Below are 56,577 nucleotides of genomic sequence, written 5' to 3' on the forward strand. Positions count from 1 at the left end.
GCACTGTCCTTGCCCCGGGCCAGCCAGATCTGCCAGCCCGCGTTGTCCGGCACGTCGAGCACCTTCACCGAGGCGGGGAAGTAGCGCATCGTGTAGCCGGTGCGCCGGATGTCACTGGTGTTCGGCTTGGCGCCGTGGATGATCCGTCCATCGTGGAGCGAGCACTCGCCGCGCTCCAGCTCGAAGTAGACGGCCTTGTCCTCGTCGACGTCCGGGATCTCGGCGTGGAACGTCTGCACCGTCTTGTCCGTCGGCACGTAGTCGGAGAAGCCGTTGTGGTGCGTGCCGGGGATGACCCGCATGCAGCCGTTCTCCTGGTTGCTCGGGCCGAGCGCCAGCCAGACCGTGACGATCCGGTCGTACTCGGAGAGCCGGCCCTTCCAGTAGGCGCTGTCCTCGTGCCACGGCGTGGCCCGGCCGACCTTCGGGTCCTTGGAGATGAAGTGGCTGGTCCAGAGCGCGATGTCCGGACCGACCAACGGCTCCACCAGGTCGAGCACGTCGTCGGAGAGCAGGAAGTCGAGCAGCCGCGGGTCCCGGAAATGCGGGGTGTCCAGCTCGTCGGAGAGCTTGTCGCCCTTGTCGGCGAGGTGCTCGTTGAAGATGCCCTCGAGGCGGTCCAGCTTCTCCGGCGCGAACAGCTGCCGCTTGTTGAGGTAGTAGCCGTTCTCGCGGAAGAAGGCGACGTCTTGTTGGTCCAGCATGGTGTGCACCTCCGATGCGGGTTAGGCGGCCATCTTGCGGATCAGCTCGGCGAACAGGTCGAGGTCCTCGACGAAGTCCTCCGGGCCCGTCTTCGGCTGGCCGCCGGTGGTGACGATCGTGTGGAAGTACTCGAGCTCGTGGGTGTACGGGTCCTTGAGGTGCGGCCGGCTGACCGTGCGGTGCAGCCCGTCGCCCCGGCTCTCCTCCGTGACCAGCAGCGTCGGGAAATGCCGCACGTACGGCGTGTCGTACTGGATCCGCATCGTGGCCAGGTCGCCGTACACCTCGATGTGCGCGTCGAACCGGAGCTGCTGGTCCACGCCGGTCTCGTAGGTGAGCAGGTAGTCGTCGTACTCGAGCAGCGCCGCGATGAACTGCCCGTCGCGCCACTGCCGGGCCGCCACGACGCCACGGGGGCGGCCGAGCAGCTCGCGCATGGCCGACAGGTCGTGGCTGCCGAGACCGCAGAGCAGCCGGTAGGTGCCGGCGAGCACGTCGGGTACGTCGCCGAGCGCGTCCGTGACGAGGGCGCGCCCCTTGGCCCAGCGCTCCTCCATCTTCGAGCGCGGCACGTCGTCGGGCCGGTCCACGAAGACGGTCTGGTCGATGATCAGCTGGTTGCGCCCGATCACGTCGTGGATCCGCGCGTAGTTGATCCGGCCCAGGTTGCGGATCTGCTCGGTCGCCTCGACGAACGCCGGCGCGAACCGGCGCATGTAGCCGACCATCACGGTGGCGCCGGAGCGGTCCCGGGCGGCGATGATCTGCTCCGCCTCCCGGGGGCTCAGGCACATCGGCTTCTCCACGAGCACGTGCACGCCCCGGTCGAGCGCCGCGATGACGGCCTCGGCGTGGTACTCGTCGCTGTTCAGCACGAGCACGCAGTCCAGGCGCTCGCGGTCCAGCATCTCGCCGACGTCGGTGTACCGGTTGGCCACCCCGTACTGCCCGCCGATCCGCTCGACCAGCCCCGGGGAGATGTCGCAGACGGCGGTTACCTCGAAGAGCTCGGGCAGAGAGCGGAGCACCGGCAGGTGTACGACCTGCGCGACCTCGCCGAGACCGATGACGCCCATGGACAGCCGACTCACAGGTGACCCCCTGATGCAAAACGTTTTGCCAATCGGTGGCCGCAGCCTATGGGTCTTGTGAGCCGCTAGTCAACGGCCGTAAAGTTCGCTCCACGCAAGTTGGCAAAACGTTTTGCACTCCCATCCCCAGGAGGCACCAACATGCGCCACCCGTTGTCCCGCAGATCCGTCCTGCTCGGCGCGGCCGGCCTGGCCGGCGCCGGCGTCATCGGCCTGCCCGCCGTCCCGGCCGGCGCCGCCACCCGCACACCGCTCTGGAAGATCGCCAAGCAGCGCGGCATCGTCTTCGGCTCCTCGACCGCGACCTGGCAGATCTCCGACCCCGACTACGCCGCCCTGTTCGCCCGCGAGGCGAAGCTGCTCTTCACCGAGGACGACCTCCTCTGGTACCGGCTCAAGCCCACCCCCGACTCACCGCTCGACTTCACCTACGCCGACGAGATCATCGCGTTCGCCGAGGCCCACCGGATGCGCGTCTTCGGCGCCCACCTGGTCTGGGACGAGGGCTTCGGCGAGGGCTGGACCGAGGACGACATCTGGGGCATGACCGAGGCCCAGGCTCGCGACGTGCTGTTCGGCACCGCCGACGCGGTCGTCCGCCGCTACCGCGGCCGGGTCGAGGCGTGGAGCGTCGCCAACGAGGTGACCAGCCCCGAGGGCGAGCGCGGCTACCGCACCGACGTGCCCTGGTGGGAGCCGCTCGGCAAGGGCTACGTGGAGGAGGCCTTCCACGTCGCGCACGCCGCCGACCCCGGCGCGCTGCTGGTCATCAACGAGTTCGGCTTCGAGACCGTCAACGAGTGGGGCGACGAGCCCGAGCCGCGCCGGCGCGCCACGCTGCGGGTCATCGACGACCTGCTGCGGCGCGGCGCTCCCGTGCACGCCCTCGGCGTGCAGGCCCACCTGCTGGCCGACCAGTTCAAGGACCGGTTCGACGCGCGTGGCTACACGCGCTGGCTGGGCGAGGTGGCCGACCGGGGCCTGGAGATCCTGATCACCGAGCTCGACGTGACCGACGACGGCCTGCCGGCCGACGTGGCGGTACGCGACGCCGGCGTGCGCGACGTCTACCGCCGCTACCTCGACGTCGCGCTCTCCTGCCGCGACGTGCGCGCGGTGATGGCGTTCGGCCTTTCCGACCGCTACACCTGGCTCGAGGAGGACTACCCGCGGGAGGACGGCGCCCCACGCCGCCCGCTCGCCTACGATGACGAGCTGGCGCCCAAGCCGGCCCGCACGGCGATCGCCAACCAGCTCGGCGACGCGCCGCACCGCCCTCTACTGTGGAGTGTTCCGGAATGACCGACAACCGCCGGGCCCTCGTGGTCCGCGGCGGGTGGGACGGGCACGTGCCGGTCGAAGCGACCGACCGGTTCGTGCCGTTCCTCCGCGACAACGGCTTCGCCGTCGACATCAGCGAGACCCTCGACGTCTACGCCGACCCCGCCGCGCTCGCCGACCTCGACCTCATCGTCCAGTGCTGGACCATGGGCACCGCGACCGACGACCAGATCGACGGCCTCATCACGGCCGTGCGATCCGGCACCGGATTCGCGGGCTGGCACGGCGGCATCGTCGACGCGTTCCGCTCCAGTACGCGCTATCTGCAGATGACGGGCGGCCAGTTCGCCGAGCACCCGGACAACTTCGTCGACTACGAGGTCGACGTCGTGCCGGAGCGGGCCGACCACCCGATCGTGGCCGGGTTGCCGGCCAAGTGGTCGCTGCACACCGAACAATATTGGCTGCTCACCGACGAGCTCAGCGACGTGCTCGCGACCACCCGGTTCCGGGCGACCCCCGAGACGGCCTGGCGGGCGGACGTCGTGGTGCCGGCCGTCTACACCCGCCAGTGGGGCCAGGGGAAGATCTTCATCTCCACCGTGGGCCACAAGCTGGACGACCTCGACCACCCCGACGTCCGCACGCTCACCGAGCGCGGCCTCCTCTGGGCCAGCCGGAGCTAGGGGCAGTCCGGCGCCTTGCACCCCCGGCGGGCCTTCGCGTGCAGGTCGAAGTCGTGCGCGCTGATCCGCGCCAGCCTCAGCCGGGGGCGCATGGGCCCGCGGGCCCAGAACGATGCCACCCGGTCGAGCTCGCGTGCCGCTGCGGTCTCGTCGGACCGGGGACAGCCGAACTCGTGGTCACCGGCGGGCCAGTCGAGGCGGACGACCCAGAGCGGTTCGGTCGATGACCTGGTGCGGGTGGTGTCGCGCAACGAACCGCCACCGGCGCCGCGGCCGAGGTTGGCGTCAAAGGTCCTTCGGATCCACACACTCTTCCCCTTCGATGTCTCCACTGTGCCTGGCCGGCCAGAGGGGGAAGACGCCGGCGTCCTAGATTTTACCCGTTATGGCGTCCCGGTAACTGTCGTGAAGTAATGCCGGAGGAACCCGTCCGGGTCGACGGTCTCGGCGATCTCGTGCGGACCGTCGGCCCGCGGCCGCCACCGGGTGCCGCCGTCCGCGGTGTCGACGGTGACCTCGCCGCGGGCGAATCCGCACAGCTCAGGCTGGAAGATCGTGGCCGCGGCGAGCGGGTCGTGGAAGGTCACCTCGGGCCGCTCGGCGAACCAAGACGCGGCCATGTCCGCCACCGGATGCAGCAACGGGTGGTCGCAGCGGGCCAGGAAATCGTCGGCGTTCATCCGCACCTTGGTGGTGACGTCGAGTCCCACGGACCGGTGAACGCGGGCCGACGCCGCATAGACCCGGGCCGCGGCGTACGGGTCGTTGTGGATGTTCCACTCGGCCTCGCTCGGCTCGAGGAACGCGCCGCCCATCAGCACCAGCCGCTTGAGCAGCGAGGGGACGGCCGGGTCGACGGCGAACAGCAGGGCCAGGTTGGTCAGCGGGCCGATGGCGAGCAGGGTGACCTCACCCGGGTGGGCGTGGATCGTGCGGCGCATGAACTCGACCGCCTCGCCGACGGGGAAGACCTCGTCGTGGGGCCAGCGGGCGAGCGCGGCGGCCTGCGGCGGCGGGGCCTGCACGGGCGGGCCCACCAGCGGGACCCCGGCGCCCGGCCGGATCGGCACGTCCCGCCCGGCGATCCGGCACAGCACGCTGGCCAGCGACGCCCGGTCGACCGGGGCCGCGGTGACCGTGGTGATCCCGAGCAGCTCGCAGTCGGGCTGCGCGAGCAGATAGGCCAGGCAGACCGCGTCGTCGATGTCGTTGCCGATGTCGGTGTCCAGCAGCACTAGCTCGGCCATGCCGTGATCATCTCAAGCTCAGGACACCTCGGCCAAGCGCTCGGCGAGCACGATTCGCGACGCGGCCTGGATCAGCGCGAGGTGCGAGAAGGCCTGGGGGAAGTTGCCCAGGTGCCGACCGGTCTTCACCTCGAACTCCTCCGCGAACAGCCCCAGCGGCGAGCCGACCTTGAGCAGCCGTTCCATGAGCTCGATGCCCCGCTCGACCTCGCCGGTCGCGGTCAGCGCCGACACGAGCCAGAACGAGCAGATCAGGAACGACCCCTCCTTGCCGGACAGGCCGTCGTCGGTCTCGTCGGTCCGGTAGCGCAGGACGAAGCCGTCCTCGGTCAGGTCCTTGGCGATCGCCTCGACGGTCTTGCGCATCCGCTCGTCGCTGGGCGGCAGGAAGTTGTAGAGAACCGCGAGCAGCGTCGACGCGTCCAGGGCGTCGGTGTCGTAGTGCTGCCGCAGCACACCGTCGTCGCGTACCCCGTGGGTCAGGATGTCGTCGTGCACGTCCTTGGCGGCCTGGGCCCACCGCTTCGCGGAGTCCGGGTGGCCGCGGATCTCGGCGAGCCGGGACGCGCGGTCCATGGCGAGCCAGCACATCAGCTTCGACGACACATAGTGCTGCGGCTCGCCCCGCGCCTCCCAGATGCCCTGGTCAGGGTTGCGCCAGACCTTCTCGGCCGCGTCGGCCTGGCTGGTCACGATCGGCCAGAGCCGCTTCGGCATGCGCTGGCTGCGCCGGGTGTGCAGCAGGACCGAGTCGAGCACGGCGCCGAACACGTCGTTCTGCTTCTGCGAGTACGCGCTGTTGCCCACCCGCACCGGCCGCGCCCCGCCATAGCCGGACAGCTCGTCGCGCGTCTTCTCGGTGAGGTCGCGCCGCCCGTCGATGCCGTACATGATCTGCAAAGTGCCGTCATGGTTGGGCTCGATGTCGGCGACGAACTGCATGAACTCGTCGGCTTCCCAGTCGAGGTTGAGGTAGTGCAGCGCCTGCATGGTGAACGAGCTGTCCCGCATCCACGTGAAGCGGTAGTCCCAGTTGCGCTCCCCGCCCGGCGTCTCGGGCAGCGAGGTGGTCAGCGCGGCCACGGTCGCGCCGGTCGGCATGTAGGTCAGCCCCTTCACCGCGATCGCGGACCGCTGCAGGGCGTCGCGCCATCGGTGGTCCGGGATCCGCGCGCTGGCCAACCAGTTGCGCCAGTAGGACGTCGTGTGGTCGATGCACTCCCGCGCCTCGTCGTAGCTGCCCGGTGTGGCCAGCTGGTCGGCCCAGGAGAGCACGCAGTAGACGCCGTGCCCGCTCTTGAGCCGCCGCCGGCCGCGGATCCGGTTGCCTTCGATGCCCATCGCCATGTCGGAGCGCAGGCGCACGGTCATGCCGGCGCCGGTCCCGTCGGCCACGTGCTGCCGATCGTCCACGAAGGACCAACTCGCCGGCGTCCGCCCGTAGTCGAACGCCGGCTCGCAGATCAGCTCGACGTCGACGTGCCCTTCCAGACATTCGACAGTACGCACGAAGAAGTGGTCGGCGTCGTCGTCGTACGGCGGGCGGCTGTGCGGGGTGACCGGGTCCGGCCCGTTGGCCGGGCCGATGGTCAGCGCGTCCCGCACGAGGACCCAACCGGTCACGGTGCGCCAGGTGGTGACCAGCACGTTGGTGCCGGGCTCGTAGTCGCGCGCGGGTCGGGTGGTTGATGCCGTAGGGACCGAGGCGGAACATGCCGGCCTCACGGTCGAGCAGGCTGCCGAAGACGCTGGGCGAGTCGAAACGCGGCACGCACAGCCAGTCGACGGAGCCGTCGGGTGCGACCAGCGCCCCGGTGTGGCAGTTCGACAGGAAGGCGTAGTCCTCGATCGGCGGGAACGGCGAGCGCACCGGGGTCTGCTTGACCCAGCCGCTCGCCGCCCGTCCATCCAGCCCGCCAGCGCCGGAGATCGCGGCGGCGGCCTCGGCGCTGGTGGGGTTCGTCGTCATGGCAGCTGTCCTGTCACCGCATCGGCGCGGTGCGCGGGAGATCCCCAGTGTCGTCGCGCATGGCGTGCGTGCCGGCCGCGCGCGGTCGCCAGACGGCCAGCGACCAGATCACGAAGACCGCCATCGCGATCTCCAGCAGCGACCAGAACGGGTAGTAGGGAATGAAGAAGAAGTTCGCGGTCGCGGAGAGCACCGCGAAGAAGATGCCGACCCCTCGGGCCCAGGCAGCGCCGGTGAAAAGGGCCAGACCGGCCAACGCGGCGAGCGCGCCCAGGACGATGTGCAGGATGCCCCAGCCGGTGGTGCTGAATGTGTAGAGGTAGTTCTGCGTAAGCACGAAGAACGAACCCCTGACGACCGCGACGATGCCCATCACGAGCTGCCAGAGACCCATCATCAGCAGAACCACCGCGGCGAAGATCGCACCGCTCGCCGCCCACAACTGCCTGCTAGACGTATCCCGCGTCATCGTGTCCCCCCGATGCTCGGACGTGCTGGCCATCTCATGGTGGCACGAGTTCCCGAATAGCGAGGTAAGTTCTCATTTTGCCCGGTCCTGCAACTCCGCGAGCAGTGCCGACAACCGATCCCGTCCGGCCGTGTCCGCCGGATCCTTGATCCGCGCCACCAACACGACCTCACCCCCGTCCAACGTGACGGTCAACGTGAGGAACCGCAGCAGCCCCTGCTCGGTAGCCAACCGCGCCACCTCCCCGACCACCCCGAACGAGGCGACCCACCGCACCTCGGCCGCGACCTCGTTCCGATGCACCAGCCGCCCACCCTTCGGCCGCACCCGAGCAGCAACGTCAGGCGCCTGCCACGGACTGGGCGGCGGCAACCGATGTGTGGGAATGCGCATGCCAACCCCCTCCCACTCACCCCCAACACTCGCAAGCCCACCGCACCCCCGGACCCGCTTTCCCGGACACCCACACCGCCGGCGTGTCCGCCCCTCGGGCGTGTCGGGGTGGGAGGAAGGGTGTCTCCAGAAGCCGACATGCTTCTGCATGTACGCACACGCCAAACCATGTCGACTCCCAGCACCACCCCAACCCGCCGCCCCGGGCCCGATCGCGAACACCGCCACAGCAAGGAACTCGCGCGCCGCCGCCGCGAGGCGCACGGCCAGGCCGCGCCTTGGCCGGCCATCGTCTCCGCGCAGAACCGCCGGCACTGCCATCCCGCGCTTCGCGCCGCGCCGAGCCGAACGCGTTCCACCCCAACCCCACGGCCTGATCTCGCACCGACCTGCGCTGGAGTGAAAGGCCAACCACCCGAACAACTGGCGCGGCTCGTCGCCCGTGCTACGGCACCGCGTCCAACCGCATCCGAATGGCGTCACGCGCATCTCGCGCCGTCCTGCGAACCCAGCCGGCCCACGACCCGGCCTGGGATCTCTGATCCGCAACTCCGTGCTGGTCCGCCACCCGCGTCGGTCCGCGGCCGCCCCGGTCAGCCGCCCGCGCCGGCCGGCGACCCCGAGCGGCGCGCCGTCGCGGTACCTCCGCCTGCCTGCTCCTGCCTTCCCCCGCGCGCGCCTGTGCCGGCCCGTGGGTGTACGCGCCCGCCTGTGCCAGCGTGCGACCCGCCCGGCCGCTCTGGCCAGCCATCGGGCCGGTTGGCGATCCCGCGCTCCGCGCCGGCTGGTCGGCGTGCGTCCGCCGGGCCCGCCCTGGCCAGCGATCACGCCGGTTCGCGATCCCGCGCTGCGCGCGCCGGCACCGCGACCTCTGCCGGCCCGTGCCGGCCGCGACCGCGTTCGGCCCGATCCGATCCGGGATCGCGCCGCTTCTCGATCCCGAGCTCCGCGCGCGAGCGCCGCGACCTCTGCGGCCCGTGCTGGCCTGCGACCCGCGTTCCGCCCGATCTGAACCGGATCACGCCGCTTCGCGACCTGGCGCGCCGCGGTCGCCCGTGCCGGTCCGCGACCCGCGTCCGGCTCGGTCTGATCCGCAATCGCGCCGGTCCGCGACCCGCGCCGGTCCGCGACCCGCGCCGGTCCGCGACCCGCGCCGGTCCGCGACCCGCGCCGGCCCGCGACCAGCGACCCGCGGCGGCCCGCGACCAGGGGCCCGGACCGCGTGCCCCCGGCCGGGCCGCGCCAGTCCGCGTCGCGCGGGTCCGACTCGCGCCGGTCCGCGACCCGTGCCGGTCCGCGACCCGTGCCGGTCCGCGACCCGTGCCGGTCCGCGACCCGTGCCGGTCCGCGACCCGTGCCGGTCCGCGACCCGTGCCGGTCCGCGACCCGCGCCGGTCCGCGACCCGCGCCGGTCCGCGACCGGCGCCGGCCCGCGACCAGGGGCCCGGACCGCGTGCCCCCCGGCCGGGCCGCGCCAGTCCGCGTCGCGCGGGTCCGACCCGCGCCGGTCCGCGACCCGTGCCGGTCCGCGACCCGTGCCGGTCCGCGACCCGTGCCGGTCCGCGACCCGCGCCGGTCCGCGACCCGCGCCGGTCCGCGATCCGCGCCGGCCCGCGACCAGGGGCCCGGACCGCGTGCCCCCCGGCCGGGCCGCGCCAGTCCGCGTCGCGCGGGTCCGACCCGCGCCGGTCCGCGACTCGCTCCGGCCCGCGACTCGCTCCGGCCCGCGACCAAGGGCCCGGACCGCGTGCCCCCGCCGGGCCGCGGCGCCGCGTCGTCCTACGGGTTTGCGGCGGTGGCGGGGTGCTGGGCCGGCTAGCGGGGTCGGGCTGCTTGTGGGGGGCGGTGGAGGGTGCGGGCGATTATGCGGGCTATTTGCGGGTTGTCGGCTTCGATGGCGGGGAGGGGGCGGACTCGGTGGGGGGTTTCGTTTACTACTACCTCTAGTGGGGCGGGGAGGGTGGGGAGTAGGCGTAGCCGGAGTTCGCACCACGGGGTCCAGTAGTGCAGGGCGCCGGGTTTGCGGGGGTCGCGGTCTATCGGGGCGTAGTCCTGCCACTGGTCGCTCCAGCGGCGGGTGTTGGGGAGGGTGGAGAGCCAGCGGGCTATTTCGTCCACATCGGATTCGGCGAAGGCTAGTTCGGTGCGCTGGACCTTGATCGGGACGCCTTGCATCGCGGCGGCTAGGTCGCGTCTCTCGGATCATGGCCGGGTCCAGAGCAGGATTCCGGCCAAGGTAAGCGCGGCCTGGTAGTGCACGGCGAGTTTGTCGGTGCGCATGGCCAGGCCGCGCCATTGTTTAAGCCGGTTGATACATCGCTCGGCCACGTTGCGTTGCCGGTACGCCTGCGGGTCGAAGGCCGGTGGGCGGCCGCCTCGGCTGCCCCGCCGCCGGCGGTGCGATTTTTGATCGTCCGGTTGCGGGATCGTCGCGGCGATGCCGCGCTGGCGCAGCCAGCCGCGGATGGCCCGTGACGAGTACGCCTTGTCGGCCAGCACCCGCATCGGGCGTTGGCGGGGTCGTCCAGGGCCCCGGCGGGGCACCGCGATGGCGTCCATGACGGCGGTGAACTGTGGTGCGTCACCGGCCTGCCCCGCGGTGACGAGCAGGCTCATCGGCCGGCACCCGGAATCGGCGGCGAGGTGGACCTTCGTGCTCAGACCGCCACGCGAGCGGCCGAGGCCGTGGTCGTCGGGCTCACCGACGCGTGGGTGTCTTTTCCCGGCCGTAGCCCGGCCGCGTGCTGGTGCGCACGCACGACGGTCGAGTCCACCGCGGCGACGAGCCAGTCCATCTCCCCGGCGGCGTCCGCGTCGGCCTGCACCGCCGTCAGCAACCGTTGCCACGTGCCGTCGAGAGTCCAGCGGCGAAACCGCGAGTACGCGCCTTTCCACGACCCGAACTCGGTCGGCAGGTCCCGCCACGGTGACCCGGTGCGGTATTTCCACGCGATCGCCTCGATCACCTCACGGTGATCCGCCCACCGGCCACCGCGCTGCGGCGACCGGTCCGGCAGATACGGCTCCAACCGCGCCCACATGTCATCAGTGATCCATCGACGAACCGGCACCCTGGACCAACGAGTCAGTGATCCGAGAGACGCGCCCTAGTTGGCCGTCGAAGGCGTAGGGGAGGGTGGGCGGCAGGGTTCGCAGGAGTGGGCGGTTCAGTTGGAGCTCCGCTTCCACCTGGGATTCGTCCTGTTCGGCTGCGGCTATGCCGGCGTCCAGATCGGCGTCGCGTTGTTCGACCTGGACGGTCAGTTGCAGGTCGAGGGCGTCGAAGAGGCGGTCCAGCAACGCCGTGGTGGGGGAGAGGTGGCCCTGCTCCACTCGGGACAGGTGTTGCTGGGTCGTGCCCGCTCGTCTGGCCAGCTGCGCCTGGGTCAGGGCCGCCCGCTCGCGTTCCGTGCGGAGCAGCGGGCCGATCGCGGTGGCCAGGCCGAAGGTCATGGGATTGATGATGGTCGAGGGGTACGACAAGAAAGTTCGACCGCCGACCGGAAGTGACAGTAGTTTGGTGGCCATGACGTCGATCTCCCGGGAGCTGCTCGGGGTCAGTCCGGTCATTCCTGTGGTGGTGGTCGACGGGGCGGCGGATGCGGTGCCCATCGCCGAGGCGCTGTTGCGTGGCGGGGTCGGCATCATCGAGATCACCCTGCGCACACCGGGCGCGCTCGCGGGGCTCGCGGCGGTCGCCAAGGCGCTGCCGGAGATGCGGGTCGGCGCGGGCACCGTCGTCACCCCCGACCAGGTTGCCGCCGCCCAGGAGGCAGGCGCGACCTTTCTGGTCAGCCCGGGCGCCACCGACACGCTCATCGACGCCGCCATGAACACCGCACTCCCGTTCCTGCCCGGGGCCGGCACGGTCAGCGAGATGCTCGCGCTGCGGGAGCGCGGGCTCGACACGCTCAAGTTTTTCCCGGCGGAGGCGAGCGGCGGGCGCGCCTACCTGTCGTCGGTTGCCGGGCCGCTGCCTGACCTGGCCTTCTGCCCGACCGGTGGGGTCTCGGCCGAGACCGCGGCGGCCTGGTTGGCGTTGCCCAACGTGGGGTGCGTGGGCGGGTCCTGGCTGACCCCGAAGGACGCCGTACGCGCACAGGACTGGGACCGCATCGCCCGGCTCGCTCAGGAAACGGTGACCTTGCGGGGGTAAAACCGGTCGCACGCATGGGGGAGAGTAGAAGCGTGCACGTGGGGATTCTCGGCCCGTTGGCGGTCACCGACGACGGGCGGGCGGTCGAGGTCGGCGGCGCTCGGTTGCGGGCGCTGCTGACGCGGCTCGCCCTCGACCCCGGGCGGCCCGTGGGCACCGAGGCGTTGGCCGACGCGGTCTGGGGCGACGCCCAGCCCGCCGACCTGGCCAACGCGCTGCAGTCGCTGGTGTCACGCCTGCGTCGCACGGTGCCGGGGATCCCGGTGTTGCTGGGGCCGGGCGGCTACCGGCTGGACCTGCCGACCGAGTCGGTCGACGCCGAGCGGTTCACCGCGCTCGCCCGCGACGGGCGTGACGCGCTGCACGGCGGCGACCCCGAGAAGGCGGCCGGGCTGTTGCGCGACGCGCTGGCGCTGTGGCGGGGGCCGGCGCTGGCCGACGTCGGCGATGCCGCGTTCGCGGTCGCGCCGGTGGCCCGGCTCGAGGAGTTGCGGCTGGCCGCCGTCGAGGACCGGATCGACGCGGACCTGCGGCTCGCCGGGGCGGCCCATCTGGTCGCCGAGCTCGACGAGCTGGCGGCGGCCCATCCGCTGCGCGAGCGCCTCTGGGCGCTGCGGCTGCGGGCGCTGGCCGCGGCGGGGCGGCCGGCGGAGGCGCTGGCGGCCTACGAGGAGTTCCGGCAGCGGCTCGCCGACGAGCTCGGCGCCGACCCGTCGGCCGAGCTGCGCGAGGTGCACCTGGCCGTCCTGCGCGGCGCCGACAAGCCCAAGGTCGGGCCGCGCGGCAACCTGCGGGCCGCGCTCACCAGCTTCGTGGGGCGGGCGACCGAGCTGCGCCGGGTCGCGCGGCTGCTCGCCGAGGGGCGGCTCGTCACGCTGGTCGGTCCCGGCGGCGCGGGCAAGACCCGGCTGGCCACCGTGGCGGCCGACGCGCTGGGGGCCGAGGAGACCTGGATGGTCGAGCTCGCGCCGGTCACCGATCCGGCCGACGTGCCGCAGGCCGCGCTCGTCACGATCGACGGGCGGGCCGCCGGGTTCACCGAGCCGAGCCGGCGTCAGGCCAACCGGGACGCGTTGACCCGGCTGGTGGAGGCGCTCGCGACGAGTGACGCGCTGGTCGTGCTCGACAACTGCGAACACGTCATCGACGCCGCCGCGCGGCTGGCCGACGAGCTGCTCGCCCGGTGCCCCCGGCTGCGCGTGCTGGCCACGTCCCGCGAGCCGCTCGGGATCACCGGCGAGGCCCTCTGCCCGTTGCCGCCACTCGGGTTGCCGGAGCGGGCCGCGGTCGACCCGGCCGAGGTCGAGGCGTACCCGTCGATCCAGCTCTTCCGTGACCGCGCCGCGGCCGTGCGGCCCGACTTCGCGGTGACCGCCGACAACGTCGGTGACGTAGTGGAGATCTGCCGGCGGCTCGACGGTCTGCCGCTGGCGATCGAGCTGGCCGCGGCCCGCCTGCGCACGCTGTCGACCGCGCAGGTCGCGGCCCGGCTCGACGACCGGTTCCGGCTGCTCACCGGTGGCAGCCGCACGGCGCTGGAGCGGCACCGCACCCTGCGCGCGGTCGTCGCCTGGAGCTGGGAACTGCTGACCGACGACGAGCGCCGGCTGATCGAGCGGCTCGCGGTCTTCCCGTCGACGATCACCGCGGAGAGCGCGGCCGGGGTGGCCGCCCCCGAGGTGCCGGTGGACGTGGTCGCCGACCTGCTCGCCGCGCTGGTCGACAAGTCGCTGCTGCAGCTCGTCGGCGACGGCCGGTTCCGCATGCTCGAGACCATCCGGGAGTACGGCCTGGAGCGGCTGATCGAGACCGGCGACGCCCCGCGGTGGCGGGCGGCGCACGCGGCCTGGTTCCTGGCGCGGGCCGAGCTGATCGACCCGCACCTGCGCACCCGCGACCAGCTCCACTGGCTCGACCAGTTCGACGCGGACCGGGCCAACATCATCGGGGCGCTGCACTACGCTGCCGAGATCGACGACGCCGACACCGCGATCCGGCTCGCCGCAGCGCTGACCATGCCGCTCACGATCCGGGGCGACCACGAGCAGGCCGTGGCGCTGCTCGGTCGGGCGCTGGCCGCGCAGGGTCCCGCGCCGGCCGGCCACCGGGCCGTGGTGACCGCCATGCACCTGCTCAACCAGATGTTCAGCGGCGCCTGGCCGGGCGAGCAGGCGATCCAGGACCTGGTCATCCTGGTGCGGGCGGCGCCGCCCGGAACCCACCCGTTCCTGCCGGTGATCGAGCCGATCATGACGTTGTTCAACGAGGAGACCGAGCGCGGGCTGGCGGCGGTGGCCGAGGGGCTGGACGACGCCGACCCGTTCACCCGGGGCCTGCTGCTCTCGTTGCGCGGCAGCATCAAGGAAAACGACGGCGACGCCGACGGCATGCTGGAGGACCTCCTCGCGGCGGCCGAGATCCAGCGCGAGATCGGGGAGCGGTGGAGCCTCGGCATGACCCTCGGCTCGCTCTCGGACGCGCTGTCGAAACGCGGGGACCTGGCCGGGGCGACCGCGGCGATGGAGGAGGCGACGCGGCTGGCCGCCGAGCTCAACGCCCGTGACGACGCGGGCTTCCAGCGCATCTGGCTGGCCAGCCTGCGGGCCCAGGGCGGCGACGTCGAAGGAGCCCGGGCGGACCTCGCGCGGTTCCTGGCCGAGCTGCCCCGCCACGGGCAGGCCAACCGCACCGGCGCGTTCATCGTGATGATCCTCGGGGAGTTCGACCGGCATGAGGGCAAGCTCGCCGAGGCCATGGAGCGCTATCGGGAGGCCCAGCGGATGCAGGACGCCGCTCTGCTGGTGGCACCCCAGTTCCCCGGCATGCTGCGCGGCTTCGAGGCCCACGTCGCCATCGCAGAGGGGCGCTACGCGGACGCGCGCTCGCTGATCAGCTCCGGCATCGCGCATGCCATGCAGGGCAAGGACATGCCGGTCATCGCGCTGGTCGGCGTCGCAACCGTGTCGCTGCGCGCGGCGTTGGGCCGCTTCGAGAGCGCGGCGGAGACGCTCGGCGCCACCGACTCGCTGCGGGGCAGCCCCGACCTGTCCAACTACGACGCCATGTCGCTGGCCCAGGTGCTCCGGGACCGGCTCGGTGACGAGACCTACGACAGCGCGTACGCCCGGGGTCGTGGTCTGAGCCGGGCCGACGCGCTCGCGCTCGTCGACCCGGCTCACGACGAGATCCCGTCAGACGCGGCGCCGATAGAACCGGACGGCCAGCGGGGCGAAGACCAGGATGATCCCGACCGACCAGAGCAGTGACTTGGTCACGGTGTCGCCGATCGGGCCGCCGGTGGTCAGCGCCCGGGCCGCGTCCATCACGTCGGCGACCGGGTTGATCTTCACCCAGGCCTGCAGCCAGCCGGGCAGGGTGTCGGTCGGCACCATCATGTTGGTGCCGAAGGTGAGCGGGAAGAGCACGAGGAAGGCCGTGCCCTGCACCGCGCCCGGTTCGCGCATGATCACGCCGAGCAGCACGAAGATCCAGCTGACCGCCGAGGCGAAGAAGATCACCAGGAGGCAGGCGCCGAGCGCGGAGAGCGGATCGGTGCCGAACCGGAAGCCGATGATCGAGCCGAACGAGATCAGCACGACGATCGAGACGACGTAGCGGACCAGGTCGCCGAGCACCGAGCCGATCAGCGGCGCCGACCGGGCGATCGGCAGGCTGCGGAACCGGTCGAAGACGCCCTTCTTCACGTCGGTGTTGAGCGACAGGCCGGTCGAGACCGCGGCGAAGAGCACCGACTGGACCATGATCGCGGGCAGCAGGAACTCGAGGTACGCGGTCTGCGAGCCGGCGATGGCGCCGCCCAGCAGGTACACGAAGATCACCACGAACATCACCGGCTGGAGGGTGACGTCGAGCAGCTGCTCCGGGGTGCGGATCGTCTTGACCAGGCTGCGCCGGGCCAGCGCCAGGCTGTGCCGGACCAGCCGGAACGCGCCCGACCGGGGCGGGGCCGACGGCGGGGTGCTGGTGAGCGCGGGACTGCGTTCGATCGTCGTGGTCATGCCGCCACCTCCGCGGGCTTGCCGGTCAGCGTGAAGAACACCTCGTCGAGGCTGGGCAGGCGCAGGGACAGCTCCATCACGCCGATCCCGGCCTCCTCGATCCGGCGCACGGCGACGGGGAACGCTCGGTCGTCGTCCACCGGCACGGTGAGCACACCGCGGCCAGGCGACTCCGCCTCCCGCCCGGCGACCGCCGCGAGGATGGTGGCCACCTCGCCCAGCCGGCCCGGGTCGATCGGCCGCACCAGGATCGTCTGACCGCCGGCGATCTGCTTGAGCTGGGCCGGCGTGCCGTGGGCGATCACCTTGCCGTGGTCGATCACCGAGATCTCGTCGGCAAGCGCGTCGGCCTCCTCCAGGTACTGCGTGGTGAGCAGCACCGTCGAGCCGTCGCCGACCAGCGAGCGGACGACACCCCACATGTCCTCGCGCTTGGCCGGGTCGAGTCCCGTGGTCGGCTCGTCGAGGTAGATCACCGACGGCCGGCCGACGAGGCTCGCGGCGAGGTCGAGGCGGCGGCGCATGCCACCCGAGTACGTCTTGGCCGGCCGGTTGGCCGCCTCGGTCAGGTCGAACCACTCCAGCAGCTCCGCCGCGCGTACCTTGGCGTCCTTGCGCCGCAGGTCGAGCAGCTCGCCGATCAGCACCAGGTTCTGCGTGCCGGTCAGGTCCTCGTCGACCGACGCGTACTGCCCGGTCAGGCCGATCATGCGGCGCACCGCAGCCGCGTCGCGCAGCACGTCGTGCCCGCCGACCGTCGCCCGCCCCTCGTCGGGCCGGAGCAGCGTGGCCAGGATGCGCACCGCGGTCGTCTTGCCGGCCCCGTTGGGTCCGAGCACCCCCAGTACCGTCCCCTGCTCGGCGGCCAGGTCGATCCCGGCCAGGGCGGTGGTCCTACCGAACCGCTTGACCAGGCCCTCCGCCTGGAAAGCGAGGCTCATCGCGTTCCCCCTAGGTCGTTTCTCACGGCCACCACGGTGCCGGGGGCCGCTGGCACGGCGCGCACACGGCGCTGGCATCGCCCTGTCAGCGCTCACCGCACGTTCGGTCGGCTTTCGGTGCCGGCTGGTCCCATGGACCTCACGACAACGACCGGAGGGGTTTCCATGAACAAGCGGATCGTGCTGGGGGTCACCTTCGCCGCCGCGGCGGCCGGCGCCGCGCTGGCCGGCGGCGTCGCCTACGCGAACGACGGTGACGGGGCCGACCTGCGCATCAGCTACGAGCAGGTGCAGGACACGCAGCAGCGGGACTGCCCGGAGAAGGGCGGCGCCACCACGCCCGAGGCGGACCTGTGACGGAGGCGCACACCGCCCTCGAAGAGGTGCTCTTCGGGGTCAAGCGGGTGATCGTCGGCCAGGACCGGCTGGTCGAACGGCTGGTCGTGGCTCTGCTGGCCGACGGGCACTGCCTGCTGGAGGGCGTGCCCGGCGTGGCCAAGACGCTGGCGGCGCAAACGCTGGCCGAGACCGTCGGTGGCACCTTCTCCCGGATCCAGTTCACCCCGGACCTGGTGCCCTCGGACATCGTCGGCACCCGGATCTACCGCCCCTCCACCGAGGGGTTCGACGTGGAGCTCGGCCCGGTGATGGCCAACCTGGTGCTGGCCGACGAGATCAACCGCGCCCCGGCCAAGGTGCAGTCGGCGCTGCTGGAGGCGATGGCCGAGCGCCAGGTCTCGATCGGCGGGCGGACGTGGCCGGTGCCGGCGCCGTTCCTGGTGCTGGCGACGCAGAACCCGATCGAGTCCGAGGGCGTCTACCACCTGCCCGAGGCCCAGCGGGACCGGTTCCTCATGCGGGTGGTGGTGGGTTACCCGACAGACGACGAGGAGCTCGGCATCCTCTACCGGATGAGCGGCGAGCGGCCGCGGACGAAGCAGGTGCTCGATCCCACCCGCCTGCGCGAGCTGCAGGCCCAGGCGCGGGACGTGTTCGTGCACCACGCGCTGGCGGAGTATGTGGTCCGCCTCGTCGTCGCCACCCGCGGCGCACCGGGCCTGGCCTACGGCGCGAGCCCGCGGGCCACCCTCGGCCTGGTGGCCGCGGCTCGGGCCCTGGCCCTGCTGCGCGGCCGCGACTACGTGTTGCCCGCCGACATCACCGACCTCGCCGTCGACGTGCTCGCGCACCGGCTGGTGCTCTCGTTCGACGCCGTGGTCGACGAGGTCCCGCCGGAGTCCATCGTGGAGCGTCTGCTGGCGTCGGTGCCACCACCCAGGATCGCGCCGTACGAGGGCGAGCGGGCGGTGGCGGCATGACGGCGAGCATCCACCAGCTGGCCCCCGAACGCCGGCTGCGGCGGCTCGAGCTGCTGGTCACCCGCCGGCTCGACGGGCTGCTCCAGGGCCAGTATCTCGGCCTGCTGCCGGGCCCTGGGTCGGAGTTCGCAGGGTCGCGGGAGTACCGGCCGGGTGAGGACGAGGTGCGCTGGATGGACTGGGCCGTCACGGCTCGGACCAACGTGCCGCACGTGCGGGAGGTCGACGCCGATCGGGAGCTGACCACCTGGGTGCTGGTCGACGGTTCGGCCAGCATGGACTTCGGCACCGCCGAGGTGGAGAAGCGCGAGCTGGCCGTGGCGGCCGTGGCGGCGGTCGGCTTCCTCACCTCCGGCCTCGGCAACCGGCTCGGCGCGCGTCTGGTCGGCGGCAACCGACGGGTGTTCCCGGCCCGCACCGGCCGCAACCACCTGCGCGCGGTGCTCCGGGCCCTCTTCGACGCCCCACGCGTCCCCGCCGGCGACCCGCCGACGCTCGCGGACGGGCTGGCCGGCCTGGCCCGGGCCGCCCGCCGGCGGGGCCTGGTCGTCGTGGTGTCCGACTTCCTCGACGAGTCCGACTGGGCGGTCGAGCTGCGCCGCCTGGCCGCCCGGCACCAGGTGCTCGCCGTCGAGGTCGCCGACCCGCGCGAGCTGGAAATGCCGGACGTCGGCCTGATCACGCTGGTCGACACCGAGACCGGCCGCCGGCGCGAGGTCTCCACCTCGAGCCGGAAGCTGCGGGCGGACTACGCACAGGCGGCCGCGGCCGAGCGGGCCACCGTGCGAGCGGCCATCCGGGGCGCGGGCGCCACCCACCTTCCACTGCGGACGGACCGCGACTGGATGGCCGACATCGTGCGGCACGTGCTGCTCCAGCGGCGGCTGGCGGCGGCCGCCCCGCGGCGCGGAGGTGCGGCGTGAGCTTCCAGAGCCCCTGGCGCCTGCTGTTCCTGCTCGCCGTGGCCGCCCTGCTGGCCGCCTACGTGATCCTGCGTCGCCGGCGCAGCCGCTACGCCGTGCGGTTCACCAACCTGCGGCTGCTGGACAAGGTCGCACCGGACCGGCCGGCCTGGCGGCGGCACGTGCCGGCCGGCCTGTTCCTCGCGATGCTCGCGCTGCTCGTGGTCGGGTTCGCCCGGCCGACCGACGAGGTGCGGGTGCCGCGGGAGCGCGCGGTCGTCATGGTCGCCGTGGACGTGTCGCTGTCGATGACGGCGACCGACGTGGCGCCCGACCGGCTCGCGGCGGCCAAGGAGGCGGCCCGCGGGTTCGTCGGCGGGCTCCCGGAGACGTTCAGCGTCGGGCTGGTCGGCTTCGCGGGCAGCGCCTCGGTGGCGGTGGCCCCGGTGACCGACCGGGCGGTGCTCGACGCCGGCATCGAGCGGCTGGCCGAGGGCGGCCAGGGCCGGCAGGGCACCGCGATCGGCGAGGCCATCTACGCCGCCCTGGACGCGGCCGCCGCCGTCGACCCGACGGACCCGCCGCCGGCCCGGATCGTCGTGCTCTCGGACGGCTCCAACACCGCCGGGCGCGACCCGGGCGAGGCAGCGGCGGCGGCCCAGGCGGCCGGCGTGCCCGTCGACACGATCGCGTTCGGCACGGCCGAGGGCGTGATCGGGATGGGCGGCGGCCAACAGGCGGTGCCGGTCGACGGCGAGACGTTGGAGGCGGTGGCCGAGCAGGCGGCCGGCCGCTACCACGAGGCGGGCAGCGCCGACGAGCTGCGCGCGGTCTACGACGACATCAACACCACGGTCGGCTTCACCACCCAGACCCAGGACGTCTCCGCCCGGTTCATCGGCATCGCGCTCGTCCTCGCGGCGCTCGCGGCGATCGCCTCGATGGTCTGGTTCGCCCGCCTCCCTTAAGGAGCAACGATGAGCGGCCTCGGCACCACCCCACGCGGCCCCGGGTTCGTATCCCCCCAACTCGAGCCCGGGGTCCCCACGGACCCTCCCGCCTCCGCCGGACCGGCGGGAGGGTCCGGCCGGGGACGCTGGCTGGTCGCGGGCCTGGCCACGATCGGCGTCTCCGTCGCCGGCGGCGCCCTGGCCGGCGGCTGGGCCGGTGACCGCGCCGCGGGCGACCCCGCGCCCGCGGCCGCCGGCCCGCCGCCCGCGACCGCCGCGCCCGCGCCGACCGGCGGCGTGCCGGGCGACCTGGTCGGCGCGGCGGCGACCGCGCTGCCCGGCGTCGTCTCGGTGCGGGCCGGCGCGGCCGGCGGCTCCGGCTTCGTCATCGACGCGCAGGGCCACGTCATCACCAACAACCACGTCGTCGCGGGCGCCACCAACGTGTCGGTGGTCGGCGGCGACGGGCGGCGGCGGCCGGCGGAGGTGGTCGGCCGCGACCCGGGCAGCGACATCGCGGTGCTGCGGGTCGCGTCGGCGGAGGGCTTGCGGCCCTTGGCGTTCGCGGCCGGCTCACCCCGAGTCGGCGAGCCGGTGCTGGCCGTCGGCTCGCCGCTCGGGCTCTCGGGCACGGTCACCGCGGGCATCGTCAGCGCGCTGGACCGCCAGGTGCGGCTCGGCGCGGGGGTGCGGCGCGCGGCGATCCAGACCGACGCGTCGATCAACCCGGGCAACTCGGGTGGCCCGCTGGTCAACGCCCGCGGCGAGGTGGTCGGCGTGAACACGGCGATCGCCACACTGGAGGGTGGCGGCAACATCGGCATCGGCTTCGCAATCCCGGTCGAGCGGGCCCGCTCCGCCGCACAGCAGATCATCAGCAGCGGTGGATAGCGTCGGGTCATGCGGCTGCTCGTGGTGGAAGACGAGGAGGACCTGGCGACGGCGGTGCGGCTCGGCCTGACCCGGGCCGGCTACGCGGTCGACGTCGCCATGGATGCCGGTCAGGCCTATGACCGGCTCTCCTACACGGCGTACGACCTGATGCTGCTCGACGTCAACCTGCCCGACGCCGACGGCTTCGCGATGTGCCGCGCGATCCGCCGCGGCGAGGTGGCCGTCGAGGGCGGAAGCGACCTGCGGGTGCTGATGCTGACCGCGCGCGGCGCCCTGCGCGACCGGGTCCGCGGGCTCGACGAGGGCGCCGACGACTACCTGGTCAAGCCGTTCGCGCTGGCCGAGCTGCTGGCCCGGGTGCGGGCGCTGCTGCGGCGCGACACCGGCGGCCCGCACGCGGTGCTCACCGTCGGGCCGCTGACCCTCGACGCGGCCCGGCACGAGGCCAGTCGCGACGGCTCGCCGCTCGCCCTGACCAACAAGGAGTTCGGCGTCCTGGAATATCTGATGACCCGGCCGGGGCACGTCGTGCCGGCCGAGGAGCTGCTCGAGCACGTCTGGGACGAGAACGCCGACCCGTTCACCGAGACCGTCCGGGTCACCGTCGGCACGCTGCGGCGCAAGCTCGGCGGCGCGGCGATCGAGACGGTGGTCGGGCGCGGCTACCGGCTGCGGGAGGCGCCGTGAGACGGCTGACGCAGTCGATCCGGTTCCGCCTGACGGTGCTCTATTCGGCGCTGCTGTTCGCCCTCGCCGCGACCGCGCTCGGCGTCACCTATCTCGCGGTCGAGCGGGCCACCGACCCCAAGCCGGTCACCCAGCAATATCGCGCGTCCGTCGTCAAGCACGGCGTCACCATCGACACGCTGGAGGTGGCCGAGGTCGACCAGATCGAGTCGGCGGTCAACTTCGGCACCCTGCAGACGCTGCGCACCTATTCGCTGTTCGCGCTCGGCGGCCTGCTGGTCGCCAGCCTCGGCATCGGCTGGGTGCTCTCCGGTCGCGCGTTGCGCCCCGTCGGGGCGATCGCCCGCACCACGCGGGAGATCCAGGCGACCGACCTGTCGCGGCGGATCCGGCTCGGCGGCGCGAAGGACGAGCTGCGCGACCTGGCCGACACCATCGACTCCATGTTGGACAGACTCGACGACGCGTTCCGCAACCAGCGCGAGCTGATCGACGACGCCTCGCACGAGCTGCGCAGCCCGCTCGCGGTGATCCGGGCCAACCTCGACGCCTCGCTGGTCGACGCGCCGGAGGCCACCGCGGACGAGCGGGCCCGGGCGGTGACCGTCATCGACCGGGCCGCGACGCGGATGTCGCGCCTCGTCGAGGACCTGCTCGCCACCGCCCGCCGGGACGCGGGCGGACTGGCGGACACCGACGTCGACCTGGGCGCCGTGGCCCGCGAGGCGGGGGAGGAGTACGCCGCGGTGGCCGCCGCCAGCCAGGTGTTCCTGGCCTACGACGTGCGGCCGGGACTGACCTACATCGGCGACCACGACGCGCTGCGGCGGGCCGTCGGCAACCTGCTGTCCAACGCGGTCCGCCTCTCGCCCGAGGGCGGCACGGTCACCGTCGCGGCCGGCACCGCACCCGGCTGGCGGTGGATCGCCGTCGCCGACCACGGTCCCGGGATCGCGGCCGGCGACCAGGCGCGGGTCTTCGACCGGTTCTGGCGGGCGCCGGGCGCCGACGGCGGGCGGGACCGACGCACCGGCCTGGGCCTCGCCATCGTCCGCCAGATCGTGGAGTCCCACGGCGGCCAGGTTGCCCTGCACTCGACGCCGGGGCGGGGCAGCACGTTCGTGCTGTGGCTGCCCCTGCCCACCGCCGAAGGCCCGCCACCGGCGGAGCCGCCCGTTTAGGGTCTGTCCGGCCGATCAACGCGGCCTGCGACGGGCCCAGCTGCCGCCTGGCGGCGTCCCGGAATCACCCGGATACGACACCGGTATCCGGGCAATTCCGGGCCACCACCAGACGACACCTGGCCTCCGTCTCGGCTCACGTTGATCGGCAGGACAGACCCTAGCTCGAGTCCCGGACCACCAGGGTCGGGTTGAAGATGACCGTGCGCGGTGAGCGGCCCGGCTCGCGCAGGCCGGCCAGCAGCAGGCGGGCCATCTCGCCGGCCATCTCCTCGACCGGCTGGTGGATCGTGGTCAGCTGGGGATGCGCCTCCAGTGCCGCGCTGCTGTCGTCGAAGCCCACCACCGACACGTCGCCGGGCACCTCGCGGCCCAGCTCCTGGAGCGCGCGCACCGCGCCCTCGGCCATCAGGTCGTTGGCGACGAAGAGGCCGTCGAGGTCGGGGTGCGTGTCGAGCAGCGCCCGGGCCGCCGCCTCACCGCTGGCCCGGGTGAAGTCGCCCTCGACCACCGGCGGCGCCGGCAGTCCTTGGCGGGCCAGCGCGTCCCGGAAGGCGGAGAGCCGGTCCTGCCCGGCCGGCATGTCCTGCGGGCCGGCGATCGTGCCGAGCCGGCGCCGGCCCCGCGACACGAGATGCTCGGCGGCGAGCCGGACGCCGGCCGGCTGGTCGACGTCGACGTAGCTGAGCGGCACCGGCCGGCCCGGCCGGGCGGAGAGCACCGTGGCGACGCCCATCTCGGCCAGCTGGCCGGGGAACGGGTCGGCCGCGTGGCTCGAGATCAGCAGCACGCCGTCGACGTGCCCCTGGCGCAGGTAGCGCAGCACCTGCTCGTGGGCGGGGGGATCGGCCGGGATGATCACGAGGTGGATGCCCTCGGGCCGGAGCACCTCCTGGGCGCCGGCGGTCAGCCGCCCGAAGTAGGGGTCGGTGAAGACCCGGTTGAGGAACGTGGCCGCGTACTCACGGTGGTTGGGTGGCTCGCTGATCACCAGCGCGACCGAGTCGGTGCGGCGGGTGACGAGCGACCGGGCCGCGAGGTTGGGCACGTAGCCCGTCTCCTGGATGGCCCGCTCGACGGCCGCCCGCATCCGCGGGTCGACGGTCGGCACGTCGTTGATCACCCGCGAGACGGTGGCCCGGGAGACGCCCGCGGCGACGGCGACCTCGTCCAGCGTCGGCGGGCGCGGCGGGGTGCTCACGCGACCAGTTATAGCACCGGAAGAGCTTCCGGAAGTTCCGCCGGACGGGCCCGCCGGCCCTCCCGTCAAGGAGGACCGGCGGGTGTGGTGGGTCCGCGTCACGGCGTGCCGTTGACGCCGCACTTGATGATCGGCCGGATGCAGTCGCGCACCCGGCGCTCCATCTCGGCCACGGGCCAGGCGTTGAAGAAGTCGCCGTGCATGGTGAAGCCGCGGCCCGACGCGAGCCGGATCCGGGCCGGGTCACCGTTGACGGGGTAGCGCAGCACCTGCCGCAGCTTCGGCACCGGCACCGGGTGGGTGCTCGGGCAGTCGCCGTTGACCGGGTACGCCATGTGGCTCTTGTGGTTCGGCGAGTCCAGGTCGTGGCCGTTCCAGCACTGCGGGAAGTCCAGATAGGACTCCAGCATGCTGCCGGCCGGGCAGTTGACGAAGTCCTTGCCGGCGCCGACCTCGTTGTGGTGCAGGCACGACCACCGGGAGATGGTGGTCGCGTCCGGCGCGGTCGCCTGGGCGTTGCCGGCCACGATCCGCAGCCCCAGCGGGAGCGACTGGATCCGGGCGGTCACGTCGGGGCGCACGCCCTCACCGAGGTAGTAGAAGATGCCGGTGACCGGCTCGACCGGCTGGTTGTCCCGGTAGAGCGTGGGCACCCAGTAGGACGAGAGGTCGATGCTCGGGTTGCAGTTGCTCGTGCCCGCCTGCAGGTCGCCCAGGTTGGTGTAGGCGTTGACGTTGCGGGCGCCGAAGAAGCTGTGCATGTGCGAGGCGCCCGGCAGGCCCGGGTAGATGATCGGGTCGTCGGGGAGCCGGTGCGAGAACGGGCAGTCGGCCAGGAACTCCGAGACCCGCACGATCGGCCCGGTCGGCGGCGGGGGTGGCGGTGGCGCGGCGCCGCCGACACCGTAGACCTGGAACTCCCAGAGCGAGACGCCCCACTGGGTGGCCCGCCGGGTGCTGTGCAGCCGCACGTAGCGGCCGGTGCCCGAGACCGCGAGGTCCTGGTTGCCACCGGTCGCGGTCGTGGTGCTGTAGACGGTCGTCCAGCTCGTGCCGTTGGCCGACGTCTGGATGGTGTACGCGCTGGAGTAGGCGCCTTCCCAGCGGATCACCACCCGGCTGATGGTGGCGCTGGCGCCCAGGTCGACCTGCAGCCACTGCGGGTCGCTGAACGCGCTGGACCAGCGGGTGCCGTTGTTGCCGTCGACCGCGTTGCTGGCGGGCGAGCCGCCGTTCTCGGTCGATGACGCGCTGGCCGCGCGGCCCTGTGAGATGAGTGGGTCGGCCGCGACGGCGTCACCCGTGGCGGCGACCAGGTAGCCGCTGAGCAACAGGACGAGCACGGCGGCGAAGCTTGCTGTTCGTCGCATGTGAGCTCCTAGTTCTGGTAGACCCGGACGTAGTCGACGAGCATCCGGGACGGGAACGGGGTGGTGCCGTCGATCGGGCCGGGGAAGTCGCCGCCGACCGCGAGGTTGAGGATGAGATAGAAGGGGTGGTCGAAGACCCACGGTCCGCGGGTCGACTCGACGGTGGCCTTGCTGGCCACGAAGACCGTCGTGCCGTCGAGCTTGAACGTGATGCCCTTGCTGTCCCACTCGGCCGACCAGGTGTGGAAGTCGTTGGCCAGGTCGACGCCGCCGGGCGCGGTGTAGCGCTGCCCGTAGCCGCCACCGCCGTTGTAGGCCGGCGCGTGCAGGGTCGAGTAGCCCTCGAGCGTGTTGCGGCCTAGGACCTCCATGATGTCGATCTCGCCGTTGTAGGGCCACGGACGGCCGGTGAGGAAGTCGGCGCCCATCATCCAGAACGCCGGCCACAGGCCGTTGCCCTTCGGCACCTTGACGCGGGCCTCGATGCGGCCGTACTGGACGTGGAACTTGTTGCCCGTGTTCATCCGGTGCGACGTGTAGTCGCGGCCGCCGGCGGTCTCCCGGCGGGCCTCGATGACCAGCGAGCCGGCGCCGTCCATGTTGGCGTTGTTGTTGTTCGTGTAGTACTGGATCTCGTTGTTCTGCCCGGTGCCCGGGTCGATCGTCCACTTAGCCGGGTCGGGCTTGCTGCCGGCCGGCCCGTTGAACTCGTCGTTCCACACCAGACGGTTGGCGGGGAACGTCGGGTCCGGCGGCATCGCCGGTGGGGCCGTGGGTGCGCCGCCGGTGCCGTACACCTTGAACTCCCAGAGCGAGTAGCCGTAGGTGCTGGACCGGGCGGTGCCGTACATCCGGACGTAGCGGCCGGTGCCGGTGATGTTGAGGGTCTCCTTGAACCCGGCGCCCGTGGTGGTGGAGTAGATCGTGGTCCAGCTGGTCGCGTTCGGCGACACCTGGATCTGGTACGCCCGCGCGAACGCGGGATCCCACTGCAGCACCACCTGCGTGATGCCGGCCGTGGCGCCCAGGTCGACGTAGATCCAGCCGGGGTCGACCCAGCCGGTGTTGGCGGCGGTGGCCCAACGACTGGCCGGGTCGTTGTCGAACGCCCGCGCCGGGGTGCATTCCCAGCACGCGCCGTCGTTCTGGCTGGTGCTCGCGACCGCGGGCTTGTTGTAGGACAGCAGCCGCACGTCGCCGCCCGGCGGCGGGTCGGTCGGCGGCGGGTCGGTGGGCGGGTTGGTCGGCCCGCCGCTCCCGGTACGGACCTGGAACTCCCAGAGCGAGTAGCCGTAGCCCGTGCCCCGGGCGGTGCCGTAGACCCGCACGTAGCGCCCGGTGCCGGAGACGGTCAGCGTCTGCGTGCCGCCGGCGCCGGTGGTGGTCGAGTAGACCGAGGTCCAGGTCGCGCCGTCGGCCGAGACCTGCACCTGGAACGCGCGCCCGTAGGCGGCCTCCCACTGCAGCGTGACGCCGCAGATCGACTGGCTGGCACCGAGGTCGACGGAGAGCCACTGCGGGTCGCTGGCCGCGCTGGACCAGCGGGTGCCGGCGTTGCCGTCGACCGCGGACGAGGCCGGGAACGCCGCGCTCTGGGTCGACGAGGCGGTGGCGGGCCGGCCCTGCGCGGCGTTTGCTGTGCCGCAGCCGCCGGTCGCGCCGGTGCTGCCGTACACCTGGAACTCCCAGAGCGAGACCCCGTACGCCGTGGCCTTGGCGGTGGCGTTGACCCGCACGTAGCGGCCGCTGCCGGTGACCGTGAGGTCCTGCACGCCGCCCGTGCCGTTGGTGGTGGTGTGGACGGTGGTCCAGGTCGAGCCGTTGGCCGAGGTCTGGACCGTGAAGGCGGTCGCGTACGCGGCCTCCCAGTTGAGCACGACCCGGCTGATCGTGGCCGTGGCGCCGAGGTCGACCTGCACCCACTGCGGCACGGTGAACGCGCTCGACCACCGGGTGCCGGTGTTGCCGTCGACGGCGGCGGAGGCCGGCGTGCCGGCGTTCTCGGTGGACGAGGCGGTCGCGGGGCGACCCTGCGAGATCAGCGGATCGGCGGCCGCCGCGGTGACCCCGGTCGCGACCAGGAATCCCGCGAGCAGCGCGAGTGCGGCGCCGCCGGAAGCGGCCAGGCGCCATCGTCGGCCGGGCAGAACCCGACTCATGTGCATCTCCTTTACGTGGGACGGGACGTAAAGAGAGCGCTCTCTTCCGCGCCACTCTGACGGCTCCCTCCACGCCTGTCAATGGCTGACGCACGTCGATGGCTATTGGCGGAAAACGCGCGAGTCAACTGCGGTGATTCGAGATGTTCGATCGCTTGACGGGCCGGGCCGGCGGTAGGACGGTAGGGGAAGCGCTCTCCGAACCAGGGTCCGCAGCATGTAACGAAACCGCAACGGATCCTTGACATGGCGCTCACCGTCCTCGATGGTCGGGAACCAAGTGAGAGCGCTCTCTCTCATTCGGCGTCACAAAATCTCCACCCCACCACGTCCCAGACCCAGATCCGAAGCGTGGCCGCCGACCGCGACACCTGCGTTGGAGAGCGCTCTCCAAACCCTGCCCATACAACCGTTCGCCTGGAGGAGTCCATGCGCAGGTTCACCGCGGTCGTCCCGATCGCCATCGCGGCAGTGCTCGCGACGGCGGCCTGCGGGAACGACGACGGCGACAACCAAGCTGCCGACGACGGTCCGGTCACCCTTACGGTCGCCACGTTCGGTGAGTTCGGATACAAAGAGCTCTACGCCGAGTACCAGCAGCTCCACCCCAATGTGAAGATCACCGAGCGGATCACCAAGACCGAGGACCACCACAAGAACCTCGCCGCGCACCTCGCCACCAACACCGGCGCGGCCGACATCGAGGCGCTGGAAGAGGGCTGGATCGGCCAGTTCACCGCCCAGCCGTCGAAGTTCGTGGACCTCAACGAGCTCGGCGCCGGCGACATCAAGTCGCAGTGGCCCGAGTGGAAGTGGAACACCGCGTCGTCCAAGGACGGCAAGACCATCGGTCTCGGCACCGACGTCGGCGGCATGGCCATGTGCTACCGCCGCGACCTGTTCGAGAAGGCCGGCCTGCCGACCGACCGCGAAGAGGTCTCGAAGCTCTGGCCGACCTGGGAGCAGTACATCGAGACCGGCAAGAAGTTCGAAGAGGCCAAGGTGCCGGGCGCGCACTTCTTCGACGGTCCGACCGTCATGTACCGGTCGATCCTCGGCCAGGCGCCGGTCGGCCTCTACGACGGCGACAACGTCGTGGTCGACAGCAACCCCGAGGTGAAGAAGGCGTTCGACCTGTCGGCGCTGGCCGTGACCTCCGGCCTGTCGGCCCGCGCCGAGGCGTGGACCCCCGCCTGGAACGCCGGCTTCGCCAAGGGCACGTTCGCCACGCTCGGCTGCCCGTCGTGGATGATGGCCTACATCCAGACCCAGGCCAAGGACGCCTCGGGCAAGTGGGACATCGCCGCGGTGCCCGGTGGCGGCGGCAACTGGGGCGGCTCCTGGCTGACCGTGCCGAAGCAGAGCAAGCACCAGAAGCAGGCGTACGAGCTGGCCAAGTGGCTCACCGCGCCCGAGCAGCAGGCCAAGGTCTTCCAGAAGTACGGCAACTTCCCGTCCACCGTCACCCTCTACGAGGACGCGGTCATCAAGGACTTCGTGAACCCGTACTTCAACAACGCCCCGGTCGGCCAGATCTTCTCCAACTCGGTGAAGACGATGAAGCCGCAGTACCTGGGCCCCAAGGCCGGTGACATCAACACCCAGATCATCAACGGTCTGACCCGGATCGAGCAGGGCAAGCAGAACCCCGACCAGTCCTGGCAGCAGGTCCTGACCGACGTCAAGGCCCTCCTCTAAGGCGTATCCCCGCTCGCCTGGTCCCGGTGCGCACGTCGCGCCGGGACCACGGCGCGCAACCGAGCAAACCGGAGGTGACGGGGATGACCCAGCTGGTGACGGACGGGTCGGTGGGTGAGCGGGTATCGCCCCGCCGCAGCCTGCTGCACCGCCTCGACGTCAAGGGCTCGCCCTACCTGTACATCGCGCCGTTCTTCCTGCTGTTCCTGGCGTTCGGCGTCTTTCCACTGATCTTCACGGCCTGGGTGTCGCTGCACGAGTGGAGCCTGCTCTCCGACGAGCACCCGTGGGTCGGCTTCGGCAACTACACCGCCCTCTGGGCCGACCCGGCGTTCTGGAACGCGCTCTGGAACACCGCGTCCATCTGGGTCCTCTCGACGGTGCCGCAGCTGCTCATGGCGCTGGTCCTGGCGCACATCCTCAACCAGCGGCTGCGCGGGCAGACGTTCTGGCGGATGAGCGCCCTGGTTCCCAACATCACCAGCGTCGCGGCCGTGGCGATCATCTTCAGCCAGCTCTTCGGCCGCGACTACGGCCTGATCAACTGGGTGCTGGGCGTGTTCGGCATCGACAAGATCGACTGGACCGCCAACAGTTGGAGCTCGCACATCGCCGTCTCCGCGATGATCATCTGGCGGTGGACCGGCTACAACGCGCTGATCTACCTGGCCGCCATGCAGGCGGTGCCGAAGGAGCTCTACGACTCGGCCTCGCTCGACGGCGCGACCAGCTTCCAGCAGCTCCGGAAGATCACGGTGCCGGCGATCCGGCCGACGATCATCTTCACCGTCATCATCTCGACGATCGGCGGCATGCAGGTGCTCGCCGAGCCGCTGCTGTTCGGCGGCAACGGGTTGACCGGCGGCTCCGACCGGCAGTTCCAGACCCTCGCGCTCTACCTCTACGAGGTGGCGTTCGGCCGGTTCGACTTCGGCTACGCGTCCGCGAGCTCGTGGGTGATGTTCCTGATCATCGTCATCGTCGCGGCGATCAACTTCGCGCTGACCAGCCGGCTTCGGAGGAGCTGATGGCCACTACCCTCGCACCCCCGTCGCACCGGGTCAGCCCGCCGCCGTCGACCCGCAAGCGGATCCGCCGGTCGTTCCGGCGCCGCCCGGGCAAGCTCACCTACCTGATGCTGACGGCGATCGCGTTCTTCTCGTTCTTCCCGCTCTACTGGTCGGTGGTCGTCGCCTCGCAGGACAACAGCGCCCTGGGCAAGGTGCCGCCGCCCGTGCTGCTCGGCGGCAACCTGTGGTTCAACCTCAAGCGGGCGTTCACGATGGTCCCGTTCGAGCAGGCGCTGATCAACTCGTTCATCGTCTCCGGCGCCATCACGATCAGCGTGGTGCTGTTCTCGACGCTGGCCGGGTTCGCGTTCGCCAAGCTGCGCTTCCGTGGCCGCAACATCCTGCTGCTCAGCATCATCGGCACGATGATGGTGCCGACCACGCTCGGCATCATCCCGCTCTACATGCTGATGGCGAAGATCGAGTGGACCGGCACGATCTACGCGGTCATCGTCCCGGCGATGGTCAACGGGTTCGGCGTGTTCTTCATGACGCAGTACCTGTCCGAAGCGGTGCCCACCGAGCTGCTGGAGGCCGGCCGCGTCGACGGCTGCTCGACGATACGGCTGTTCTGGCACGTGGTGATGCCGGCCGCCCGGCCGGCGGCCGCGGTGCTCGGCATGCTGACGTTCCTGACCGCGTGGAACGACTTCTTCTGGCCGCTGGTCGTGCTGACACCCGAGGACCCGACGGTCCAGGTGGTGCTCTCGACGCTGTCGGCCGGCCGGATCACCGACTACTCGCTGTCGCTGACGGGCGCGCTGATCGCGATCCTGCCGCTGCTGGTCGTCTTCGTCCTGCTCGGCAAACAGATCATCGGAGGAATCATGCAAGGAGCCGTCAAGGGATGACCATCGTCGAGGAAGCCACCGACGCCCATCTGCTGCGGTTCCCGGAGGGGTTCCGGTGGGGCGCGGCCACCGCGTCGTACCAGATCGAGGGGGCGGCGCAGGCCGAGGGACGGTCACCGTCCATCTGGGACACGTTCGCGCGTACGCCGGGGAAGGTCGACGGTGGGCACACGGGCGACGTGGCCTGCGACCACTACCACCGCTACGCGGACGACGTCGCGCTGATGGCCGACCTGGGGCTGGGCACCTACCGGTTCTCGGTGGCCTGGCCGCGGATCAAGCCGGACGGGAGCGGCCCGGTCAACCCGCGGGGCCTCGACTTCTACGACCGCCTGGTCGACGCGCTGCTGGCCGCGGGCATCACGCCGATGGTCACGCTCTACCACTGGGACCTGCCGCAGGTGCTGGAGGACCGGGGCGGGTGGACCAACCGGGACACCGCGTACGCGTTCGCCGAGCTCGCCGCCGCCACGGTGGCCCGGCTCGGCGACCGGGTGTCCACGTGGACCACGCTCAACGAGCCGTGGTGCTCGGCGTTCCTCGGCTATGCCAGCGGGGCGCACGCGCCCGGCCGGCAGGACCCGCGGGCGTCGTTCGAGGCGACGCACCACCTGTTGCTGGCGCACGGCTTGGGCGTCTCCGCGCTGCGGGCGGGGGGAGCGCGGGAGGTGGCGCTCACCCTCAACCTGACCCGGGTGACGCCGCAGGACCCGGTGGACCCGCACGACCGGGCGGCCGCCGCGCTGGTGGACGGGCTGCAGAACCGGATCTTCCTGGACCCGGTGCTCAAGGGTCGCTACCCCGACGACATGCGGGAGCTGTTCGACCGGTTCGGCGCGGCCGGCACGATCCACGAGGGCGACGCGGCCGTCATCGCGGCGCCGATCGACCTGCTGGGCGTCAACTACTACCAGCCGTGCGTGGTGGCGGCGCAGGTCGGCGCGCCGCCGAACCCGTGCTACCCGGGCAGCGAGGGCGTGGTCTACCCGGCGCAGGACGTGCCGGTCACCGCGATGGACTGGCCGGTCGACCCGTCCGGGCTCGCCGACCTGCTGGTCCGGCTCTCGGTCGACTACCCGGGCACGCCGCTGATCGTCACCGAGAACGGCGCGTCGTACGTGGACACGCTGGTCGACGGCCGGGTCGCCGACGCCAACCGGATCGAGTACCTCGACGGGCACGTGCGCGCGGTGCACGACGCGATCCGCCGGGGCGCCGACCTGCGCGGCTATCTCGCCTGGTCGCTGCTCGACAACTTCGAGTGGGCGTACGGGTACGACAAGCGGTTCGGCCTCGTCTACGTGGACTACGCCACCCAGCGGCGGGTGCCCAAGGACAGCGCGCTCTGGTTCCGCGACGTGATCCGCCGCAACGGTCTCACGCCGTAGCCCGCGTCAGGGGACGGTCCGGTCGATCGCGGCCGGACCGTCCTCGTCGAGCTCCGCCTTGGCCCGGGCGACGTTCTCCGGCGTGGGGTCCTTGCCCTCGGCCTCGGCCAGGTCCTCGGGGTCCCAGGGCTGCTCGGCGCCGGTGCGCGGCTGCCAGCCCGGCTCACGGAACACCGGGTTGTCCGCGTCCGGCTCCCCGCCGGTCTCGAACTCGGAGATCGCGGTGTCGTCCGCGACGGCGTCAGCCACTTCGTCGGACTCTTCCAGCGGCGGTTCATCAGTCATGCCGCCGCACATACCCGGGTGCCGCCCCGGTATGCCCGGCGGCACCGGCGTTGTACTGTCGTCCCTCGTTCGACGACAACTGGGGCCGGAGTGAACCGAGGCAAGTGCGCAGGCCACCTGCTGATGGCGTGGCTGCTGATGGCGGTGGGCGGCTGTGCCGTGGCCCGCGCCGACACGCTGTCCCGGACGTCGCCGGTCTGGCTGACCGACGACGCGATCTACTTCCTCCGCGCCGCCGACTCCGGGCCGGCCGAGATGTGGGTCCGGGACGTGCGCGACGACGACGAGCGCCGGGTCGCCGCCCCGGCCGACGTGCCGGACGCCTGCGGGCCGCTCGACTACCTGTTCCGGGTGCCCGACGGCCGCCTCGGCATCGCGCTGGCCTGCGGCGGCACGGCGCGCCTGCTGGCGTACGACCCCGCGGCGCGCGCGTTCGCCCGCCTCGGCGACCTCGGGTCCCGGCCGGCGCAGGTCACGCTGACCCGCGACCGCGCCGGTGGCTTCGCCGCCGGCGCCGACGACGGCTGCTGGTCGCTGTCGACCGTCGCGCTGCCGGCGGGCACCCTGACGCCGGCGCTGCCGGAGCTCACCTGCGCCGCCGGCGCCTCCGCGCGCTCGCCGGTGCTGACCCGGTGGGGCGGGCTCGTGTTCGCGGCGACCCGCGACCGGCTCCGCGGCGACCACGACGACCGCCGCTGGTCCGTGCACCTGGCCGGCTTCGACGGCATCCCGTTCAAGGGCATCGGCCCGACCTTCGAAGGGCTGCCGGACCTCGACCTGTCGCCGGACGAGGGCACGGCCGTGGTGACGGCGAGCCGGTTCGACCGCTCGCGGTTGATGCTGGTCGACCTGGGCAACGGCGAGACCCGCGAGCTGCGCGCGTCGGACCGGGTCTTCGAGGATCCGACGTTCGCCCCGGACGGCCGGCACGTCGCCTACAGCGACCGCAGCACGATCGCCGTCGTCGCCGTGCCGGCCTGGAGCGGCTAGCCCGCGGTTATCCGGACGTCGTCGACGCCGGCCTCGACCAGGCTGGCCGTGCTCGCGTCGACCGCGCGGAACACGATCCGGACCGACTGCCCGGCGTACGCGGACAGGCTCGCCGTGCGGGTGGCCCAGGCGCCGTTGCGGTTGGTGGCCGCGCCGGCCTGGGTGAACAGCGTGGTCGTGCCGCCGCTGTGCACGACGGCCGCCTGGAACGAGTCGGCGCTGCTGGAGTTGCTGCCGTGCGCGAGGTACCACGAGAACGACAGGGTCAGCGGGCCGGTCGCCGGCAGCGTGATCGCCGGTGACTGGATCGTGGTGGTGCCGCCGTCGACGTCGAAGTCGCCCGCCGAGGTGCCCGCGGCCGCGCCGGTGACCAGGTCGTTGGTGCCGCTGACGGTGGTGCCGAGCTGCTTGGCCCCGCTGGACGTGGTCGCCGCCGGGTCACCGCGGACCCACTGGCCCAGGGTCGCGGTGTCGGTGCCGGCCGGGTTGGCGGTCCAGCCGGTGGCCGTCTCGAACGTGTCGCTGTAGACGGTGGCCGGCGGGGCGGGCGGGCTGACCGCGACGTTCCACACGGCGTACGCGATGGCGTCGGTGTTGCGGTCGAGCGCGGTGTCGTTGATGTTGGTCGTCGTGTCGCAGGAGCGGTGGTAGCAGACGTCGAACGCGACGCCGGACGAGCCTCCCCACTTCGCCGCCTGCGCGGCCGTCTTGCGCTGCTCGGCGCCCGTGAACGTGCCGCCGGCGGGGATGCCGGCCGCGATGAACGGGCCGTAGTCGCTGCGGCCGTCGAAGTCGGTGCCCTCGGTCGGCACGCCGATGCTGCTGAAGTACGCGGCCAGCACGGCCTCGAGCTGGGCGGAGCCGGCGGGGCCGGGGCCGGCGCCGGTGCCGTCGGAGTTGTCGCCGTCGTAGAGGAAGTAGCCGGGGTTGGGCGAACCCACCATGTCGAAGTTGTAGTAGGCCTCGATATTGGCCCGGGCGGCCGCGCTCAGGCTGTCGACGTAGAAGTCGGAGCCGATCAGGCCGCGCTCCTCGGCGCCCCACCACGCGAACCGCAGGTGCCGGCTCGGGGTGATGCCCTGCCGGGCGACCTCCAGCGCGACCTCGAGGATCGCCGCCGAGCCGGAGCCGTTGTCGTTGATGCCGGGGCCGGCGGCAACGCTGTCGAGGTGCGCGCCGACGATCACGGTGTTGGTGGTGTCGCCGCCCGGCCAGTCGGCGATCAGGTTGTAGCCGGTCGCGCCGCCGTAGCTGAACGACTGCACGGTGGTGGTGTAGCCGGCGGCGTCGAGCCGGCCGCGCACGTAGTTGACCGACGCCAGGTAGCCCGGCTGCCCGTGGGCCCGGTTGCCCCCGTTGGCCGTTGCGATGCTCTGCAGCTGGGTGAGGTGCGCCTTGACGTTGGCCAGCGGGATGTTGGGTCCGGGCACGGCGGCCGCCGCCGGACTCGCGCCGGTGGTCGCGGTGAGCGCGACCGTCACCGCGGCGGTCAGCAGGATCGGGATGGTCCGAGGAATCCGCATGTCGCTCCCTTGTGGGGTGAACGGGCATGTGCCGCGCGTATGGTCGCGGCGCGCTGCGACGCGGACAAGATATCGATGGGTTTCTTTCTTGTGTGCGCCGAAAGGGACCTGTGAGTTGAAACACCATCCAAGCCGGGAATGGCTCGCCGTGAATGGGATTTGCAGCCGGGTGTGACCGAAGCACCCGTGCTCCCCGGCGAGCTGATGACCCTCCGGCAACGCGTCCGGCTCGTGGTCGTCCTCGGCTCGCTGATCGCCATCGGCCCGCTGACCATCGACATGTACCTCCCGGCCCTGCCGGCCCTCACCGACGACCTGTCGACGACGTCGACCGCGGTGCAGCTCACGCTCACGGGCACGCTCGTGGGCCTGGCGCTCGGCCAGCTCCTGATCGGACCGGTGGCCGACGCGTACGGCCGCCGCCGTCCCCTCCTGGCCGGCTTGGCGCTGCACGTGGTGGCCTCGGCGCTGTGCGTGGTGGCGCCGTCGATCGGCGTGCTCGGCGCGCTGCGGGTGGTGCAGGGTCTGGGCGTCGCCGCGGCCACCGTGGTCGCCATGGCGGTGGTCCGCGACCTGTTCAGCGGCACGGCCTTCGCGCGGCTCTTCTCGCGGCTGATGCTGGTGATGGGGCTCGCGCCGATCCTCGCGCCGACCGTGGGCAGCGCCGTGCTGGAGGCGACCAACTGGCGCGGCGTGTTCGTCGCGCTGGGCCTCGTCGGCGTGCTGCTCACGGTGACGGCCGCCGTCGCGCTCAAGGAGACCCTGCCGCCCGAGCGGCGCCGCAAGGGTGGGGTGGTCGACACGGTCCGCACCTACGGCGGGCTCCTGGGCGACCGGGTGTTCGTCGGCATGGTGCTCGTCGCCGGGTTCGCGATGGCCGCCGTCTTCTCCTATGTGGCCGGTTCGTCGTTCGTCTTCCAGGACCAGTACGGGCTCGACGAGCGCCAGTTCGGCATCGCGTTCGGCGCCGGAGCGGTCGGCCTGATCGCGGCGACCCAGATCAACGTGCGTCTGCTGCGCCGCTACCCGCCGCAGCGCGTGCTGGTCGCGGCGCTGGCCGGCGGCACCGGCGCCGGGGCCCTGCTGATCGCGTTCGCCGCGACCGGCTTCGGCGGGCTGGCCAGCCTGCTCGCCGCACTCTGGCTCGTGCTGTTCTCCGGCGGCCTGGCGATGCCCAACGCGTCGGCGGTGGCGATGTCGCGGCACGGCGAGGCCGCCGGAACCGCGGCCGCCCTGCTCGGCGCCGTGCAGTTCGGCACGGGCGCGCTGGCCGCGCCGCTGGTCGGCGTGCTCGGCAACGACGGCCTCGGGATGGCCGTCGTCGTAGCCGGGGGCATGGTCGCCGCGACCCTGGCGCTCCTCCTCGTCGCCCGCCCGCAGCGCATCACCGAACCGGAGGCTGTGCCCGTCCCGGCCTGATTTTGCGCGCTGGGCAGTCTTCGATTACCGCCCAGTAGCCGTACGCCGGCGTGTTTGGCTGAGGCGATGACCGGATCGATCAATCCCGCGCGCTCGGAATGGGACGTTGTGGTCGTCGGGGGCGCGCCGCCCGGCGAGACGATCTCCCTCTACAGCAGCCAGGCGGGGCTCTCGGTGGCGCTGGTCGAGCAGGACCGGGTGGGCGGCGAGTGCCTCTACTGGGCCTGCATGCCGAGCAAGGCGCTGCTGCTGCCGGTGCAGGCCCGCAACCTGGCGGTCGACCTGCCCGGCATGCGGCAGCTGGTCAACGGCCGCCGGGTCGACGCCGACGCGGTCATGATGCGACGCGACGAGATCACCTTCCACCATGACGACAAGCAACCCGTCGACCTCATGCTCAGCAACGGTGTCGACGTGATCCGCGGGCACGGCCGGCTGGCCGGGCCGCACACCGTCGAGGTCAGCGACAACGGCCGGACCCGCGAGATCACCGCGCGGCAGGCCGTCGTCCTCGCGCCCGGCACGGACGCCGCCGTGCCGCCGATCCCGGGTCTGGCCGACGCGCGGCCGTGGCGCTCGCGCGACGTGACCAACATGCACGAGGTGCCCCGCCGGGTCGTCGTGATCGGTGGTGGCGTCGTGGCCTGCGAGGCGGCGACCTGGCTGCGCGGCCTGGGCGTGGCGGAGCTGACGCTGGTCTTCCCGGGGGAGCGGTTGCTGGGCATGAAGGAGCCGTTCGTCGGCGAGCTGGTGCGGAAGGCCTTCGAGGCCGACGGGATCGTGGTGCGCACCGGGACGCCGGTGACCGGAGTGAGCCGGGAACGGGTCGACGACCACGGCATCGGGCGGGTGCACGGCGGGCCGGTCACGGTGACCGTCGGCGACGGCGAGCGGATCGTCGCCGACGAGGTGCTGGTCGCCACCGGTCGCGTGCCGAACAGCCGCGACATCGGCCTCGACACCGTCGGGGTGGAGACCACCGACCGCGGCTTCGTCGACGTCGACGACCACCTGACAGTGCCCGGCACCGACTGGCTCTATGTGCTCGGCGACCTCACGGGGCGGGCGCTGCTGACCCACATGGGCAAGTACCACGCCCGGATCGCCGGCGAGGTGATCGCCGCCCGGGCCGCCGGACGGCCGCTGGACGACCGGCCCTACAACCCGTACACCGATGTCGCCGACACCGACGGGGCGCCGCAGGTGGTGTTCTGCGACCCGGAGGTGGCCTCGGTCGGGCTGACCGAGGCCGAGGCGCTCGACCGGGAGATCCCGGTGGAGGTGGTGGAGCGCGACTTCGCGGGCATCGACGGCGCGCGGCTGGCCCGCGAGCACTACGTGGGCCGGGCCAAGCTGGTCATCGACAACGCGCGGGACACGCTGGTGGGCGCCACGTTCGTGGGCCCGGGGGTGAGCGAGCTCCTGCACGCCGCGACCGTCGCGGTGGTCGGCAAGGTGCCGGTCAGCGCGCTGCGGCACGCGGTGGCCAGCTTCCCGACGATCAGCGAGATCTGGCTCTATCTGCTGGAGGAGCTGCATCAGCGGCGGGGCCGGGCCGCCGCGTAGCGCAACCGGATGCCGCTGTGGCCGAGCGTGCTGCCGACCACCGCGTCCCAGAACGGCCAGAGGTTGGGCAGCACCCGCAGCTGGATACCGGCGGCCTCGTGCGCCGCGAACAGGTCGCCGACCGGCTCCGGCGGGCCGAGCGGCTCGACCGGCTCGGTCGCCACGAGCGCGTGCGCGGCCGCGCCGATCGGCCGGAACGGCGCGGCCGGCAGCCGGTAGCCGTAGAGCCGGACCGCGCGCATCGCCTCCAGCGCGCGGTACTCGACGGCGTGCACCCGCACACCCGAGCCCGCGCCGATGATCCGCTCGCGGTCCTCCGGCGTGGTGCCCGGCTCGACCCAGGCCATCGCCCGAGGGGTGTCGCGCGGGAACCAGTAGTCCGGCGCGCGCTCGTAGCCGACCGCCCACACGTACGGGTCGGGTTCGGCGGAGGTCGCCGCCACGTGCGGGACGAACCGGGTGATCGTCGGATCCTCGGAGAAGTGCAGGACCTCTCCGGCGGCGGGGCGCATCCGCCCAGTCAATCAGCCGGTGCGCAGCTCCTCCACCGCGGTGCTGCCGCGCAGGAACAGCAGGCTGACGCCGACCATGGCCACCACGGCCACCACAGCCAGGAGACCGTAGGCCGCGATGGCGTCAAGCGGCAGCTCGAAGGGGGCGGACCGGCCGTAGTTCTCCACCTTGTCACCGGTGACGGGACCGACCAGCTGGGTGCCGACCGCCAGGGCGAGCACGATGGACGGCACCACCGGCGCCAGCGCCTGCCAGAGGATCGAGCGGGCCAGCACGGCGCGCGGCACACCGGACGCCACGAGGGCCGCATAGGCCCGGCGTCGCGACACGATGCTCTCGCCGATCGCGACCAGCAGACCCGCGGAGGCGATCACGACGGCGACCACGATCGCGAGGTCGACCAGGTTCATCGTCTCCAAATAGAAGTTGTCGGAGCTGTAGACGTCGCCGGCGGACACCTCGGCGATCGAATCGAGCTCGAGCTGGCGCAACACCTCGAAGTAGCCGCGCATGATGGCCGCGCCGCCGCCGACGATCACGCAGGTGAGCAACGCGGCGAAGGTGCGGGCCCCGTGCCACGGATCGGTGGTCAGCCGCCGGGCGGCGAGCAGGGCCGAAGGCCAGCGCTGGAAGCGATGCAGCAGCCGGCCGGTGGTGTAGGAGATCCAGCCGGCGCCCAGGACGACGCCGAGCGTCGCGGTGATCGCACCGCCGAGCCCCAACGTCACGATCACCCACTGCGGGGTGATGGCGTCGCGGCCGGCGAACCAGTCACGCACGGGGGTCAGGCTGCTGAAGCCGACCAGACCGAGCACGATCAACGCGCCGGGCCACGGAAGCGGGCCGCGCTCCCGGCGGCGCGTGCGGACCACGCCGAACGGACCGACCGCGACCCGGCGCATGAGCAGGGCGGCGGCCAGACAGGAGATGATCGGCAGCGCGACGACCACCACGGCGATGGCGACCGGACCCGGCAGCACGTCCGTCGGGAGTGGACGGAGGCCGTCCGGGCCCGGCCGGTCGAGCGGCGCCCGCAACGCGAAGTAGACACCCGTGCCCACCACCGTGCCGAGCAGGCTGGCCAGGCCCGTCTCGGCGACGGCGATCGACGTCGCCTGCCCCGGTGTGGCGCCGGCCAGCCGGAAGCCGGCCAGCCGGCGGTCGCGGGCGGGGGCGCCGAGCCGGGTGCACTGCCCCGCCAGCGCCACGATCGGGATCGTGAGCAGGAAGAGCGTCAGCTCGACCCCGAAGCGCAGGCCGGGCTCGTCCAGGACGTTGGCCGTGTAGCGCTCGTTGCGGACGTGGTCGCCCAGCTCGGGGATCGCGTGCACGGTCAGCGCGGCCAGGATCGCCAGCGCGGCGAGCGCGGCGCTGAACGCGGTCAGCGCCACCCGCAGGCCGTCGGTGCGGGTGCCGGCCAGCGCCAGGCGCAGCAGGGTCGCCGGCTTCACCGCGAGTGCCGTCCGTTGGCCGCGGTCAGGCCGAGCCCGCTCGCGTCGACCTTGCCGTCCCGCAGGGCCACCTCGCGATCGGCGTACGCCGCGACCTGGACGTCGTGGGTCACCAGCAGCACCGTGGTGCGCTGGTCGCGGGCCAGCCGGACCAGCTCGCCGAGAAGCGCCTCGCTGGTGTGGGAGTCGAGCGCGCCGGTCGGCTCGTCGGCGAACAGCACCCGTGGCTCGGTGACCAGCGCCCGGGCCACGGCGCAGCGCTGCTGCTGGCCGCCGGACATCTCGCCCGGCCGCGCGTCGGCCACCTCGGCCACGCCCAGCCGGTCGAGCCACGCCAGCGCGGCCGTCCGCGCCTCTCGCCGCCCCGTGCCGGCGAGAAGCAGCGGCAGCGCGACGTTCTCCGCCGCGGTCAGCTCGGCCACCAGCTGGCCGAACTGGAACAGCACCCCGAACTCGGTGCGGCGCAGCCGGGACCGCATCCGCTCCGACCAGGTGTCGAGCCGGTGCTCGCCGTAGGTCACCTCGCCGGCGTCCGGCCGGAGGATGCCCGCCAGGCAGTGCAGCAGGGTGGACTTGCCGCAGCCGCTCGGGCCGGTGACGGCGAGGATCTCGCCCTCCGCCACGTCGATCGTGACGCCGCGCAACGCGGGCGTCGGGCCGTAGGACTTCACCACGCCCCGGGCGCGCAGAAGCGTCATGATTGCACCTCCCGATGCAGGTCGGCGACGCGCTCCAGGGTGTTGGCCACCCAGCGCAGGTCGGCGTCGAGATGAAGGATCGCGAAGTCGGCGGCGAGCACGTCGCCGAGCGGGCTGGCCGGGTCGGTCTTGACCGCCGTCAACTCGCGCAGCCGCTCCATGTGCGCGGCCCGCTGGGCCACCAGGTAGTCGTGGGCCCGCTCGGCGCCGTCGACCAGCACCGCGACCGCCACCTTGGCGAACAGCGTGCTGGCCACGTAGGGCGCCGGCGGCTCGATCTCGCCGAGCCACTCGTCGAGCCGGGCACGGCCGGCCTCGGTGATCTCGAAGCTGGTGCGGTCGGGCCCGCCGTCGCGCTCCTGACCGCCGGCGGCCACCAGGCCGTCGCGCTGCAGCCGGCCCAGCGTGGCGTAGACCTGGCCGAACGCGACCGGCTTGGCCTGCGGCAGCCGCTGGTCGTGCGACCGCTTGAGCTCATAGCCGTGCTTCGGGCCACTGGCGAGCAGCCCGAGCAACACATGCGCGGTCGACATGACGCACACTATTCATCGAGCGAATAGTGTGCGTCAAGAGTCAGAGCAGTTTGTCCAACGTGATCGGTAGGTCCCGGATCCGGGTGCCGGTGGCGTGGTGCACCGCGTTGGCGATCGCCGGCGCGATGCTGACGATGCCGATCTCGCCGAGCCCCTTGCTGCCGGTCGGGTTGAACGTGTCCGGCGTGCCGACGAAGGTGACGTCGATGTCGGGCACGTCGGCGTTGACCGGCACCAGGTAGTCGCCGAAGGTGCCGTTGGCGACCCGGCCGCTGTTCGGGTCGTACGCCGCCTCCTCCAACAGCGCCATCCCGATGCCCATCACCGCGCCGCCGATCGCCTGGCTGCGGGCCGTCTTCTCGTTGAAGACCCGGCCGCCGTCGATCACCGAGACCAGCCGGCGCATCCGCACCAGGCCGAGCTCCTCGTCGACACCGACCTCGGCGAAGGCCGCGGCGAACGCGCCGGCCGGTGCCACGTCGGACCCGCTCACGGCGGCCGGCAGGTCGGAGTGCCCGGTGGCCGACAGCTCGTCGAGGCCGTGCCGGTCGAGCAGCGACGCGAACGACTCGCCGGGCCGGCCGTCCAGCCGGGCCAGGCGGGCGTTGAGCTCGTTGGCGGCGTCCTGCACCGCGGCGCCCAGCGCGCCCGCGAGCCCCGAGCCGCCGGACTGCGGCGCCGGTGGCAGGTCGGTGTCGCCGATCTCCACCCGGACCCGGTCGACCTCCAGACCCAGCAGCTCCGCGGTGATCTGGGCGGCGATCGTGTAGGTACCCGTGCCGATGTCGGTCGCACCGGTCCGCACGGTCGCGTGGCCGCGCCGGTCGACGACGAGCCGCACCGTGCACGGCTGGGCGTAGAACTCGAAGGTCGCCGCGGCCATGCCCTGGCCGACCAGCCAGTCGCCGTCGTGCGTCGAGCGCGGCGAGGGGTCGCGGCCGGCCCAGCCGAAGCGTTCGGCGCCGACCCGCAGGCAGTCCCGCAGCGCCTTGCTGGACCACGGCTTGCCGGACGCCGGGTTCACTTCGGCGTAGTTGCGCAGCCGCAGCTCCACCGGGTCGATCCCCAGCCGGCCGGCCAGCTCGTCGAGCGCGGACTCCAGCGCGAAATGCTCCTCCACGGAGCCTGGCGCCCGCATGAACCCGGTGTACGGGATGTTCAGGTGCGCCCGCCGCTCGTGGGTCGCGACGTTGTCACAGGCGTACGCCACGGGCGTACCGGCGACGATCGGCGACGGCAGCGAGTCACCTACACCGTTGGCGGCGATGGCGTCGTGGTCGATCGCGACCAGGTGACCGTCGCGGTCGGCGCCCAATCGCATGCGCTGCCGGCTGGCGGCCCGGTGGCCGGTCGAGTCGAACATCTGCGGCCGGCTGAGCACGAGCTTGACCGGGCGGTCCAGCACCCGCGCGGCCAGCGTGGTCAGCACCGTGTGGCTCCACAGCCGCAGGCCGGCGCCGAAACCGCCGCCGAGGAAGGGGATCAGCACGCGAACGTCCTGCTCCGGCACCCCGAACATGGCGGCCAGCGCCGTGCGCACCATCGACGGGAACTGGGTGGTGTCGTGCACCACCAGCCGGCCGCCCTGCCAGCTCGCCACGGTCGTGAACAGGCCCATCGGGCTGTTGGTCTCCGCGCCGATCGTGTAGGTCGCGTCAAGGGTGACGTCGGCCGCCGCCAGCGCCGCCGGCACGTCGCCGCGGCTGCTCTCCATCCCGAACGGGTTCTGCTCGACCTCGGCCCGCGGGTCGTCGATGTCGAGCACCGGCGGCTCGGCCGCGTAGCCGATCTCGACCAGCCGGGCGGCGGCCACCGCCTGGGCCCGGGTGTTGGCCACGACGATGCCGATGTGCTGCCCGTAGTGCAGGATCCGGTCGTCGCGCAGTGGCCGGCGCATGGTCGAGCCGAGCGCGGACGGCGGCGGGTCGGCCAGCGGCGGCGCGTTGTCGAAGGTGAGCACCGTAAGCACGCCCGGCGCCGCCTCGGCCGCGGTGCGGTCGATCCGGGCGATCCGGCCGGCCGCGACCGTCGAGGAGATCAGCGCCGCGTGCGCCTGGCCCGGCAGGTCGAAGTCCGACGGGTACGGCGCCGCGCCCGCCACCTTGCGCCGCCCGTCGATCCGGTCGATCGGCTGCCCGATGATGTTCTGCTTGTCCAGCGTGGCCGTCACGACGTCACCGTCCGAAGGATCCGCACGATCGTGCGCTTGGCCAGCTCGACCTTGAACGCGGTGCCCGGCACCGTGAACGGGTCGCGGATGGCGGCCTCGGCCGCGGCGCGGTACGTCCGCTCGTTGGCCGGGGCGCCGACGAGCACCCGTTCCGCCTCCCAGGCGCGCCACGGCACCGTGCCGACCCCGCCCAGCCCGAGCCGGGCCGCGGTGATGGTGCCGTCCTCGACCCGCACGGCGGCCCCGGCCGAGGTGGTGGCGAACTCGTAGGACTGGCGGTCCCGCACCTTGATGTAGGCCGACCGCGTGCCGGCCGGCAGCAGCGGCACCTCGACGTGGGTGACCAGCTCGCCGTGGCGCAGCACGTTCTCGAGGTCGGGCCGGTCGCCCGGGGTGCGGTAGAACTCCGTCAGCGGCACCCGCCGCGTGCCCTCGGCGTCGAGCAGGTGGACCTCGGCGTCCATGGCGACCAGCGGCACGCACAGGTCCGAGGCGTGCAGCGCGATGCAGGACGGCCCGGCGCCGAGGATCGCGTGCATCCGGGCGACGCCCTCGATCGCGGCGCAGCCGGAGCCGGGCTCACGCTTGTTGCAGACGTGCACGTCCGGGTCGCGGAAATAGCGGCAGCGGGTGCGCTGCAACAGGTTGCCGCCGATCGTGGCCATGTTGCGCAGCTGGGTCGAGGCGCCGAGCAGCAGCGCCTCACGGACGAACGGCAGCCGGGTCCGCACGGTCGGATCGGCGGCCAGCTCCTCCATCGTGGTCAGTGCGGCGACCCGCAGGCGGTCACCGTCGCGGGTGATGCCGCGCAACGGCAACCGTCCGATGTCGACGAACCGGCTCGGGTGCACGACGCGGTCCTTGAGCGCGAGATCCAGCTCGGTGGTCCCGCCGGCCAGGAACGCGGCGTCCGGGTCCTCGGCCACCAGGGCCACGGCGCTGTCGGTGTCGACCGGGCGGACGTACTCGATGTCTGTCATGACCCCGCCACCTCGCGGATGGCGGCGACGATGTTCGGGTACGCCGCGCACCGGCAGAGGTTGCCGCTCATGTACTCGCGGATCTCGTCATCGGTGGTGGCCCGCCCCTCGTCGACCAGCGAGACCGCGGACATCACCTGGCCGGCGGTGCAGTAGCCGCACTGCAGCGCGTCGTGCCGGACGAACGCCTCCTGCATCGGGTGCGGCACGCCGTCCTCGGCCAGGCCCTCGATCGTGGTGATCTCGCTGCCGTCGCACTGGGCCGCGAGCGTGAGGCAGCTGACGATCCGCTTGCCGTCGCGCAGCACCGTGCAGGCGCCGCAGGCACCCTGGTCGCACCCCTTCTTGGTGCCGGTCAGGTGCAGCTCGTCGCGCAACGCGTCGAGCAGGGTGGTGGTGCTGTCGAGCCGGGCGGGATACGTGCGCCCGTTGACCCGCAGTTCGACGGTGACCTCGGTCGAGCGGGCGGTGGTTGCCGAAGACATGCAGACTCCTCGTGCCGGCGGCCGCTTTCGGGCGACGCTACCGGCGCGCCCGAACGCGGGTGGCGCTTCGGGAACCTTTGCGCGGTGGGCAATCGGGCGTCGGCCACACTGGCACCGTGGACGACACGATCTGGGCTCTGGTGCCCGCCGCGACCCGGTGGCTCGACGCCGCCAACGGGACGGACGACGCCGAGCTGAGCTGCCGGATGCTGAAGGTGACCGAGGAGGCCGGCGAGGTGGCGAGCGCCTGGATCGGGATGCGGGGGCAGAACCCGCGCAAGGGCGTCACGCACACCCGGGAGGACGTCGCCGCGGAGCTGGCCGACGTCGTGATCACCGCGCTCGTGGCGATCGAGAGTCTGGGGCTGGACGCCCGGGAGACCCTGGAGGCCACGGCGAGGAGGGTCCACGCCCGGATCGGCTAGAGCAGGCCCGCCTCGCGCATCAGCCGGGACAGGCCCGCGCCGTCGGGGGCCCAGAGCCAGCGTTGCGCGCCGGTGTCCCGGGACCGTGGGCTGTTGTCGTGGATGGGCAGCGCGCCGGCCAGCACGGCCTGGGCGGGGGAGAGGCGGCGGATGGCGACCGCGGCCACGTTGTCGGGGTGGCTCTGGGTGAACTCCGCGTAGATCTCCGGGTCGTGCTGGCCGTCGTCGCCGATCAGCAGCCACTTGATGTCGGGGAACTCGCTCGCCAGGCGGCGCAGGGTGGCCTTCTTGTGCTCCATGCCGCTGCGGAACCAGCGGTCCTTCTGCGGACCCCAGTCGGTGAGCAGCAGCGGACCAGCCGGGTAGAGGTGCCGCGACAGGAACCGGGTCAGGGTGGGCGCGACGTTCCAGGCGCCGGTCGACAGATAGAGGACCGGGGCGCCCGGGTGGGCCGTGGCCAGCCGCTCGTAGAGGACCGCCATGCCGGGCACAGCGGCGCGGGCGTGCTCGTCGAGCACGAACGTGTTCCACGCCGCCAGCAGCGGCCGAGGCAGCGCGGTGACCATCACCGTGTCGTCGATGTCGGAGACGATCCCCAACCGCACGGACGGGTCGACGATGCGCACCGGCGCGTCGGCGGGCTCGGCCCCCCGCGTGCGGATCCGCACGGTCTGCCAACCGGGCGGCAGATCGGCCTCGATGCGGGCGTCGACGAAGCCGCCGCGGTCGGTGCGCAGGACGCACCGCTGGCCGCCGGCCTCGATCTCGACCTCGGCGTCGTTGACGGCGACCGTCGCGAAGCTGCGCCAGCCCCGCACGATCTTCGACTTCTTCGTGGGCGGCGCGGTCTCCGTCGCCTCAGGGCCTGGCGGCGGCGCCTCGCCCTCACCCGGGCGGCTGAGCAGCACCCGACCCATCACCCGGACCCAGCCCGGTCCGCCGTAGCCGGTGTAGGGGAGGACCGTCGCCCGCCAGCCGCGGCGGCGCATGCGGCGTTCGATCATGCCGCGGAGGGCGTCCTCGGCGCGGGCGGCCCGGTGCATCCGGGGCGGCGCGACTCGAGCGGGAGGCGTCAGCGACACGCCACCACCCTGCCATAACCAGCGCGAACCGGCTCGGTTGCGGTGGATCTTGACGCGTCGTTATAGATCATGACCGGAATTCCGGACAGGCGTCATCGGACACACCACGAGCAAAGGTTTTCTGGAGAATGCAGTGATCAAGAACATACGCGAGGGATAGTTGATATATGGCGGGCGCGGCGGTGAGGCGGCCCGACGGCGATTCATGCCGGCGGATGGCGTCCGCGCGCCCCTCAGAGCTTCGCTCGTCCCTCGTCGAAGAACTCGGCGATCGCCGTCGGCCCCGGCAGCTCCACCATCGACCGTGCCGCGCCGAACGGGGCGTTCCAGAACTCGCCCTGGCGGGGAGTCCACGGGCCGACATAGGCATAGGGCTCGTTGTGCCAGGCGTCGCCGGGGGAGATCCCGTAGTTGACCTCGTTCTCCGTGACCGACACGTCGAAGTGCTCGGGCCAGAGCACCGGCGTCTGGTCCGGGAAGAGCCGCCGCAGGGCCGCGTCGCCGGTGGTGAACCAGGCGCCCAGATAGGCCGCGATCTCGGGCTCGACGACGAGCGCCTCGTCCTCGCGTACGCCAGAATGGTCGTCGTAGATGTCGGGCACGCCGGCGTCGACGTCCAGCGCCGCAGCCAACCCGGCCGGCGTGTTGCCGGGCAGCGCCAATCGTTGCCCGCCGGCGATCAGCTCGGCGCCCTCCACCCGCACCTCGGGCTCCTTGACGGTGGCGAAGCCGCCCGGCACCACGCGCAGCCGGATCGTGCCGCTGCGGCGATATTGCGGGCCCGCCAGCAGCAGCTCTGCCACACCGTGCCAGGCACGTCGGGTCTCCGCGAGACGGCGTCCGGTCACCCCGCAAGGCTACCGGCGACGTCCCGTCGTCCGGACCCAATGCACCACAACCCGCCGCAGTGAACCCCGGAGGTGCCAATGCAAGTCCCCGCACCGTTCACCTATGAACGGGCGACGAGTGTCGAGCACGCGATCGAGCTGCTCGGCCGGCTGGGCCCCGAGGCCCGGGTCGTCGCCGGTGGCCACAGCCTGATCCCGATGATGAAGCTTCGGCTGGCCCGGCCCGACGCGCTGGTCGACATCAACGGCCTGGGCGCCGAGCTGGCCCAGATCCGCGTCGACGGGCAGGAGCTCGTCGTCGGCGCCCTGGCCCGGCACGCCGACCTGCTGGACTCGGCCGTGGCCGGCGAGCATTTCCCGATCTTCCACGACGCCGAGAAGGTGATCGCCGACCCGGTGGTGCGCAACTTCGGCACCGTCGGCGGCTCGCTCTGCCAGGCCGACCCGGCGGAGGACCTGGCCGCCGTGTTCGCCGCGCTCGACGCCGTCGCGGTGCTGCGCGGCCCGGCCGGCACCCGCCAGGTGCGGGTGCGCGAGCTGCACGTCGGTCCCTACGAGACGGTGCTCGCCCCCGACGAGCTGATGCTCGAGCTGCGGGTGCCGATCCGGCCCGGCGGCGGCAGCGCCTACGACAAGGTCGAGCGCCGGGTCGGCGACTACCCGGTGGCCGCGGCCGGCGCGGCGATCTGGCTCGACGGCGACACCGTGCGCGAGGTCGGCATCGGCCTGACCGCGGTCGGCGCGGCGCACTTCGCGGCGCCCGAGGCCGAGGCGGCGCTGCGCGGCCAGCCGGCCACGGAGGAGTCGTTCGCGGCGGCCGGCCGGCTCGCGGCGGAGCACTGCAACCCGAGCGCCGACCAGCGCGGTCCCGTCGACTACAAGCGACACCTCGCCGCCGAGCTGACCACCCGCGCGCTGCGCCGGGCGGCCGCCCGCGCCCGAGGCCAGGAGGCATGAGCATGCAGGTCACGATCAACCTCAACGGCACGGCGGAGACGCACGAGATCGAGCCGCGGCTGCTGCTCGTGCACTTCATCCGCGAGCAGGCCGGGCTGCGCGGCACCCACTGGGGCTGCGACACGTCCAACTGCGGCACCTGCGTCGTCTGGCTCGACGGCAAGCCGGTCAAGTCCTGCACGGTGCTGGCCGCGATGGCCGACGGGCGCGAGGTGCGCACGGTCGAAGGGCTCGAGCGGGGCGGCCAGCTCGACCCGGTGCAGCAGGGCTTCATGGAGTGCCACGGCCTGCAGTGCGGGTTCTGCACGCCCGGCATGCTGATGACCGCGCGGGCGCTGCTCGACCGCAACCCCGACCCGACCGACCACGAGATCCGGGAGGCCATCTCGGGTCAGCTCTGCCGGTGCACGGGCTACGAGAACATCGTGCGCTCGGTCCGCTGGGCCGCCGAGGCGGAAGCCGGCGGCCCGGTCACCGAGAGCGAGACCCCCGCGGAGGCGACAGCATGACGACGGTGGAAGAGCGGCCGCACACCGGATTCGGCCGCACGCTGCGCAAGGAAGACGTCCGGCTGGTGCGCGGCAAGGGCAACTACGTCGACGACGTGCGGCTGCCGGGCATGCTGCACGGCGCCCTGCTGCGCAGCCCGTACGCCCATGCCAAGATCTTGTCGATCGACACCAGCGCGGCCGAGGCGCACCCGAAGGTCAAGGCGGTGATCACCGGCGAGACGCTCAAGGGCCTCGGGCTGGCCTGGATGCCGACTTTGTCCTACGACGTGCAGGCCGTGCTGGCCACCGACAAGGTCCGCTACCAGGGCCAGGAAGTGGCCTTCGTGATCGCCGAGGACCACTACGCGGCGCGCGACGCGGTCGAGCTGATCGAGGTCGACTACGAGCCTCTGCCCGTGGTCGCCGACGCCAAGAAGGCGCTCGACCCGGACGCGCCGGTGATCCGCGACGACAAGGAGGACCAGACCACCAACCACATCTTCGACTGGGAGAGCGGCGACAAAGCGGCGACCGACGCGGTCTTCGCCAACGCCGAGGTGGTCGTCGAGCAGGACATCCTCTACCCGCGGTCGCACCCGGCCCCGCTGGAGACCTGCGGCTCGGTCGCCGACATGGACCCGGTGACCGGCAAGCTGACGCTCTACACCACGAGCCAGGCGCCACACGCCCACCGCACGGTGTACGCGCTGGTCGCGGGCCTGCCCGAGCACAAGATCCGGGTGATCGCGCCGGACATCGGCGGCGGCTTCGGCAACAAGGTCGGCATCTACCCGGGCTACGTGATGTCGATCGTCGGCTCGATCGTCACCGGCAAGCCCGTCAAGTGGGTCGAGGACCGCGCCGAGCACCTGATGAGCACGGCGTTCGCCCGCGACTACCACATGCGTGGCGAGATCGCGGCGACCAAGGACGGCAAGATCCTCGGCCTGCGGGTCAAGGTGCTGGCCGACCACGGCGCGTTCAACGCGACCGCCCAGCCGACCAAGTTCCCGGCCGGCTTCTTCCACGTGTTCACCGGCTCCTACGACATCGAGGCGGCCCACTGCACCGTCACCGGCGTCTACACCAACAAGGCGCCCGGCGGCGTGGCCTACGCCTGCTCGTTCCGCATCACGGAGGCCGTCTACCTGGTCGAGCGGATGGTCGACGTGCTCGCCTACGAGCTCAAGGCGGACCCGGCCGAGCTGCGGATGAAGAACCTGCTGCAGCCCGACCAGTTCCCCTACACGACCAAGACCGGCTGGGAGTACGACTCCGGCGACTACCCCAAGGCCCTCCAGCTCGCGATGGACATGGCCGGCTACGACGCGCTGCGCCGGGAGCAGGCCGAGAAGCGCGAGCGCGGCGAGCTGATGGGCATCGGCGTCGCGTTCTTCACCGAGGCGGTCGGCGCGGGCCCGCGCAAGCACATGGACATCCTCGGGCTGGGCATGGCCGACGGCGCCGAGCTGCGCATCCACCCGACCGGCAAGGCGGTGCTGCGGATCTCGGTGAAGACCCAGGGCCAGGGCCACGAGACGACGTTCGCCCAGATCGTGGGCAACGAGCTCGGGCTGCCCACCGCCGACATCGAGGTGGTGCACGGCGACACCGACCAGACGCCGTTCGGCCTGGGCACCTACGGGTCCCGCTCGACGCCGGTGTCCGGCGCCGCGACGGCGCTGGTGGCCCGCAAGATCCGCGAGAAGGCGAAGATCGTCGCCTCCGCCATGCTCGAGGTGTCGCCCGACGACCTCGAGTGGGCGGGCAACCGGTGGCAGGTCAAGGGTGACCCGGAGCAGGGGAAGACGATCCAGGAGATCGCGCTGGCCGCGCACTCGAGCCTGGAGTTGCCCGAGGGCGTCGAGGGGCACCTCGACGCGACCACCGTCTACAACCCGCCGAACCTGACCTACCCGTTCGGCGCGTACATCTGCGTCGTCGACGTCGACAAGGGCACCGGGGCGGTCAAGGTGCGGCGGTTCATCGCGGTCGACGACTGCGGTGTGCGGATCAACCCGATGATCGTCGAGGGGCAGGTGCACGGCGGCCTGGCCGACGGCGTGGGCATGGCGCTGATGCAGGTCATGGCGTTCGACCCCGAGGGCAACCACCTCGGGGCGTCCTTCATGGACTACCTGCTGCCGACCTCGCTGGAGTGCCCGTCCTGGGAGCTCGGCGAGACCGTGACCCCGTCGCCGCACCACCCCATCGGGGCCAAGGGCGTCGGCGAGTCCGCCACCGTCGGCTCGCCGTGCGCGGTGGTCAACGCGGTCCTGGACGCGATCAAGCCCTTCGGCGTCCGCCACGCCGACATGCCGCTCACCCCGGCCGCGGTGTGGGGCGCCATGAACGGCCGGCCGATCCGGACGGACCTCGCGATCCCGTGACGTCCACGACGGAGCTGAGGGCGAACGAGCTGCGCGCCGCGCGCAGCCCGTTCGTCCTCGCGGTCGTGGTCCGCGCCGAACGGCCCACGTCGGCGAAGCCGGGCGATCGCGCGATCATCCACCCCGACGGCACGATCGAGGGTTTCGTCGGCGGCTCGTGCGCCGAGTCGACCGTGCGGATCCAGGCGATGCGGCAGCTCGTGGCCGGCGAGTCGACGCTGCTGCGGATCACGCCGGGCGGCGGTCCCGGGCCGGCGGCGCCCGGGCTCGTGGTGGCCGACAACAGCTGCCTGTCCGGCGGCACCATCGACGTCTTCCTGGAGGTGGTCGTGCCGGCGCCGCTGGTGCAGGTCTACGGCGACACCCCGATCGCGCGAGCGCTGGTCACGGTCGGCGAGGCGGCCGGCTACGAGGTGCGGCTCGCCCCGGCGCCCGGCCCCGTCGCGGCCGACGCGCTGGCCGTGGTGGTGGCCTCGCACGGGCACGACGAGACCGGCGTGCTGACGTCGGCGGTGGCGGCCGGCGTGCCCTACGTCGCGCTGGTGGCGTCGCCCAAGCGGGGCGCGGCGGTGCTGGCCGAGACGGGCGTGCCGGCCGGGCGGGTCAAGACGCCGGCGGGGCTCGACCTCGGCGCGCGTACGCCCGGTGACGTGGCCATCTCGATCCTGGCCGAGGTGGTGGCGGCGCGCACGACGGCCAAGCCGGCGCCGGCGCCCCGGACGCCGGCCGTGCTGCAGATCGGCGTCGGCGTGCCGGCGGCGCCCGAGATCGCCATCGACCCGATCTGCGACATGGAGGTGGTCGTGGAGCCCGGCGCGCTGTCCTATGAGCACAATGGACGGACGTGGTACTTCTGCGCGCCCGGCTGCCGCAAGGCGTTCGCCGCCGACCCCGCCCGGTGGGGCGGATGAGCGGCGACCTGCCCGCCGACGTCGGAGGGCTCACGGCGGCCCTGGACCGCACGGGCTACCTCGCCGACGAGCCCCTCGCCACGGCCCTGTTCCTGGCCACCGCGATGCCGGCGCCGATCCTGCTCGAGGGCGAGCCCGGCGTCGGCAAGACCGAGGCGGCCAAGGCGCTGGCCACGGCGCTCGACACGCCACTGGTCCGGCTGCAGTGCTACGAGGGGCTGACCGTCTCCGAGGCGCTCTACGAGTGGAACTACCCGCGGCAGTTGCTGGCGATCCGGCTGGCCGAGGCGTCCGGCTCCGCGGTGGCCTCGGCCGACCTGTTCACGCCCGAGTTCCTGCTGCGCCGGCCGCTGCTCACGGCGCTCGAACACCCGGGGCCGCGCCCGGCGGTGCTGCTGCTCGACGAGGTCGACCGGGCCGACGACGAGTTCGAGGCGTTCCTGCTGGAGCTGCTGGCCGAGGCGACGGTGACGATCCCGGAGCTGGGCACCCGCCGCGCGGTGTTGCCGCCGGTCGTGGTGCTGACCTCCAACCGCACCCGTGACCTGCACGACGCGCTCAAGCGCCGCTGCCTCTACCACTGGATCCCCTACCCGGCCGCCGACCGGGTCGCCGCGATCGTCCGCCGCCGGGTCGCCGGGATCGGGGACCCGCTGGCCGATCAGGTCGCCGCGGCGGTGCACAAGCTGCGCGGGCTCGACCTCTACAAGCCGCCCGGGGTGGCCGAGGCGGTCGACTGGGCCACCGCCCTGCGGGTGCTCGGCATCGGGGCGCTCACTCCCGCGGCCGTCGCCCAGACCCTGTCCGCGGTCGTGAAATACGACGAGGACCTGGCCACCGTACGCGGCAGCGGGCTCTTCGATGACTGAGCCGGCCGATCTCGCGGCGGTCGCGGCCCGGTTCGGCGCGGTGCTGCACGACTCCGGCGTCGCGGTCGGTCCGGACCGCAGCGAGCGGTTCGCCCGCGCCGTGCTGCTCACCCGGCCGGAAACGACGCGGGCGCTCTACTGGTGTGCGGCCGTCACGCTGCTCGCCGACCCGGCCGACCGGCCCGCCTTCGACCGTGCCTTCGACCTCGTGTTCGGTGGGCTCGTCGACGACGCCTCGACCCGGGGCGGTCCGCCGTCGCCGGGCCCCTCCGGGGTGCCGCCCCGGTCGGGACGGGCGGGCGGCGGGCAACCCGGGGTCGGCGACCGGCCGCCCGGCGCGCCTCCTTCGGCGCCCGGGACGCGCAGCCCGTACCCCGTGATCGCGACGGCGTCCGAACGACTCGGCGGGCGCGACTTCGCGAAGCTCTCGCCCGACGAGCTGCTCGCCCTGGCCGTCGCCATGCGGCGGCTCAAGCTGGCCAGCCCGCCGCGGCGGACCCGGCGCACGCAGGTCGGGCGGCGGGGACCGGCGGTCGACCTGCGGGCCACGCTGCGGGCCGCCCGGCGGACCGGCGGCCACCCCGTGCGCCTGCGCCGGCGCCGGCCGCGGGTCAAGCCGCGCCGGCTCGTCGTGCTCTGTGACATCTCCGGCTCGATGGCGCCGTACGCGCGTGCGCTGCTGCAGCTGGTCTACTGCGCGGCCGGCGGCGAGCGGGCCGAGGTGTTCACGTTCGCGACCCGGCTCACCCGGCTGACGCACGTGCTGCGCCGGGTGTCGCCCGCGGTGGCGCTCGACCGGGCCGGGCGGGCCGCGCCGGACTGGTCGGGTGGCACCCGGATCGGCGCGGCGCTGCGCACCTTCCTCGACGAGCACGGCGCGCGCGGGATGGCCCGCGGCGCCGTCGTGCTGATCCTCAGCGACGGGTGGGACACCGGTCCGCCCGAGGTGCTGGGGGAGCAGATGGCGCGGCTGTCGCGCCTGGCGCACCGGGTGGTCTGGGCCAACCCGCGCACGCAGAGCGCGGAGTTCCGGCCACTGACGGCGGGCATGGCCGCCGCGTGGCCGCACTGCGACGCGGTGGTGAGCGCGCACCGGCTGGACGCGCTCGACGACCTGTTGGTGGCGTTGGCCGACCCGGGACGCCGCCGGCGACCCGCTGGCGGCGGCGGGCCGGACCGACCATAGTGATACCTGGGGGCGATGATCGTGCGTGACGTGCTCGCTGACCTCTCGCGCTGGTGGCGCGAAGGTCGACCAGTGGGGATGGCCACGGTGGTTGGCACCTGGAAGAGTGCCCCGCGGCCACCCGGCGCCACCATGCTCGTCGGGCCCGACCAGACCGCGGTCGGCAGCGTCTCCGGCGGCTGCGTCGAGGCGGCCGTCTACGAGCTGGGCCTGGCCGCGATCGAGTCCGGCGCGCCGCAGCTCGTGCGCTACGGCGTCAGCGACGATGACGCGTTCTCGGTCGGCCTGACCTGCGGCGGGATCATCGACATCTTCGTGGAGCGGGTCGACCCCGCGTCGTTCCCGCAGCTCGGTGAGGTGGCGGCGGCGATCGAGGCGGAGTCCCCGGTGGCGGTCGCGACGGTCATCCGCGACCCGGCCGACCGGGTGGGCCGGCGGGTTCTCGTCTGGCCCGACCGGGTGGACGGGTCGCTGGGCTCGGCCCACTTCGACGCGGCGTTGGTCGAGGACGTGCGCGGGATGCTGGCCTCGGGGCTGACCGGCCCGCTGCACTACGGCAGCGACGGTGAGCGGCTCGGCGACGAGGTGACCGTGTTCGTCGCGTCCTACGCGCCGCCGCCGCGGATGCTCGTCTTCGGCGCGATCGACTTCGCCTCGGCGCTGGCCCGACAGGGCGCGTTCCTCGGCTACCGGGTGACGGTCTGCGACGCCCGGCCGGTGTTCGCCACCAGCCGCCGCTTCCCGGGCGTGGAGGTGGTCGTCGACTGGCCGCACCGCTACCTGACGGGCGAGATCGAGGCGGGGCGGGTCGACGGGCGCACGGTGGTCTGCGTGCTCACCCACGACCCCAAGTTCGACCTGCCGGTGCTGCGGATCGCCCTCGACCGGGAGTTCGCCTACGTGGGCGCCATGGGCTCCCGGCGTACGCACGACGACCGGGTCGCCGGGCTGATCGAGGCCGGCGTGACCGAGGCGCAGCTCAAGAAGCTGCACTCGCCGATCGGGCTGGCGCTGGGCGCGCGTACGCCCGAGGAGACCGCGGTGAGCATCACCGCCGAGATCATCGCCGACCGCTGGGGCGGTGGCGGGCAGAAGCTGTCCACACTGGACGGCAGCATCCACGAGAACCTCGACCGACGCTGACTGGGAGACCTGGCAATGGAGCTGGAACACGAGTTCACCGTCGCGGCGCCCGTCGAGCGCGCCTGGGACGTCCTGCTGGACCTGGACACCATCGTGCCGTGCATGCCCGGCGCGGCGCTGACCGGTCGCGACGGCGACACCTTTGACGGCACCGTCAAGGTCAAGCTCGGGCCGGTCTCGATGACGTTCGCGGGCAAGGGCACGTTCGTCGAGCGTGACGAGGCCAATCGTCGGGTGGTGGTCGAGGCCGCCGGCCGGGACTCCCGCGGCGGCGGCACGGCCAAGGCGACCGTGCGCGCGACGCTGAGCCCGTCGGCCGACCCGTCGTCGACGGACGTGAAGGTGCACACCGACCTCGCGGTGACGGGGCGCATCGCCCAGTTCGGCCGCGGCATGATCGCCGACGTGAGCGGGCGGTTGCTCGGCCAGTTCACCGACTGCCTGCAGGGCAAGCTGGCCGGCGGCGGCCAGGCGGTTCCCGCCGCGCACACCGCGACCTCGGCCGGCGCGGCGGCGTCGACGGGCGGCGCGGCGGCGGCGGGGTCCGCGGCGGCCGGCCCACCGGCGGGGTCGCCGGCCTCGGGCGGCGCCACTGTGGACAATGGCGCGCCGGGGCAGCCCGCGGCGAACGGGCGCGCGGAGGCGTTCCACGGCACCACGCCCGCGGAACGGGCCTTCCCGGGCCAGCTCGACGCGGAGGAGAAGGCGGCGTTCAGCGAGTCGCCGTCGTTCGGCCAGACCGAGGTGGAGCCGGTCGACCTGCTCGCCATCACCGGGGCGGACGCGGCCGTGAAGCGCATCCTGCCGTATGCCGTGGCGCTGGTCGCGGGCGTCGTGATCGGCGCGGCCTTCTTCGGGCGTCGCCGCCGCGGCTAGGCCCGTCGCCGCGGCTAGGCCCGCCGCTGCGACTACGCCGTGGTCAGGGAGCGGTCGCGGGAGCCGCGCAGGACGGCGGCGGCCAGCTCCGGGAGGCGGTCCGGCGGCACGAGCTCGGCCAGCTTGGCCGGGCTGCTGGGCAGGCGGACCGCCTTCGCG

At 72.7% G+C, this 56,577-nt stretch carries 52 protein-coding genes and 2 pseudogenes (2 of these 54 only partly in view); 27 read left to right on the plus strand and 27 right to left on the minus strand.

Translation table 11 applies throughout. The features are described from left to right. Window positions 1-704, minus strand: partial view of a phytanoyl-CoA dioxygenase family protein gene (locus O7635_RS20065; protein WP_278081980.1) — the 5' portion only. Its footprint begins 31 nt before the window's first position; 704 of the gene's 735 nt are visible here — the first part of the coding sequence; its start codon is at window positions 702-704; the stop codon falls past the left edge of the window. 21 nt (window positions 705-725) lie between these two features. After that, window positions 726-1,796: a Gfo/Idh/MocA family oxidoreductase gene (locus O7635_RS20070; protein WP_278081981.1), complete on the minus strand. Its 1,071-nt coding sequence runs from the start codon at window positions 1,794-1,796 to the stop codon at window positions 726-728. A 141-nt stretch (window positions 1,797-1,937) separates the two neighbouring features. Between O7635_RS20070 and O7635_RS20075 the strand changes: the two genes are divergently transcribed. Then, complete coding sequence (locus O7635_RS20075) at window positions 1,938-3,098, plus strand: endo-1,4-beta-xylanase (protein WP_278081982.1); 1,161 nt, start codon at window positions 1,938-1,940, stop codon at window positions 3,096-3,098. Continuing rightward, window positions 3,095-3,763 (plus strand): ThuA domain-containing protein, encoded by a 669-nt coding sequence (locus tag O7635_RS20080; protein ID WP_278081983.1) that lies wholly within the window; start codon window positions 3,095-3,097, stop codon window positions 3,761-3,763. Before O7635_RS20075 ends, O7635_RS20080 begins: the two co-directional genes overlap by 4 nt. On the opposite strand, the gene O7635_RS20085 is transcribed toward O7635_RS20080, so the two are convergent. The 8 genes and pseudogenes from O7635_RS20085 to O7635_RS20120 all read right to left on the minus strand — a co-directional run bounded on the left by O7635_RS20085 (window position 3,760) and on the right by O7635_RS20120 (window position 11,294). Next, window positions 3,760-4,071: a hypothetical protein gene (locus O7635_RS20085; RefSeq protein WP_278081984.1), complete on the minus strand. Its 312-nt coding sequence runs from the start codon at window positions 4,069-4,071 to the stop codon at window positions 3,760-3,762. The two genes, O7635_RS20080 and O7635_RS20085, sit on opposite strands and share 4 nt — an antisense overlap. A gap of 75 nt (window positions 4,072-4,146) precedes the next feature. Further along, window positions 4,147-5,010 (minus strand): nucleoside hydrolase, encoded by an 864-nt coding sequence (locus O7635_RS20090; protein WP_278081985.1) that lies wholly within the window; start codon window positions 5,008-5,010, stop codon window positions 4,147-4,149. A gap of 18 nt (window positions 5,011-5,028) precedes the next feature. Further along, complete coding sequence (locus O7635_RS20095; protein WP_278081986.1) at window positions 5,029-6,735, minus strand: glycoside hydrolase family 15 protein; 1,707 nt, start codon at window positions 6,733-6,735, stop codon at window positions 5,029-5,031. A gap of 13 nt (window positions 6,736-6,748) precedes the next feature. Then, window positions 6,749-6,979: pseudogene (locus O7635_RS20100) on the minus strand (trehalase-like domain-containing protein); the annotation flags it as partial. Between the two features lie 13 nt (window positions 6,980-6,992). Continuing rightward, window positions 6,993-7,388 carry a hypothetical protein gene (locus O7635_RS20105; protein ID WP_278081987.1) on the minus strand — a complete coding sequence of 132 codons (396 nt, stop codon included), beginning with the start codon at window positions 7,386-7,388 and terminating at the stop codon, window positions 6,993-6,995. Between the two features lie 132 nt (window positions 7,389-7,520). Further along, window positions 7,521-7,751, minus strand: coding sequence for a hypothetical protein (locus O7635_RS20110; protein WP_278081988.1), 231 nt, complete (start codon window positions 7,749-7,751; stop codon window positions 7,521-7,523). Between the two features lie 2,292 nt (window positions 7,752-10,043). After that, window positions 10,044-10,882 (minus strand): annotated as a pseudogene (locus O7635_RS20115) (IS5 family transposase). Window positions 10,883-10,886: 4 nt separating this feature from the next. Further along, entirely contained in the window at window positions 10,887-11,294 is a 408-nt protein-coding gene (locus tag O7635_RS20120) for a helix-turn-helix transcriptional regulator (RefSeq protein ID WP_278081989.1), read from the minus strand. Window positions 11,295-11,367: 73 nt separating this feature from the next. On the opposite strand from O7635_RS20120, the gene eda reads away from it, so the two are divergent. Both eda and O7635_RS20130 read left to right on the plus strand, forming a co-directional pair. Next, on the plus strand, window positions 11,368-11,997 hold the full coding sequence (gene eda, locus O7635_RS20125; RefSeq protein WP_278081990.1) for a bifunctional 4-hydroxy-2-oxoglutarate aldolase/2-dehydro-3-deoxy-phosphogluconate aldolase: 630 nt from the start codon (window positions 11,368-11,370) through the stop codon (window positions 11,995-11,997). Between the two features lie 32 nt (window positions 11,998-12,029). Continuing rightward, the gene (locus O7635_RS20130; protein WP_278081991.1) at window positions 12,030-15,263 is read left to right on the plus strand and encodes a BTAD domain-containing putative transcriptional regulator; all 3,234 of its coding nucleotides are present in this window, start codon (window positions 12,030-12,032) and stop codon (window positions 15,261-15,263) included. Here O7635_RS20130 and O7635_RS20135 read toward each other — a convergent pair. Next, a complete protein-coding gene (locus tag O7635_RS20135; protein ID WP_278081992.1) occupies window positions 15,189-16,016 on the minus strand; it encodes an ABC transporter permease in 828 nt (275 codons plus the stop codon). The two genes, O7635_RS20130 and O7635_RS20135, sit on opposite strands and share 75 nt — an antisense overlap. Continuing rightward, on the minus strand, window positions 16,013-16,957 hold the full coding sequence (locus O7635_RS20140) for an ATP-binding cassette domain-containing protein (RefSeq protein ID WP_278081993.1): 945 nt from the start codon (window positions 16,955-16,957) through the stop codon (window positions 16,013-16,015). Before O7635_RS20140 ends, O7635_RS20135 begins: the two co-directional genes overlap by 4 nt. 165 nt (window positions 16,958-17,122) lie before the next feature. Here O7635_RS20140 and O7635_RS20145 point away from each other — a divergent pair, with 165 nt between their 5' ends. Genes O7635_RS20145 through O7635_RS20175 form a run of 7 tightly spaced genes read left to right on the plus strand, consistent with a single transcriptional unit; the run spans window position 17,123 to window position 22,890 of the window. Continuing rightward, window positions 17,123-17,314: a hypothetical protein gene (locus tag O7635_RS20145; RefSeq protein WP_278081994.1), complete on the plus strand. Its 192-nt coding sequence runs from the start codon at window positions 17,123-17,125 to the stop codon at window positions 17,312-17,314. After that, window positions 17,311-18,276 (plus strand): MoxR family ATPase, encoded by a 966-nt coding sequence (locus tag O7635_RS20150; RefSeq protein WP_278081995.1) that lies wholly within the window; start codon window positions 17,311-17,313, stop codon window positions 18,274-18,276. Before O7635_RS20145 ends, O7635_RS20150 begins: the two co-directional genes overlap by 4 nt. Next, window positions 18,273-19,199, plus strand: coding sequence for a DUF58 domain-containing protein (locus O7635_RS20155; protein ID WP_278081996.1), 927 nt, complete (start codon window positions 18,273-18,275; stop codon window positions 19,197-19,199). The genes O7635_RS20150 and O7635_RS20155 overlap by 4 nt, the downstream gene beginning before the upstream one ends. Further along, window positions 19,196-20,146: a VWA domain-containing protein gene (locus tag O7635_RS20160; protein WP_278081997.1), complete on the plus strand. Its 951-nt coding sequence runs from the start codon at window positions 19,196-19,198 to the stop codon at window positions 20,144-20,146. The genes O7635_RS20155 and O7635_RS20160 overlap by 4 nt, the downstream gene beginning before the upstream one ends. Before the next feature lie 9 nt (window positions 20,147-20,155). Beyond that, complete coding sequence (locus tag O7635_RS20165) at window positions 20,156-21,019, plus strand: trypsin-like peptidase domain-containing protein (RefSeq protein ID WP_278081998.1); 864 nt, start codon at window positions 20,156-20,158, stop codon at window positions 21,017-21,019. A 9-nt stretch (window positions 21,020-21,028) separates the two neighbouring features. Further along, window positions 21,029-21,709 (plus strand): response regulator transcription factor, encoded by a 681-nt coding sequence (locus O7635_RS20170; RefSeq protein WP_278081999.1) that lies wholly within the window; start codon window positions 21,029-21,031, stop codon window positions 21,707-21,709. Next, window positions 21,706-22,890, plus strand: a complete 1,185-nt coding sequence (locus O7635_RS20175; protein WP_278082000.1) for a HAMP domain-containing sensor histidine kinase — start codon at window positions 21,706-21,708, stop codon at window positions 22,888-22,890. The genes O7635_RS20170 and O7635_RS20175 overlap by 4 nt, the downstream gene beginning before the upstream one ends. Before the next feature lie 160 nt (window positions 22,891-23,050). Here the strand turns inward: O7635_RS20175 and O7635_RS20180 are convergent, their stop codons facing one another. The 3 genes from O7635_RS20180 to O7635_RS20190 all read right to left on the minus strand — a co-directional run bounded on the left by O7635_RS20180 (window position 23,051) and on the right by O7635_RS20190 (window position 27,620). Beyond that, window positions 23,051-24,091, minus strand: a complete 1,041-nt coding sequence (locus O7635_RS20180) for a LacI family DNA-binding transcriptional regulator (RefSeq protein ID WP_278082001.1) — start codon at window positions 24,089-24,091, stop codon at window positions 23,051-23,053. Between the two features lie 98 nt (window positions 24,092-24,189). Then, a complete protein-coding gene (locus tag O7635_RS20185) occupies window positions 24,190-25,461 on the minus strand; it encodes a DUF1996 domain-containing protein (protein ID WP_278082002.1) in 1,272 nt (423 codons plus the stop codon). An 8-nt stretch (window positions 25,462-25,469) separates the two neighbouring features. Continuing rightward, window positions 25,470-27,620 carry a discoidin domain-containing protein gene (locus tag O7635_RS20190; protein WP_278082003.1) on the minus strand — a complete coding sequence of 717 codons (2,151 nt, stop codon included), beginning with the start codon at window positions 27,618-27,620 and terminating at the stop codon, window positions 25,470-25,472. 429 nt (window positions 27,621-28,049) lie between these two features. On the opposite strand from O7635_RS20190, the gene O7635_RS20195 reads away from it, so the two are divergent. From O7635_RS20195 to O7635_RS20210, 4 genes are all read left to right on the plus strand, one after another. Continuing rightward, a complete protein-coding gene (locus O7635_RS20195; RefSeq protein ID WP_278082004.1) occupies window positions 28,050-29,318 on the plus strand; it encodes an extracellular solute-binding protein in 1,269 nt (422 codons plus the stop codon). An 83-nt stretch (window positions 29,319-29,401) separates the two neighbouring features. After that, the gene (locus O7635_RS20200) at window positions 29,402-30,346 is read left to right on the plus strand and encodes a sugar ABC transporter permease (protein ID WP_278082005.1); all 945 of its coding nucleotides are present in this window, start codon (window positions 29,402-29,404) and stop codon (window positions 30,344-30,346) included. Window positions 30,347-30,453: 107 nt separating this feature from the next. Then, window positions 30,454-31,239, plus strand: a complete 786-nt coding sequence (locus O7635_RS20205; RefSeq protein ID WP_278085533.1) for a carbohydrate ABC transporter permease — start codon at window positions 30,454-30,456, stop codon at window positions 31,237-31,239. Then, the gene (locus O7635_RS20210) at window positions 31,236-32,627 is read left to right on the plus strand and encodes a GH1 family beta-glucosidase (RefSeq protein WP_278082007.1); all 1,392 of its coding nucleotides are present in this window, start codon (window positions 31,236-31,238) and stop codon (window positions 32,625-32,627) included. Before O7635_RS20205 ends, O7635_RS20210 begins: the two co-directional genes overlap by 4 nt. 6 nt (window positions 32,628-32,633) lie before the next feature. Here the strand turns inward: O7635_RS20210 and O7635_RS20215 are convergent, their stop codons facing one another. Continuing rightward, window positions 32,634-32,912, minus strand: a complete 279-nt coding sequence (locus O7635_RS20215) for a hypothetical protein (RefSeq protein WP_278082008.1) — start codon at window positions 32,910-32,912, stop codon at window positions 32,634-32,636. A 123-nt stretch (window positions 32,913-33,035) separates the two neighbouring features. On the opposite strand from O7635_RS20215, the gene O7635_RS20220 reads away from it, so the two are divergent. Next, complete coding sequence (locus O7635_RS20220) at window positions 33,036-33,902, plus strand: hypothetical protein (RefSeq protein WP_278082009.1); 867 nt, start codon at window positions 33,036-33,038, stop codon at window positions 33,900-33,902. Here the strand turns inward: O7635_RS20220 and O7635_RS20225 are convergent. Further along, window positions 33,899-35,425, minus strand: a complete 1,527-nt coding sequence (locus O7635_RS20225) for a M20/M25/M40 family metallo-hydrolase (protein WP_278082010.1) — start codon at window positions 35,423-35,425, stop codon at window positions 33,899-33,901. The two genes, O7635_RS20220 and O7635_RS20225, sit on opposite strands and share 4 nt — an antisense overlap. A 204-nt stretch (window positions 35,426-35,629) precedes the next feature. Between O7635_RS20225 and O7635_RS20230 the strand changes: the two genes are divergently transcribed. Next, a complete protein-coding gene (locus O7635_RS20230; protein ID WP_278085534.1) occupies window positions 35,630-36,844 on the plus strand; it encodes a multidrug effflux MFS transporter in 1,215 nt (404 codons plus the stop codon). A 66-nt stretch (window positions 36,845-36,910) separates the two neighbouring features. Then, window positions 36,911-38,410 carry an NAD(P)/FAD-dependent oxidoreductase gene (locus tag O7635_RS20235; protein WP_278082011.1) on the plus strand — a complete coding sequence of 500 codons (1,500 nt, stop codon included), beginning with the start codon at window positions 36,911-36,913 and terminating at the stop codon, window positions 38,408-38,410. On the opposite strand, the gene O7635_RS20240 is transcribed toward O7635_RS20235, so the two are convergent. Genes O7635_RS20240 through O7635_RS20270 form a run of 7 tightly spaced genes read right to left on the minus strand, consistent with a single transcriptional unit; the run spans window position 38,383 to window position 45,240 of the window. Then, the gene (locus tag O7635_RS20240; protein WP_278082012.1) at window positions 38,383-38,922 is read right to left on the minus strand and encodes a DUF6886 family protein; all 540 of its coding nucleotides are present in this window, start codon (window positions 38,920-38,922) and stop codon (window positions 38,383-38,385) included. The two genes, O7635_RS20235 and O7635_RS20240, sit on opposite strands and share 28 nt — an antisense overlap. A gap of 12 nt (window positions 38,923-38,934) precedes the next feature. Next, the gene (locus O7635_RS20245; RefSeq protein ID WP_278082013.1) at window positions 38,935-40,374 is read right to left on the minus strand and encodes an FtsX-like permease family protein; all 1,440 of its coding nucleotides are present in this window, start codon (window positions 40,372-40,374) and stop codon (window positions 38,935-38,937) included. Beyond that, a complete protein-coding gene (locus tag O7635_RS20250; RefSeq protein ID WP_278082014.1) occupies window positions 40,371-41,072 on the minus strand; it encodes an ABC transporter ATP-binding protein in 702 nt (233 codons plus the stop codon). The genes O7635_RS20245 and O7635_RS20250 overlap by 4 nt, the downstream gene beginning before the upstream one ends. After that, window positions 41,069-41,605 (minus strand): PadR family transcriptional regulator, encoded by a 537-nt coding sequence (locus O7635_RS20255; protein ID WP_278082015.1) that lies wholly within the window; start codon window positions 41,603-41,605, stop codon window positions 41,069-41,071. Before O7635_RS20255 ends, O7635_RS20250 begins: the two co-directional genes overlap by 4 nt. A gap of 40 nt (window positions 41,606-41,645) precedes the next feature. Further along, entirely contained in the window at window positions 41,646-43,775 is a 2,130-nt protein-coding gene (locus O7635_RS20260) for a xanthine dehydrogenase family protein molybdopterin-binding subunit (protein WP_278082016.1), read from the minus strand. After that, window positions 43,772-44,755 carry a xanthine dehydrogenase family protein subunit M gene (locus O7635_RS20265; protein WP_278082017.1) on the minus strand — a complete coding sequence of 328 codons (984 nt, stop codon included), beginning with the start codon at window positions 44,753-44,755 and terminating at the stop codon, window positions 43,772-43,774. Before O7635_RS20265 ends, O7635_RS20260 begins: the two co-directional genes overlap by 4 nt. Further along, on the minus strand, window positions 44,752-45,240 hold the full coding sequence (locus O7635_RS20270) for a (2Fe-2S)-binding protein (RefSeq protein WP_278082018.1): 489 nt from the start codon (window positions 45,238-45,240) through the stop codon (window positions 44,752-44,754). Before O7635_RS20270 ends, O7635_RS20265 begins: the two co-directional genes overlap by 4 nt. A gap of 116 nt (window positions 45,241-45,356) precedes the next feature. Here O7635_RS20270 and O7635_RS20275 point away from each other — a divergent pair, with 116 nt between their 5' ends. Then, the gene (locus O7635_RS20275) at window positions 45,357-45,665 is read left to right on the plus strand and encodes a MazG-like family protein (RefSeq protein ID WP_278082019.1); all 309 of its coding nucleotides are present in this window, start codon (window positions 45,357-45,359) and stop codon (window positions 45,663-45,665) included. On the opposite strand, the gene O7635_RS20280 is transcribed toward O7635_RS20275, so the two are convergent. After that, a complete protein-coding gene (locus tag O7635_RS20280; protein WP_278085535.1) occupies window positions 45,662-46,708 on the minus strand; it encodes a phosphatase domain-containing protein in 1,047 nt (348 codons plus the stop codon). The genes O7635_RS20275 and O7635_RS20280 overlap by 4 nt on opposite strands. A 272-nt stretch (window positions 46,709-46,980) precedes the next feature. Next, entirely contained in the window at window positions 46,981-47,595 is a 615-nt protein-coding gene (locus tag O7635_RS20285) for a hypothetical protein (RefSeq protein ID WP_278082020.1), read from the minus strand. A gap of 78 nt (window positions 47,596-47,673) precedes the next feature. On the opposite strand from O7635_RS20285, the gene O7635_RS20290 reads away from it, so the two are divergent. The 8 genes from O7635_RS20290 to O7635_RS20325 are packed head-to-tail and all read left to right on the plus strand — an operon-like array spanning window position 47,674 to window position 56,418. Beyond that, the gene (locus O7635_RS20290) at window positions 47,674-48,552 is read left to right on the plus strand and encodes a xanthine dehydrogenase family protein subunit M (protein ID WP_278082021.1); all 879 of its coding nucleotides are present in this window, start codon (window positions 47,674-47,676) and stop codon (window positions 48,550-48,552) included. Window positions 48,553-48,554: 2 nt separating this feature from the next. Then, window positions 48,555-49,061, plus strand: coding sequence for a (2Fe-2S)-binding protein (locus O7635_RS20295; RefSeq protein ID WP_347405338.1), 507 nt, complete (start codon window positions 48,555-48,557; stop codon window positions 49,059-49,061). Beyond that, on the plus strand, window positions 49,058-51,433 hold the full coding sequence (locus O7635_RS20300; protein ID WP_278082023.1) for an aerobic carbon-monoxide dehydrogenase large subunit: 2,376 nt from the start codon (window positions 49,058-49,060) through the stop codon (window positions 51,431-51,433). The genes O7635_RS20295 and O7635_RS20300 overlap by 4 nt, the downstream gene beginning before the upstream one ends. After that, on the plus strand, window positions 51,430-52,344 hold the full coding sequence (locus O7635_RS20305) for an XdhC family protein (RefSeq protein ID WP_278082024.1): 915 nt from the start codon (window positions 51,430-51,432) through the stop codon (window positions 52,342-52,344). Before O7635_RS20300 ends, O7635_RS20305 begins: the two co-directional genes overlap by 4 nt. After that, the gene (locus O7635_RS20310; RefSeq protein ID WP_278082025.1) at window positions 52,341-53,213 is read left to right on the plus strand and encodes a MoxR family ATPase; all 873 of its coding nucleotides are present in this window, start codon (window positions 52,341-52,343) and stop codon (window positions 53,211-53,213) included. The genes O7635_RS20305 and O7635_RS20310 overlap by 4 nt, the downstream gene beginning before the upstream one ends. Beyond that, window positions 53,206-54,399, plus strand: coding sequence for a VWA domain-containing protein (locus O7635_RS20315; RefSeq protein WP_278082026.1), 1,194 nt, complete (start codon window positions 53,206-53,208; stop codon window positions 54,397-54,399). Before O7635_RS20310 ends, O7635_RS20315 begins: the two co-directional genes overlap by 8 nt. A 15-nt stretch (window positions 54,400-54,414) precedes the next feature. Beyond that, window positions 54,415-55,542, plus strand: a complete 1,128-nt coding sequence (locus tag O7635_RS20320; RefSeq protein WP_347405295.1) for an XdhC family protein — start codon at window positions 54,415-54,417, stop codon at window positions 55,540-55,542. A 15-nt stretch (window positions 55,543-55,557) separates the two neighbouring features. After that, window positions 55,558-56,418, plus strand: coding sequence for an SRPBCC family protein (locus O7635_RS20325; RefSeq protein ID WP_278082027.1), 861 nt, complete (start codon window positions 55,558-55,560; stop codon window positions 56,416-56,418). Between the two features lie 32 nt (window positions 56,419-56,450). Here the strand turns inward: O7635_RS20325 and O7635_RS20330 are convergent, their stop codons facing one another. Next, window positions 56,451-56,577, minus strand: the final stretch of a protein-coding gene (locus O7635_RS20330; RefSeq protein ID WP_278082028.1) for a hypothetical protein. It continues 500 nt past the right edge of the window; the window shows 127 of its 627 coding nt (coding positions 501-627); its start codon lies off the right edge, out of view — the gene reads right to left on this strand; it ends in the stop codon at window positions 56,451-56,453.

It is taken from the genome of Asanoa sp. WMMD1127, from assembly GCF_029626225.1.
In the GTDB taxonomy this organism is placed as follows: Bacteria; Actinomycetota; Actinomycetes; order Mycobacteriales; family Micromonosporaceae; genus Asanoa.

Bases quoted from the DNA above. Each gene is read 5' to 3' on its own strand.
- O7635_RS20195 (WP_278082004.1), top strand. From the start codon at position 28,050: ATGCGCAGGTTCACCGCGGTCGTCCCGATCGCCATCGCGGCAGTGCTC.
- O7635_RS20170 (WP_278081999.1), top strand. From the start codon at position 21,029: ATGCGGCTGCTCGTGGTGGAAGACGAGGAGGACCTGGCGACGGCGGTG.
- O7635_RS20185 (WP_278082002.1), bottom strand. From the start codon at position 25,461: ATGCGACGAACAGCAAGCTTCGCCGCCGTGCTCGTCCTGTTGCTCAGC.
- O7635_RS20220 (WP_278082009.1), top strand. From the start codon at position 33,036: ATGGCGTGGCTGCTGATGGCGGTGGGCGGCTGTGCCGTGGCCCGCGCC.
- O7635_RS20315 (WP_278082026.1), top strand. From the start codon at position 53,206: ATGACTGAGCCGGCCGATCTCGCGGCGGTCGCGGCCCGGTTCGGCGCG.
- O7635_RS20135 (WP_278081992.1), bottom strand. From the start codon at position 16,016: ATGACCACGACGATCGAACGCAGTCCCGCGCTCACCAGCACCCCGCCG.
- O7635_RS20080 (WP_278081983.1), top strand. From the start codon at position 3,095: ATGACCGACAACCGCCGGGCCCTCGTGGTCCGCGGCGGGTGGGACGGG.
- O7635_RS20120 (WP_278081989.1), bottom strand. From the start codon at position 11,294: ATGACCTTCGGCCTGGCCACCGCGATCGGCCCGCTGCTCCGCACGGAA.
- O7635_RS20140 (WP_278081993.1), bottom strand. From the start codon at position 16,957: ATGAGCCTCGCTTTCCAGGCGGAGGGCCTGGTCAAGCGGTTCGGTAGG.
- O7635_RS20250 (WP_278082014.1), bottom strand. From the start codon at position 41,072: ATGACGCTTCTGCGCGCCCGGGGCGTGGTGAAGTCCTACGGCCCGACG.
- O7635_RS20290 (WP_278082021.1), top strand. From the start codon at position 47,674: ATGCAAGTCCCCGCACCGTTCACCTATGAACGGGCGACGAGTGTCGAG.
- O7635_RS20200 (WP_278082005.1), top strand. From the start codon at position 29,402: ATGACCCAGCTGGTGACGGACGGGTCGGTGGGTGAGCGGGTATCGCCC.
- O7635_RS20300 (WP_278082023.1), top strand. From the start codon at position 49,058: ATGACGACGGTGGAAGAGCGGCCGCACACCGGATTCGGCCGCACGCTG.
- O7635_RS20280 (WP_278085535.1), bottom strand. From the start codon at position 46,708: ATGCACCGGGCCGCCCGCGCCGAGGACGCCCTCCGCGGCATGATCGAA.
- O7635_RS20270 (WP_278082018.1), bottom strand. From the start codon at position 45,240: ATGTCTTCGGCAACCACCGCCCGCTCGACCGAGGTCACCGTCGAACTG.
- O7635_RS20190 (WP_278082003.1), bottom strand. From the start codon at position 27,620: ATGAGTCGGGTTCTGCCCGGCCGACGATGGCGCCTGGCCGCTTCCGGC.
- O7635_RS20230 (WP_278085534.1), top strand. From the start codon at position 35,630: ATGACCCTCCGGCAACGCGTCCGGCTCGTGGTCGTCCTCGGCTCGCTG.
- O7635_RS20310 (WP_278082025.1), top strand. From the start codon at position 52,341: ATGAGCGGCGACCTGCCCGCCGACGTCGGAGGGCTCACGGCGGCCCTG.
- O7635_RS20320 (WP_347405295.1), top strand. From the start codon at position 54,415: ATGATCGTGCGTGACGTGCTCGCTGACCTCTCGCGCTGGTGGCGCGAA.
- O7635_RS20145 (WP_278081994.1), top strand. From the start codon at position 17,123: ATGAACAAGCGGATCGTGCTGGGGGTCACCTTCGCCGCCGCGGCGGCC.
- O7635_RS20090 (WP_278081985.1), bottom strand. From the start codon at position 5,010: ATGGCCGAGCTAGTGCTGCTGGACACCGACATCGGCAACGACATCGAC.
- O7635_RS20075 (WP_278081982.1), top strand. From the start codon at position 1,938: ATGCGCCACCCGTTGTCCCGCAGATCCGTCCTGCTCGGCGCGGCCGGC.
- O7635_RS20240 (WP_278082012.1), bottom strand. From the start codon at position 38,922: ATGCGCCCCGCCGCCGGAGAGGTCCTGCACTTCTCCGAGGATCCGACG.
- O7635_RS20210 (WP_278082007.1), top strand. From the start codon at position 31,236: ATGACCATCGTCGAGGAAGCCACCGACGCCCATCTGCTGCGGTTCCCG.
- O7635_RS20215 (WP_278082008.1), bottom strand. From the start codon at position 32,912: ATGACTGATGAACCGCCGCTGGAAGAGTCCGACGAAGTGGCTGACGCC.
- O7635_RS20295 (WP_347405338.1), top strand. From the start codon at position 48,555: ATGCAGGTCACGATCAACCTCAACGGCACGGCGGAGACGCACGAGATC.
- O7635_RS20205 (WP_278085533.1), top strand. From the start codon at position 30,454: ATGCTGACGGCGATCGCGTTCTTCTCGTTCTTCCCGCTCTACTGGTCG.
- O7635_RS20235 (WP_278082011.1), top strand. From the start codon at position 36,911: ATGACCGGATCGATCAATCCCGCGCGCTCGGAATGGGACGTTGTGGTC.
- O7635_RS20265 (WP_278082017.1), bottom strand. From the start codon at position 44,755: ATGACAGACATCGAGTACGTCCGCCCGGTCGACACCGACAGCGCCGTG.
- O7635_RS20225 (WP_278082010.1), bottom strand. From the start codon at position 35,425: ATGCGGATTCCTCGGACCATCCCGATCCTGCTGACCGCCGCGGTGACG.
- O7635_RS20155 (WP_278081996.1), top strand. From the start codon at position 18,273: ATGACGGCGAGCATCCACCAGCTGGCCCCCGAACGCCGGCTGCGGCGG.
- O7635_RS20255 (WP_278082015.1), bottom strand. From the start codon at position 41,605: ATGTCGACCGCGCATGTGTTGCTCGGGCTGCTCGCCAGTGGCCCGAAG.
- O7635_RS20325 (WP_278082027.1), top strand. From the start codon at position 55,558: ATGGAGCTGGAACACGAGTTCACCGTCGCGGCGCCCGTCGAGCGCGCC.
- O7635_RS20165 (WP_278081998.1), top strand. From the start codon at position 20,156: ATGAGCGGCCTCGGCACCACCCCACGCGGCCCCGGGTTCGTATCCCCC.
- eda (WP_278081990.1), top strand. From the start codon at position 11,368: ATGACGTCGATCTCCCGGGAGCTGCTCGGGGTCAGTCCGGTCATTCCT.